Source organism: Rummeliibacillus sp. TYF005 (assembly GCF_003844195.1).
Classification (GTDB): Bacteria; Bacillota; Bacilli; order Bacillales_A; family Planococcaceae; genus Rummeliibacillus.
Window position 1 is genome coordinate 1 of record NZ_ML122567.1, and the last position, 52,280, is coordinate 52,280.

Sequence of the window (52,280 nt, forward strand, 5' to 3'; positions counted from 1 at the left end):
AGAGCTCTTACTACTAATATACGAGGAGATTTATTTATGGAAAAAACATTAAATGATTTTAAGTTAAATAGTATGGTTCCTAGTGAAATAATAGAAAAATATAAAAATCTTGTTCCAAAAGAAATAATAGATTTGTGGCAAGAATATGGATTTGGAACATTTATGCAAGGATATTTTAAAAGTGTTAATCCAGAAGAGTTCATTGATATTTTACAAGAGTGTAGTCAAAGATATACGGATTCTGTAGTGTTATTTGCTACTGGAATGGGAGATTTAGTATTATGGGCAGACGGTTATGTAAGATTGCTTAATTTTAGATACGGAGTACTTAAAACAGTTATGCCAAACTTTTTATATTTTTTCAAAAGTCTGGATTCAGAAAAGTTTCGGAATGAGTATTTAAAGTGGAACCCATATCCTGAAGCTGTTGAAAATTGGGGAGAACTTTCCTATGAAGAGTGCTTCGGCTATACACCTCTATTAGGTTTAGGTGGAGCAGAAAAAGTAGAGAATCTAAAAAAAGTCAAACTAAAGGAACATATTCTTATTATTACTGAATTTATGGGACCAGTTCAGTAAAGGTTAGGTGCCAGGTAGTAAAACAATTCTGAAAATNCTGAAAATAAGCTACAAATGAAGTCTTTAATTTCTTCGGAAGTTGAAGACTTTTTAAGTGATAATCTTTAAGTACGAGTTAAACAATTAGAAAAATCATTCATACATTTTGAAATAATCTATTCATCCAAACAAATCATTTTATAAGAAATCACTTTCAATTACGAAAAGTCCGAGCGGGACAAGAGAAAAAGGAATTTTGGTTTAACCTGATTGCAACAGGTGTGGTAGTCGGTTTGGCTATTGTTTGTCCACCCGCAGGCTTAGCCGCAGGGGTTATTTATACGACCATCGACGCGGTAGGAGCAGTCAAAGGAGAAGACCTCATTTCAGGCAGAAAACTGTCTGATGAAGAACGACTAACGCGTGGTGCATTTGCGATAGTACCTGGTGCCGGTGGGCTAGCAACAAAATCTTTACTAAAGCACAGGCCAGCCCTAGGAACTGTTATGAAAACAGCGATTACAAAAACACAACAAAAAGTATCCACTATAGCAGTGAACAGTGTGAAATCGGTTCAAAAATCGGTGGAACCGATCATTAATGAGGCCAAACAACGTGCTGCGATAAAGGCTGCTTCATCAAAATCCGCGTTTTCAACAAAAGTAGAAAACGCCATAAAACTCGGAAAAACACACGTAGATCAACTGAAATTTGCCGTGGCTCATCCTATTCTTTCCACAGTGACATCAAAGGCAGGACAGAAAAGTATTCGAGGAACTGCTAGTATTATTGATAATGTCAAAAGACCAGTTTATATAAAAAGTATGGAAGTCATTGGCGGACCGAAAATACCTGTTGGAATAGAACGTGGCCCTTCGGAAGATGTATTTAAGAATAAAGCCGAGGACTTAATTTATAGGATGCAGGTGAAGAAGGATGCTATAAAGAAGGAAACTAAGGGTACGGGTAAGGATAGGCAGATAAACTATACTAGAGGTTTTGACGTAGAGCCTAAGTATAGCTCTTATGAGCAAAGGGTAAAAACCACACCTGTTAATAAAGGTGAATGGAGTAGCGAACGAGCAGAGTCGTTATTTATCTCCGATAAGACCGGGGAAGTTAAAAAATATCTTGATGAAGCTGGTGTTGACGGAGTTGAGTACAAAAGCGGAATGCCAGACTTTCCACCATTTTCCAAAGGTGAAATAAAATTAGAAAACATGACTAATGATAGAAAATCAAATTTTTCAACTGCTGATGAAGAATTGGCTAAAAAGTGGAGTACACCAGATAAAAAATGGACAGCAGATGATGTAGCTGATTGGCGAGAAGATAATAAATATACTTGGCATGAACTTAATGACTTGGAAACAATACAATTGGTACCTAGTAAAATTAATAGTGTTTTTAAACATTTGGGTGGAGTTGGCGAATATAATATAAAAGTTAAGTTAGGAGAGTAATAAAGAATGACAATAATTAATGATGATTTATTTGGAAAACTTGAATATAAAAATAATTTCTGGAGAGGAAAAACAACTATTAGAATGTTTGACTTGGAGAAAGATATACTTTTAAGTATTGATGCACATGAAAATGCTGATTTTTCAAATGTGCAAAGAGAAGCATTTATTAACTTTAATCAAGATATGAAAAACATAATACGTGAGGCAGAAAAGCAAGTTTACGATTACTATATTGAGAACTATGAAGAGTATAGAGAGATGTTAGGTAATGAATCAGAAGCAGATAAATTAGCACCAAAGATTGATTCTATTTCAGATTTAAAGAGAATAGTGAAACCAGTTGAATTAATTGTAAGAAGAATAAGAAAGAATGGAAAAAGAAGATTAGGTTTACTTTGCGATGTCTCCTGGGATATTGACAATGGAATGGGAATAAAGATTGAAGATGAAATGGTAGAAGAGGTAGGTTATCAAGATATTGTATTATAACTGACAATATATTATAAGTTTAGTTTAGGTGCCAGGTACCAAAACAAAATTTATGTGCCAGGTACCAAAATAATTCAGAAAATAAGCAACAAATGAAGTCTTTAATTTCTTCGGAAGTTGAAGACTTTTTTTAAGAGATTATCTTTAAGAAAGATAGCTAAACAATTAGATCATCAGCGCTTCCTACATATAGACATAATCTATTCATCTAAACAAGTACATTTCATAATAACTCTCCGATGAAGAACGACTAATGAGAGGTGCATTTGCGATTGTCCCTGCGGCCGGTGGACTAGCGGCAAAATCCTTATTAAAGCACATGCCAGCTCTAGCAACTGTTATGAAAACAGTAACTAAACCAGTGGATGATGCTATTAAACCGATCAAGAGCACCGTCCAAAATATCGCTTTATCAGGAAAACAATCTGTGAAAACGGCGATTACCAAAACACAACAAAAAGTATCCACGATAGCAGTGAACAGTATGAAATCGGTTCGAAAATCGGTGGAACCGGTCATTAATGAGGTCAAACAACGTACTGCAATAAAGGCTGCATCAACAAAATCCGGGTTTTCAACAAAAGTAGAAAATGCCATGAAACTTGGAAAAGCACACGTAGATCAACTGAAATTTGCCGTGGCACATCCTATTCTTTCTACAGTGACATCAAAGGTAGGACAAAAAAGCATTCGAGGAACTGCTAAATTTATTGATGACGCCTTACGACCTGCTCATATAAAAAGTATGGAAGTCATTGGCGGTCCGAAAATACCTGTCGGGATTGAACGTGGTCCTTCGAAAGATGTATTAAAGAATAAGGGAGAGGACTTAATTTCTAAGATGCAGGCGGGGAAGGATGCGTTATTAAATAAAAAAGATCCTAAAAAATTTGATTCCTTTGCTACATTAATGAATAAGGAAGATGCAACGAGATATAATCAATTCTGGGATAAAACGGAAATAAATATGAATACACAAGATCGTGTCGCTACAAATTCACAAAGTCCAAATAGCTTTGTAAATAGTATACTTCCGAAGAAGTTAAAGGAACATAATCTAAGTTACGATGATTTTACAAACTTACGGTTAAAACCTGATTACCAGTTAAACGAAACGGAGCTAAAAATAATACAGGATATTCGTAATTCAGTTGTTCGTCCAGATAGCAAGACACCATTAATTAAGAATATACACGCTAATGACATTCAGAAATATCTTGACGGTAAGTATACGACAGTTAGAGGTTTTATTGCAAAAGCTGAAGATAGTGCACATATACATGACTACAATCACGTAAGGGAATCCATGAGATTAGACTATTCTTAAATCGTTAGACCATATCCTGAGGATGGAAATGCATATGGTTATATTGAATTTAAGGCAAAGAATACGGAAAGTCTGTCACCTGAAATTTTAGAAATTCCTTATGGTGTAAGTATGAATCATCCCTTTAGTGGCTGGAAATATAACGAATGGCCATGGACGGGGAATGGTTTTACTTCGTCAAGAAATGGGGAAGTTATTCCTGAGTGGACCGCAAATAAGGAAATCATAATTAAAAAGGGTGCAAAACTGCATAGAGTAATAGATGGAAGAGACGAAGTAATTGCAATATTTGATGGTGAAACATTTTAATTATTATGAGGTGAATAATATGTTGAAATACGGGGATTATGGCAAATACAGAAATAAAATTTATAAAATAACAGTTGATATGGACGATAATATTTTTATTATGACTAGGGATAGTGATAAAATTGATAAATCCTTTAAAGATCCCAATAATACTGGTCTTTTTGAGAAAATTGTAAATGCAAACGAACTTACAGATTGTATAAGGATAAAACCCTACGGAATCTTAAATGGCGAAAAACTGGAGATTTTAAAAGAGAGAGAGAATGAATATCAAGTTGCGACAAGTGATTTATTGATTGGGACTAAATTGAAATTACCTAGAATCGATAGAGATTTATGGATGGGTTGGGTTCCAAAAAGTGATGTAACCTTAATAGAAGATAAGAAACCATTTAATCCCAATGATTTAGTTTGAAAGATTAGATGCCAGGTACCAAAACAATTCTGAAAAAAAGCTACAAATGAAGTCCTTGATCTCTCGGAGATTAGGGGCTTTTTCTTAAGCCTCTAACCTACTATCAAGAAGACAAACTGATTCGTCAAAACTATTAAAAACTATATAGTTATGCCAAAGGAATTGGTAAAATTATAGATGGAAAGGTAGATACGCCCTTTTATAACGCAATCGATGAATATATTCAAAAGATGGCCGATTTAAATGTAACTGCGTATCAAACGGCCAATACGATTAATGTAAAAGAAGGTTCCTTATTTCCAGGTGCGAAAGATAAAATCACGCTAAATGATTTATATGAAGCAGATACAACTTATTCTGAAAAACTCAAAACAGAGTTCAAAACTTGGAAACTTCAAAATCCTAGTGAAACAACATCGGATGAAGATTATCGTACAGCAGCACTTAATAGTGGCGCATTTGAATACGAAGGAATCCGAGCGGGACAAGAGAAAAAAGAATTTTGGTTTAACCTGATCGCAACAGGTGTGGTAGTCGGTTTAGCCATAGTTTGCCCACCAGCAGGACTAGCTGCAGGGGTTATTTATACAACAATCGATGCGGCAGGCGCTATCAAAGGAGAAGACCTCATTTCAGGAAGAAAACTATCCGATGAAGAACGACTAATGCGAGGTGCATTTGCGATAGTACCTGGAGCCGGTGGACTAGCCGCAAAATCTTTACTGAAGCACATGCCTGCTCTAGGAACGGTAATGAAAACAGTATCTAAAACAATGGATGATGCCGTCAAACCGATTAAAACCAAAGTGGATCACCTGACTATAACGGGAAAGCAAGCTTTAAAAACAACGGTGGCAAAAACACAACAACAGGCATTGAAAGCTACTGATAGTGTAAGATTGGTTAAACAAAACCTTACCTTAACAGGGAAGCAAGCGCTAAAGACAACACACAAAAAAGTATCACAGGCTACTAATAGTATAAAATCGACCAAACAATCAATAGAATCTTCGATTAACAAAACAGTAGAACACGCCAAAAAACTTGGAAAAGCACATGCAGATCAACTGAGATTTGCCTTGTCTCATCCAGTTATTGCCACATTGACATCAAAAGCAGGACAAAAAAGCATTCGAGGAACTGCAAGTATTATTGATGCCGTCAAAAGACCAGTTTATATAAAAAGTATGGAAGTTATTGGCGGACCGAAAATACCTGTTGGAATAGAACGTGGCCCTTCGGAAGATGTATTTAAGAATAAAGCCGAGGACTTAATTTCTAGGATGCAGGCGGAGAAGGATGCTATAAGGGGTACGGTGGGTAAAAATCCAGAGATAGTAAAGTTTACAGAGGAACAATTAGCTACTAAACCTCCATATTCCAGAGGCCCTGTAAAATGGCAGAAAAAAGGTGGGGAAATTGAAATTGATGAGGAAGGAACATGGACTTATATTGATTGGATATTCCTCCAAATCGAGTTTCTTATCCTGGGGTTTTCCGGATTTTAAGTCTGCTGGGTTGGTAAGACAAGAAGTTCAGATAGGTAAGTTTAATAGATATGATATTGATTTTGCTAAGGCGGATGAATTAGCTCCAGATGGTCCAAAATTAGATGAAAACACCTGGCACCATCATCAAGATTTATCAACATTGCAAGAAGTTAATAAAGAGATGCATAGAAGATTTCGACATATGGGTGGAATGTCGTTAGCTAATTCTAAGAAATTAAAAGATTAAATGGGAGTGAAATAAATAAATTTAAATGCTTTTGGTAGAGCATCAGATGAATCGATTGAAGAATTGGAAGAGTTTTTAGGCTTTTTACTTCCGAAAGATTATAAAAAATTTTTAAGTGAATATAACGGAGGAACTTCGAAAGTTAGGTATAGTAAATTTTTTGTTAAAGAATTAAATCAGGAAATTCCATTAGATGTATTGTACGGAATAGATGTAAAAAGAACTTTTGATTTAAGTGAATGCTATAAAGAATTTGAAGAAGACATGTTGCCAAAAAGTTTAATAATAGGAGATGATCCGGGTTCAGGATTAATTGTACTCAATAATGATACAGAGAATGATGGTGTATATTATTGGGATCACTCTTTTTACTTCCCACAATCTAATGAAGAAGAAAATACTAATAAAATAGCTGATAGCTTTGAGGATTTTATTAATGGATTAAAGAACCCTTGATTATAGATTTGGTCCCAGACATCTAGATAATTCTAAGCTACAAATGAAGTCTTTAATTTCTTCGGAAGTTGAAGACTTTTTTTAAAACACAAAAAGTTCGACATATGTATGATTAATTTAGTTTTTATTGTCGAAAAAATGGAAGTTTTTAGACATTTATTGTTGTGGTTTCACTAATATGTTAATTTGAAAATGTAATCGGTAACATCAATTGAGATGAGGTGATGCATAAATGAAAAGTTTTGATCTTACTATTATTGGTGCAGGTCCTGGTGGTTATGTAGCTGCAATTCACGCCGCAAAGTTGGGTATGAGAGTTGCCCTTATCGAAAGAAACAAAGTAGGGGGAACATGCTTAAACGTTGGTTGTATCCCATCAAAAGTGATGTTAAAACATAGCCACCTTGCTTTAGATATACAAAAAGCAAATGCTTGGGGTATTGAAACGAATATTGAACAGATTAACTTTAAAAAGCTAAAAATGAGAAAAGATCAAATAGTGAATAGTCTTATTTTAGGTGTCCAAGGATTGATTAAAAAGAATGCTATTACTTTAATTGAAGGCGAAGCAAGGGTTGATCAACGAAATACGGTTACTGTCGCTGGTAAAAGTTTTTATTCAAAAGATATTATTCTAGCAACAGGTAGTAAACCATATGTTCCGCCGATTAAAGGTTTAGAAAATATTAAATATGAAACTACTGATACATTTTTTGATTTAGAAGAACTACCAAAGAAGTTAGTCATTATCGGTGGTGGTGTAATTTCTGTAGAGTTGGCGTTTAGCCTTGCTCCTTTAGGAACAGAAGTAACAATATTAGAGGTTGCACCAGATATCTTACTAACAGAAGACGAAGATGCAAGAAATGTAATCAAAGACAAAATGAATAAGATTGGTATTCAATATAAAACAAATGTAAAGATCCAAAGCGTTCGAAAAAATGAAGTTGAGTTAGATAACGATGTAGTCAAATTTACAAATTTACTTGTTGCAACAGGAAGACAACCAAATATTGAAATTGCAGAATCTTTAAATTTAAAGATGGAAGGCAGATTTGTAAAAGTAAGTCAGTATTTTGAAACATCTCAAAGTCATATATTTGCGATTGGAGACTTAATAGGGGGATACCAGTTAGCGCATGCAGCATCTGCAGAAGGTTTGCATGCAGTAGATTATATTCATCGTGGACAAGTGGAAACTTTGAAATTACAGAATATTCCTAGATGTGTTTATACAATTCCTGAAATTGCTTCCTTTGGATACTCTGAAGAAGATGCGATATCTGCTGGATATAAGCTTATAAAGGTGAAAAAAGTTCCTCTTTCAACCAATGGGAAAGCAATGGCAGAAGGGAATACAGAAGGATTTATCAAAATAATTGTAGATCAAGAATTTGGTGAAATCTTAGGAGCAGTAGTTGTAGGAGAAGGTGCTACAGAATTGCTGAACGCTATCTTGGCTACATATAGTGCAGAAGGGACGATATATGAATTGTCTGACGTTATTTTCCCGCATCCGAGTATTTCTGAACAAATTGGTGAAACCGCAGATGCTTTTCTAGGCACAGCGATTCATGTATAGATTGAACATTAAAAGGAGGAATTCAGGATGACAACAAACAAAGCATTACAAGATGTACAGTTAACGGAAGAAAAGGCTTTATGGGTTTATGAAACAATGAACAATATTCGAAACTTCGAAGATACATTGCATAAACATTTTTCAGCTGGACTGATCCCTGGCTTCGTACATTTATATGCAGGTGAAGAAGCAATTGCAACAGGTGTATGTGCTAACTTGACTGATGCTGATTATATTACTTCTACACACCGTGGTCATGGTCATTGTATTGCAAAAGGATGCGATATCAACGGTATGATGGCTGAAATCTATGGACGTGAAGATGGCTTGTGTAAAGGTAAAGGCGGCTCCATGCATATTGCAGATGTTGACAAAGGGATGCTGGGTGCAAATGGCATCGTAGGCGGAGGATTCCCGATTGCTGTTGGAGCTGGTATTACAAGCAAATATTTGAACAATCAAAGCGTTGCAGTTTGTTTCTTTGGAGATGGTGCATCTAACGAAGGTACATTCCATGAAGGAATCAACATGGCTGCATCTATGAAACTACCAGTAGTTTTTGTTTGTGAAAATAATGGATTTGCGGAAGCAACACCAATTCGATATTCAAGTGCTTCGAAAACAATTGCTGATCGAGCAAAAGCATATGGTATTCCAGGAATTAGAGTGGATGGAAATGACTTAGTAGCAGTTTACACTGCTGCAAAAGAAGCAATTGATAATGCTCGTGCGGGTAAAGGGCCAACAATTATTGAATGTGTTACGTATCGTAATTATGGCCATTTCGAGGGCGATGAACAAAAATATAAAACAAACAAAGAAAAGAAATTACATCCAGTAGATAAAGATCCGATTAATCTTTTCAAGGAATACGCAATTGAAAATAATTTGTTGACTAAAAAACAATTGACTGCAATTGAAAAGAAATCTGTAAAAACGATTAAAGAAGCAGTAGAATTTGCACAAAATAGTCCAATTCCAAAACCTGAATCATTACTAACAGACGTATTCGCTGACTAATAAAAAAGGAGTGTTGAAATCATGACAAGAAAAATCACGATGATGCAAGCGATTAACGAGGCAATGCAAACTGCTATGGAAAATGACGACAAAGTTATTTTAATGGGCGAAGATATTGCTGGTGGAGCTAAAGTAGAAGGTTTTGAAGATCAAGATGCATGGGGGGGCGTATTTGGCGTCACGAAAGGACTAGTTCAAAAATTTGGAAGAGAACGAGTAATTGACACACCAATCTCAGAGAATGGTTATATAGGTGCTGCAGTTGGAGCAGCTGCAACGGGATTACGACCAGTAGCTGAATTAATGTTCAATGATTTTATAGGTTTCTGTTTAGATATGATTCTATGTCAGGGGTCAAAAATGCGTTATATGTTTGGAGGTAAAGCACAAATCCCTCTAACTATTCGCACAACACATGGAGCAGGCGCAAGTGCAGCCGCTCAACACTCACAATCTTTATATGGAATGTTCGGTGCGATTCCGGGAGTTAAAGTAGTTGTACCATCTAACCCATATACAGCAAAAGGTTTACTCCTTTCCGCAATTGAGGATAATAATTTAGTTATCTACTCAGAAGATAAAACACTTTATGGCTTGAAAGGTGAAGTTCCTGAAGAATATTATAAGATTGAAATTGGAAAAGCACATATCGAACGAGTAGGATCAGATTTGACCATTGTAACGATTGGTAAAATGTTTTATGTCGGTTTAGAAGTAGCAGAAAAATTAGCTGAAGATGATATTGAAGTAGAAGTTATCGATCTCCTTACAGTAGCACCTTGGGATCAAGAAACGGTACTTGAATCAGTTAAGAAAACAGGTCGCTTAATCGTTATTGACGAAGCAAATCCTCATAATAACACAGCCACAGATATTGCTTCTGTTATTGGTGATAGAGCATTCGATTATTTAGATGGTCCGATTAAAACAGTTTGTGCACCAAATTGTCCTGTACCATTTGCCACAAATTTAGAGGAACTATATCTCCCGAATGCTGCAAAAGTACTTAAAGTTGCAGATGAACTTATCTTTGATTTAAAAAAAGTGAAGTAGGAGGCGACCGTCATGGCAACAGAAGTATTAATGCCTAAATTAGGACTAACAATGACAGAAGGTACTGTACAGGAATGGTATAAAAAAGAAGGCGATCCCGTAAAAAAGGGTGAAGTCATTTGCCTGATTGCTTCTGAAAAACTAACGATGGAAGTGGAGGCAGAAGCAGATGGTTTTTTAACCAAAATTATTGCGGAAGTCGATGAAGATATCCCTGTAAAAGGACTAATTGGAATTATAAGTGAAACTGCAGATGAACCAATTTCTGCTGTCGTACCAGAAAAAGTGATACATGAAATTGTATTACCAAAAGTTGAAAACATCGGCCAACAAGAGACATCTAAAAGACTAGAAGGTGAGAGGATTTTTGCTTCACCTTTAGCGAAACGTTTAGCAAAAGAATACGGTATTGAGCTTCAATTTGTTCGTGGTACAGGAGGGAATGGTAGAATTACAAAACGTGATATTGAGCGAGTACTAGATCAAGGACTAGATGATACAATTGAAATAAAAGTGGCTTCTATTCCTGAAGAAAAACAAGTTGAAAAATTGGAAGCGGCGGAACTTAACGTTGGGGAAGGTTTAGAAGGCATGCGTAAAGTCATCGCTCAACGTATGCATAATAGTATTACATCAACTGCCCAATTAACCTTGCATCGTAAAGCATCATTAGATAAGCTCACAAAGTTTCGCAATAAATTAAAAGATAAATTACAACAAGCAAATATAGAAATACCAATTACTTATACAGTATTTGTTGCACGAGCAGTAGCATTAGCACTGAAGAAGAACCCACAAATGAATTCTACTTATTCTAATGGTTCATATATAGAACATAATGAAGTACATTTAGGGATTGCTACTTCCGTACGTAATGGTTTAATAGTGCCAGTTGTTGAAAATGTTGATATGTTAACTCTATCGTCTATTGCAGAGGAAATTACTACTGTTACGGAAAAGGCAAGAAATGGTGAAAGTGGTGCATATCTAACTGGTTCTACATTTACTATTACAAATCTAGGCACAAGTGGTGTGGAATATTTTACACCAATTTTAAATACCCCTGAAACAGGAATTCTAGGTTTAGGAACTTTAGTAAAAGAAGTGAATATCAATAAAAAAGGTAAACCTTATTACGAACAAAAAATGCCTTTAAGCTTAACATTTGATCATCAAATTATTGATGGAAGTGAAGCTGCTGCATTTTTAGCAGATGTTGTTTATTATTTAGAAAATCCAATGTTATTAGTAATCTAAAAGTTGGTATTGTATTAATTAAAGAAGAAGCTTATTTGACGAAAATATCAAATAGGCTTCTTCTTTTGTTTTAAAACATTATGAAGGTTGAATATTTCAATAAACACAATATATGTACTTAGCAACAACTAGTCTCTAATTTTAAGCAATAAAAGGTTGATCCATTTGTTGGATCAACCCAATAAATAATGCAAAAAATTCTTATTCTTATAATGAATCTATATTTTCAATACTATTAACAACAGTAGCAATTACAGTATCAATATCCTCCTGAGAGATATTCAATGGTGGTGAAAGAGTTAAGACATTATTAAAACCAGCAACTGTAGTGCCGTTTTTTCCAATTATAACGCCATTTTTCTTACAATCTGCAATGATAGCATTTATTTTGTCAGCAGCCAATGGTTGTTTTGTTGACTTGTCAGAGACGAGTTCAATGCCGATTAAAAGACCTTTTCCTCTAATGTTTCCTACATTTGGGTGTTCATCAAGCTTTTCATGAAGTGTTGAAAGAACTTCTGCACCTTTAACCGCAGATCTTTCGAATAGTCCTTCACGTTCAAAAATCTCAATATTTTTAAGCGCTACTGCGCAGGAAACTGGAGAACCGCCGAAAGTATTTACATGGCGGAAGTAATCATATGCATCTGTACCGGTAAATGCTTCGAAAATTTCTCGTTTTACAGCGGTAGCAGAAAGAGGTAAGTATGCACTTGTAATTCCTTTTGCCATTGTCACAATATCTGGCTGTACTCCGTAATTCATAAATCCAAAAGGTTTACCTGTGCGGCCAAAACCACAAATAACTTCATCAACAATCATTAGTGCCCCATGCTTTTTACATACACTCTCAATACCTTTTAAATAATTATCGGGAGGCAGAATGACGCCACCGCCTGTAATAATGGGTTCTAAAATCATAGCAGCAATGGTTTCACTAAATTCCCACGTCATCGTTTGATCTACTGCCTGAACACTTGCTAATTGTTCAGGGGGAAGTGATGAGTCTTCAGGTTGACGGTATGAATCTGGAGGAGCAACGTGAACAAAACCGGGGGACAGTGGTTCGTATTTATATTTGCGTTCTGCTTGACCAGTTGCAGCCAATGCCCCAAAAGAGCTACCATGATAGGCTCGATATCTAGAAATAATTTTATACCTTGAAGATTCGCCTTTTTGTTGGTGATATTGTCGAGCGATTTTAAATGCAGTTTCGTTTGCTTCGGAACCACTATTTGAGAAGAAGACGACATAGCCACCTCCAAGCATGTCGTTGATTTTCTCTGCTAGTTCCACTGCAGGGACATGCCCTTGTGAAAGAGGAGAATATGGATTTTTTGTCATTTGGTCATATGCGGCTTTTGCTAATTCTTCACGCCCATAGCCAACGTTTACACACCATAATCCTGCCATCGCATCGATATATTGTTTGCCATCAGTATCGACAACCCTTGCACCGCCAAATGATTGGTCCACTACAAAAGTTGCTTCTGGGTTATAGGGTTTCATAGAATGCCAAACATATCGTTCATCTTTCTCAAGGATCTCCTTATTAGTATTTGTTTTGACCAACAGTTTTTCACTCCTTTAGTAAGGGATAGCCTTCTTCGTGTGAAACTTTATTCTTTTGGTTTTATCTCATCATTACTAGGAAAGGCAAATGAAGTTGTTGTATCTTCTGTTTCATCTGGCCATCTTTCAGAAATGGTTTTTGCCTTAGTAAAGAAACGAGCTTGGTCTGGCCCAAACATATGACCTTCACCGAATTTTGAACGTTTCCAACCACCAAAGTTGTGATAACCAACTGGAATTGGAATTGGTACATTGACTCCAACCATTCCCACTTCAATTTCTTCTTGGAATTTACGAGCAGCAGGACCACTGTTTGTGAAAATGGTGACACCGTTACCTAGCTCATGATCATTAATCAAATCAATTGCTTGTTGTAATGTTTCCACTCCTACAACGATTCGAGCAGGTCCAAATACTTCTTCTTTGAATATGGTCATTTCAGGTTTTACATTATGAAGTAATGTAGCACCTAAATAGAATCCATTTGAGTTTTCACTTATCTCCGGTTTTCGGCCATCAACAGCAAGACTAGCACCTTCTTCAAGTGCAAGATCGATATGTTTAATGATGTTTTCTTTCGACTGTTTAGTAATGACTGGTCCAAAGTCTACTTCTGGATCTGTATAAGGTCCCACTTTTAAGTTAGCGATTTTTTCTTTTAAGATTTCGATGAATTTTTTTTCAGTATCAGCACCAACAGCAATGGCACCAGAAATAGCCATACAGCGTTGTGAAGCTGCACCGTAAGCTGCTCCAAGGAAGGCATTAGCAGTTTGTTCAAGGTTTGCATCTGGCATTACGATCATAAAGTTTTTACCACCACCAAATGCAGCAACGCGTTTATTGTGCTTTGTTCCTGTTTGATAAATATACTCTGCAACTGGAGTTGAACCGACAAATGAAATCGCTTGAATATTATCGTTTTCTAACAGTTCATTGACAGCATCTTTATCTCCATTGATAACTGTCCAGACTCCGTTAGGTAATCCTGCCTCTTTCCACAATTTGCTTAAATATAAAGCTGAAATCGGTACACGTTCTGATGGTTTTAGAATAACAGCGTTACCAACTGCAACAGCCATACTTGTAATCGCTAGTGGTACCATGACAGGGAAGTTAAATGGGGCAATACAAGCTACAACACCTAAAGGTGACTTTGCAGAGTAAGCGTTAATATTACCACCAACATTTACGGAATATTCTCCCTTCAACATTTGAGGTGCTGAAATTGCCATATCAACGGACTCAATACCGCGGAGAATTTCACCTTTTGCATCTTCTCTTGTTTTTCCGCTTTCTTCACAAATCACATCAATCAGCTTTTCTTGGTGTTCAACTAACAGCTGACGGAAACGATAAACCACTTCAACTCGTTTACCAATCGCGGTATTTTTCCATCCAGGATACGCTTTTTTAGCAAGTTCGATTGCGTCTTGCACTTCTTCTTTTGTAGCTAACGGTACTTGAGCTATTACTTCACCAGTAGATGGATTAAAGACATCTGAATAGCGGGAACTTACACCAATTACTTCTTCACCGTTAATAAAGTGAGTTAATGTTTTTGCTTTTTGTTCAACTGTCATATTAAAAGCACCTCTTCTTATAAATTTGATTTAATTATTTTGCAATATTCAATTAGCATTCATTGAATGGACTTTCACTTTATATCTAGTTTTTCATTGCTGAAAATAGAACTATTTTGTTCTTTAATTACTTTTACTTTACGTTGAGTAATAAGGTAATCGTACAAAAATAAGAATTTATAAAATTTGATAAACGTTGAATCGATGAAGAACATAGGGATTAAAAATGCAGGTCATAACAATAGAGTTTATGCTCCTTGCAAAAAATTTAATTGAAAGTTCAGAGGAATTAAAGTGAAACTTCATCAGTGGGAATTTAATAATGTTAAAACTATATAGTATAAAATCATATTTTTATAAATACCTTCATACTATTTAACTACCCTAAAAAGGTTGAAAGGCTATTAAATTAATACAAATATAAATTACTGAAAATTCAGACTTAAATTAACTTGAAAGCTAATACAGGATTAAACAAATTGAGGAGGTAATCTCATGTATTCGTGTAACAAGAGTAGACTTGAAGAATTACTAAATGAGTTCAGTTCGTTTGGCAAGACACCTAACAATGGTGTAACAAGACTTTGCTTTTCACAAGAGGATTTGCAGGCGAGAGATTATTTTCGTAAGTACTGTGAAGAATTGGGGTTAGATGTGGTGTGGGACGATATGGGGAATATGTATGCAAAACTTGATGGGAAAAAGGACATTCCCCCCATCGTTATTGGCTCCCATCTTGACTCGGTCGAAAAAGGTGGAAGGTTTGATGGCGTATTAGGCGTTTTAACTGGAATTGAGGTTGTAAAAACATTAATAGAACATAAAGAAGAGCTGGAAGCACCTATTGTTGTTATGAATTTCACAAATGAAGAAGGGGCACGATTTGATCCAGCTATGATGAGCTCAGGAGTATTAGCAAATAAGTTCGATAAAGAAAAAATGTTATATTCGAAGGATAAAGACGGAGTGACATTTAAAGAAGCACTTGAAGCAAGTGGCTATGTTGGTAAAAAATCAAATCGATTGAAGAAAGCGCTTTCTTATCTTGAGTTGCATATTGAACAAGGGCCTGTTCTTGAGAGTGAACAACTTGAAATAGGGGTCGTTGAAGGTGTTCTTGGTATGGTGTGTTATGAAATAACGATTACTGGTCAATCAAATCATGCAGGTACCACACCAATGAAGTTAAGAAAGGATCCATTCTTTTTAGCGACAGATTTAATAACAGAAATGCGAAAAAAACTAGATAAGATTGATGATGCGCTTGTTTATACAATGGGACGTGTAAATGTAACACCTAATATTCATACAGTAATACCCAATAAAGTGGTGTTTACGTTAGAAGCACGTCATCAAGACCCAGCAAAAATAAAAGAAGTAGAAGAGGTCATCTTCAGTTTACCTGAAGAGCAAGCGGGATGTAGTGTATCCTTTGAAAAACTATGGAGTCGAGATACCGTTCAATTTGACGAGTCACTTTGTAGTCTAATTCAAAATGCATGCGAGGAATATAGTTATACGTTCAAACGTATGTATAGCGGAGCAGGGCATGATGCACAATTCATCGCAAGTTATATTCCATCAGCTATGATTTTCGTACCAAGTGTCAATGGTAAAAGTCATTGTGAGGAAGAGTTAACAAGCTTTGAGGATTGTGTAAAAGGAGCAAATGTTTTATTGCGTACGGTACTTGCTTTACAAAGAAATTTGTCTAAACAAGAATCGAAAACAATGTAAAGGGGAAAAACGTATGAAAAAAATTATTACAGGTGGAACAATTGTAACAGCAGCTGATCAGTATGAAGCAGATGTATTAATTGAGAACGGTAAAATTATAGAAATAGGACAAGCGATTCAATCAGAAGATGCAGAAGTTATTGATGCCACTGGCAAATTTGTTTTTCCAGGTGGAATCGATCCGCACACTCACTTAGATATGCCATTTAATAACACAGTAACAGATGATGATTGGGAATCAGGAACGATTGCAGCTGCCTTTGGAGGTACTACTACAATACTTGATTTTTGTTTAACTACTGGTGAAGCAAGATTATTAGATGCGGTAGATAAATGGCATGAAAAAGCAAAAGACAAAGCAGTTATCGATTATGGCTTCCATTTGATGATAGCAGATTTAACAGAAGAAACGTTAAAACAGCTTCCAGAAGCACTTGAAGTTGCTGGTATTAACTCAGTAAAAGTATTTTTGGCCTATGCAAAAGAATTCCAAGCGACAGACCGTACATTATTCCAAGCGTTTAAAGTGGGAAAAGAAAAAGATGCTATTGTAATGGTACATTGTGAAAATGGTTCGGTGATCGATGAACTAGTGGAAGAAGCAAAAGCATTAGGGCACACAGAACCCATTTATCATGCGCTTACAAGACCACCCCAATTGGAAGGGGAAGCAACAAAACGTGCAATTGAGTTAGCAAATCTTGCTGGTGCAAAGTTGTATGTAGTACATGTAACTTGTAAAGAAGCAGTAGATGAAATTATCCGGGCACGAGAAAAAGGCTATCAAGTCTATGGTGAAACATGTCCCCCTTATCTAGTACTAGATCAAACAGCTTTAGAAAAGCCGAATTTCGAAGGGGCAAAATATGTTTGGTCACCACCTTTACGACCAAAAGAACATCAGGAAGTACTTTGGAATGCGCTAAAGGCAAAGCAATTACAGACAATTGGTTCTGACCAATGTTCTTTTAGTTTTAAAGGTAAAAAGCAACTTGGTAAGGATGATTTTTCGAAAATACCAAACGGTGGTCCATTCATCGAAGATCGTTTCAGTGTTCTTTATTCAGAAGGGGTAGTGAAAGGAAGAATTACTATCAATGAATTTGTTGATATGGTATCGACTAGTGCTGCTAAAACATTTGGATTATTTCCACAAAAAGGAACGATTGCAATTGGCTCAGATGCAGATCTGGTCTTATTTGATCCAAATGTGGAGCGAGTAATTTCATCGGAAACGCATCATATGAATGTAGATTACAATGCCTTTGAAGGTCTAAAAGTAAAAGGCGAGCCAATTAGTGTATTAAGTCGAGGAGAATTTGTTATTAAAGACAAAAAGTTTGTTGGCAAGCTCGGAAGCGGTCAATATATTCGACGTGAAGTGAAAAAAGATGAAAAAACAGTCACAGCAAAATAAAACACAACAAAATAACGGGGGGAAGGCTATGAAAGAGTTGAGTTCATTAGAAAGGAATTTTGATGAAGCATATAGTGGTCTAACACCATACGCTGCTCTTGAAGAAGCAAACCGATGTTTATTTTGCTATGATGCACCGTGTATTCAAGCGTGTCCAACAAGTATCAATGTACCAAGTTTTATAAAGAAAATTGCATCAGGAAATTTAAAAGGATCCGCTAAAGTCATTTTAGATGCCAATCCAGTTGGTGCTAGTTGTGCCCGCGTTTGTCCAACAGAAGAACTTTGTGAAGGGGCATGTGTGCTCAATCATGCTGAAAAGCCTATAAAAATTGGTGATTTACAACGTCATGCAACTGATTGGGCAATGGTAAATGACATAGAATTATTTGAATCAGCACCTAATAACGGTAAGAAAATAGCGATTATTGGTAGTGGACCTGCAGGATTATCTGCAGCCCGTGAATTACGACGATTTGGTTATGCTGTCACTATGTATGAAGCAGAAGAGAAGGCAGGAGGATTAAATCAGTATGGTATTGTTTCATTCCGACTTCCTCAACACATCGTACAATGGGAAGTAGAACAAGTAAAAAAGCTAGGTGTAGATATTAAAACCAATCATCGAGTTGGAGATAATATCTCCGTTGAAGAACTCATCAATAACTACGATCGTATTTTACTTGCTGTTGGTATGAATACTGTACCTATGCTTGGAATTGAAGGAGAAACCTTAAATGGTGTGTACGATGCTATTGATTTTGTAAAAAGTACTAAGCGTACAATTACAAATGATTTAATAGGTAAAAGTGTAGCCGTTATTGGTGCAGGTAATACAGCAATCGATGCAGCTACATGCTCTGTTCGTTTGGGTGCGGCACAAGTACAAATAATTTATCGCCGTACAATAAATGAAATGACTGCCTATCCTTTTGAATATGACTTTGCAAAACAAGAAGGTGTAGAATTCCGTTGGTTATCGTTACCAAAACGAATTATTGGTGATGAAGAAGGGAATGTCATTGGATTAGAATGCGTGAAAATGGAATTAGGCGAAGAAGTAGATGGAAAAGCAAAACTCCATGAAGTGAAAGATTCAAATTATATTATGCAGGTAGATGCTGTTATTCGCGCAATCGGACAAACACGCCATCAGGCTTTAATCGAACAGTTTGGACTAAAGCATAATAGTGGAATTGTTGAAGTTGATCCAATAACTTTGCAAACATCCAACCCAAAAATCTTTGCTTGCGGGGATGTTATTTATGGGAATGGTTATGGAGATGCCACTGTTGTATCAGCTGCACAACAAGGAAAAGATTGTGCAAATATCATTCATCAACAATTTAATAATATATCCGAAATCGCGTAATTCCTTGAGGGGGGACTATTATGGCAGATTTACGAATTAACTTAGCGGGTATTGAATCACCAAACCCATTTTGGCTTGCATCTGCACCACCGACAAACTCTGGTTATCAGGTACAACGTGCATTTGAGGCAGGGTGGGGAGGTGCTGTTTGGAAGACATTAGGTGATCCTATTTTAAACGTATCATCACGTTTTGCAGCGGTAAGTTTTAATGGTCAACAAGTAGCTGGTTTTAACAATATAGAACTAATCACTGACCGACCATTAGAAGTCAATTTAAAAGAAATCTATGAAACTAAAAAGAAATTTCCAAATCACGCTATTATTGCATCACTAATGGTGGAACCAAAGCAGGAAAAGTGGCATGAAATTGTAAAACGCGTAGAAGATGTAGGTGTAGATGGTTTCGAACTAAATTTCGGCTGTCCACATGGAATGGCTGAACGTGGGATGGGATCTGCATCAGGTCAAGTACCTGCTCTTGTTGAAAAACAAACAGCATGGGCAAAAGAGGTTGCAACAAAACCGGTAATTGTTAAATTGACTCCGAATATTACAGACATCACGGTTACAGCAGAGGCTGCAGTACAAGGTTGTGCAGATGCTATCAGTATGATTAATACGATTAATAGTTTAGCAGGTGTCGATTTAAACACATGGAATACAATCCCACATGTAGCTGGTAAAGGCGCCCATGGCGGTTATTGCGGTCCAGCTGTAAAACCAATTGCACTAAACATGGTTGGTGAGTGCGCAAGAAATAAACATATAAACGTTCCGATTTCTGGAATAGGTGGAATCTCATCATGGCAAGATGCAGCTGAATTTTTACTTATGGGCGCTACAGGTGTTCAAGTATGTACAGCAGCCATGCATCATGGATTTAGTATTGTAGAAGACATGATTGATGGTCTAAACAATTATTTAGATGAAAAGGGTCTTAAATCCGTTATGGATTTAGTTGGTCGTACAGTACCTAAATACTCTGATTGGGGCAACCTAGATCTCAATTATAAAATTGTTGCGGATATCAACAATGAGGTATGTATTAATTGTAACAAGTGTCATATAGCATGTGAAGACACTTCGCACCAATGTATTGAGCGTTATACTGATCATGATACAGGTAAACCGATGCTAAAAGTACGTGAAGAAGATTGCGTAGGATGTAATTTATGTTCGATTGTCTGTCCTGTTGATGGAGCAATAACTATGAAAGAATTACCACAAACATTACCTTCCATGACATGGAATGAGCGTCAAGCTTTGCATCATGCATTTGCCAAAAACAAATAGATTAAACATGCAAGAGTACCAATTTCTAAGCCAATGGACTATTTGAGTATGGAGGTTATCTAAAAATGAGCAAGAATAATGATTATTTAAAGTCTCCAGATTTGTTGCCTATTACTCATGAAGAGCGAAAGATTAGTGCATTTGGATTTTCGGTTATATGGATTGGGATGGCGATTGTACTTGCCGCTTTCGCAATAGGTGCAGCAGGCATTGTTCATTTATCGATGCCGATGCTGATTGTAGCAACGTTAGTTGGCTCGGTTCTCATTGGAATTTTCATGGTGGTCATCGGTGATATCGGTATTGAACATGGTCTCTCTTTTCCGGTTTACATGCGTGCACCATTTGGGACGATAGGGACACATCTTCCATCATTAGCTCGTGGTTTTACAGCGTCATGTTGGTTTGGTATCAATACTTACTTCGGATCACTTGCTATAAATGGAATTCTAAATATTCTATTTGGCTTTGATAATTGGTTCATTTGTTTTCTTTTATTTGCAACTGTACAACTTTTTAATACATCACTTGGTATTAAATCGATTGAACGTTTCGCTGATTTAGCGGCGCCAATTATTATTTTAATATCACTTTGGATGTACATTACTCTAGCTGATAAAGCAGAAGTTTCAGGCAAAAGTGTTTGGTCTTGGGTTGAATCACCAACTACAGGTATGGCAGCATTTACAGCGTTTATGATTGTAGTTATGGCAAATATGGGATTCTGGGCCACTTTAGCTGCAGATATGCCCACATTATCACGCTTTTTTAAGGCGCCTGTCAATGAACGTAATTGGTTTAAACGTAATCATACACAACTTGTTGGGTCGCTCATCATTATGCCAATTGTCAATACTTTTATGATTGTGATCGGTGCCGTTTGTTATATGGCTGTTGGCTCTGCAGATCCGATTAATGCATTACAACAATCAGCAAGTGGTTTTATATTAGCTATATTATTATTAATGATTGTATTAGCACAGTGGTCAACAAACACTTCAGCTAATGTAATTCCTGCAGCAACAATCTTCTCCAATATTGGGGGACCTCGTATACCATTTTGGGTTGGTGTAGTGATAGCTGGGGTTATAGGAACTTTATCGCAACCATGGAGTTTATTTGAAATGTTGAACTCAATTCTTCTTATAATTGGTGGCATCTTAACATCAATCGTTGGTATATTATTTGCTGATTATTATCTTCTTCGTAAACGCCGTATTCATGTACAAGAACTATACGAGGCAAATGGTCAATTTAGATATTTAGGTGGTTTTAATCTGGCCGGATTCATATCTTGGATTCTTGGCGGAATTATTGCAAATATATTTCCAACATATTCATCGCTGATTGGATTTATAGTAGGAGCAGTTTTATATTACGTACTTGCGAAATATTGGTGGTTTAAGAGGTACCCACAACAAGAAATAGTAGATCCTGATGATTCCAAATATCTTGGTATCACGGTTGGAAATAGCTGGTCGATTAATTTGAATGATGAAGCAGCGTCTGTTTCTGATGCATCACAAAAACCTACGATAGACAGAGCTTAATAAAAAGGGGGAAGAAAGATGTCAGAATTTGTGCAAGTGGCAGCTGAAATTGCACAATTAGATGAGCTTTTAGACAAAGAATACAAAATAGAATCAATTATAGAAAACCTAGATGGAAGCCAGGTTATATTAAAATATGATAATCATCAAACTGAATTGAACATTACAACCGCTGATGCACGTAAATATCTGTCAGTTAAATTAAAAGAACAAATGGAACATAATCTTTAATAGTAATAAATATTTATGTGATAAGCATTGCTTATTGCATTTTTTGTGTCTTCTGTTTTTAATAATGCCAGGTATATCAATTTTTAGTGAATGTTCGGGAAGAAAGTGTTGAGTTCTCGTATCTAGAAATCATAATAAAAAAGTAGGCTGATTGGGTTTCCCAATCAGTTTTTTTATCTTTATATTCACTTATTAAATTATTTACAGTTATTCCACTTATTCATTTAAATTGACCACTTAATATGAGCTTTTTACTACTTGCTTAAATAAACTAAAATCTACAAATTTTGTATGCTATATTAAAACAAGAAAGGGGAATGACGAATGAAGATTCAGCTCAATTTTGATGAGCAATATCAAGAGGTTGAGGTTCATATCCATGCAAACAAATTGGATGATGAAGTACAAAAAATAATCAATCAACTTAAAACACCTTCACAAAATATGATAGATGGTTATATAAATCAAGAAATTTGTATGCTAAAGGCTTCTGAAATCTACACCATTTATGTTGAAAAAGGTAAGGTGTTTCTACAAACAGACGAAGAGGAATATCAATCAAAGAAAAAACTATATGAAATTGAAGAAATATTCCAAAAACAATTTTCAAGAGTTAATAAATCTACATTAGTCAATATAGACCATATCCGATCTTTTCAAATGGATTTAGTAGGTACAACTTTGTTGATATTAGATAACGGTACTTCAGTACATGTTAGCCGAAAATATTTCAAAGAATTAAAGAAAAAGTTAGGGATTGGGAAGGAGGTATAAAACGTGAGTAAATATTTTGAATCTGCATTAGTAGGGCTTGTTTTTAGTCTTAGTATTTCATATTTCATGGTTACAATCGGTTTAGTGAATCAAGATACATCTATCTCTGGACAACAACTTTTACTTCAATTTATTGTTGCTGCTATTTTTGGAGTAGTGGTCGGAATTTCAACACTAATATTCTATATTGAAAGATTCTCTTATTTTAGTAGAATAGCCATGCATTTTATTTTCGTTATTATATCTAGTGGAGTTGCAGGATACTACGGCAAATGGTTTGAGTTCGGCAATATTAGTTCGATGTTAAATACATTTATATTCGTTGTTTTGATATATATTATAATTTGGTTCTTTTTTTATACAAAAGCTAAACGAGAAATACGTGAAATAAATGAATTACTAGAAAAAAGACAGGAGATGTAAAATGGAAAATGTTATAGAAGTTCGGAACTTAAAGAAGAACTATCAAAATGTTGAAGCAATCAAAGGAATCACTTTTAATGTAAAACAAGGTTCTCTATTTGCGTTTTTAGGTACAAATGGAGCGGGAAAATCCACGACTATAGATATTCTCTGCACTTTAACGGAAAAAACATCAGGTGATGTGAAGATTGCTGGTTATACAATTGGTACAAATGAAAATGACGCTATTCGAAAAGAAATTGGGGTTGTCTTTCAAGATAATCTTCTAGATGAACGGTTAAGTGTCTATGAAAATATATGGCATAGAGAGAGGTATTGCCTACGGATTAAAAAAAGAAGAGTTAAGGGGGAATTTTAAGTTTATTGAATCACATTTACACTTGGATGACATATTAAAGAAAAAATACGGTAAGCTTTCTGGTGGTCAAAGACGAAGAGCAGATATAGCACGTGCATTAATCCATCGTCCATCTATTCTATTTTTGGATGAACCAACAACTGGTCTTGACCCTCAAACTAGACAATTTGTTTGGCAAGCTATCAAAACTCTTCAACAAGAAACGAATATGACTGTATTTTTGACAACTCATTATATGGAAGAAGCAGCAGTTGCAGATGAAATTGTAATTATCAAAAAAGGGGAAATTGTAGCTCAAGGAACGCCTAATTATTTAAAAGAAAACTATGCATATGATCAGCTACTTGTTGTATTTAAAGGAAATGTTGAAGGTGGAAACTATTTATCTTCTTATAAATATAAGTTTCAAAAAGATACTTATACAATACCATTAAAGAAAACGAGAGATGCCATTCCGATATTAGAAAAATTAGAACCAGTCGTTCAATCATTTGAAGTGATAAAAGGATCTATGGATGATGTTTTCATTAGGATTAATGAGGAAGGGGATATATTAAATGACAACAATCATGAGTTTAGTAAGCAGACATTCAAAAGTATTTAGAAGAGAACGAACTACTGTATTTTTCTCATTATTATCCGTAATGATTGTCATATTGTTATATGCTTTGTTTTTGCGAGAAACACAGATTGACTCAATTGCTCAAATGATAGAGAGAACGAATGCTTTAGAAGCAATGGTAAATGAATGGATGGTAGCAGGTTTACTATCAATTTTGGCTATCACAACAACCTTGGCGGCTTTTGGAATTTATGTTCAAGATTTAGAAACGAAGAGAGCAGAAGACTTTTTAACAATGCCCATTTCTAGAGGGCAATTACTTATAAGCTATGTTATTAACTCGTTCATTATTGGTAGTGTATTTACAATAATTGCTTTTGTTGGTTGTGAAATCTTTCTTGTTTCTACTGGTGCAGAATGGCTAGATTTGAATACCTCCGTCAAAATTATAGGTGTATTACTATTTGCAGTCATTTTAGCAAGTACCTTTAATTTACTATGTGCTCTATTAGTAAAATCATTAACGGCATTTTCAACATTAAGTACAATTATCGGAACTGTCATTGGTTTTTTATGTGGAGTTTACGTACCTATGGGAGCCCTTCCTGAATATGTACAAAAGTTTATGATCTATTTTCCCTTAAGTCATCCAACAGTTATGTTGAGAGAATTATTTATGCACGACTCTTTAAATACAGTTTTTAATGGAGTACCTCAAGCTAAAGAGGAGTATATGTCTTTATACGGTGTAATTTATGAATGGAATAATCATGTTATATCACAACCTGCTCATTTGTCATTCATAGTAATAGCAGCAATCCTTTTTTGTTCATTATCTATTTTAATTTTCAAAGTGAGAAATCGTTAAAATTAAAGATAGTGAATATTTAAACTAGTGGTAAAATAATAATATGAATATAAAGAAGGTAGGTATGGCATCATTGGATACTAGAGCGGATATAGAACTTGTGAATTTCTCAATAGGTTTACCTAAGAATATGCATTTCAGTAAAGATCAGATCGTAAATACGGGCATTTGTAAGCAGTCAGTTGAAGAAGCATATCTAACGAAAGATGGATTTCGTGGGGATGGTGTAGCAGATTTAAAACATCATGGGGGCTATGATAGAGCTGTCTGTATTTACCCTTTTGAACATTATGCTAAATGGGAAAAGGAATTCGGAAAACCTTTGGACGCAGCGGCTTTTGGGGAAAATCTAACCGTTACGAATATGTTGGAGGAAAATGTTTGTATCGGGGATATTTTTCAAGTTGGAGAAGCGGTCATTCAAGTTACACAAGGGAGAGTTCCATGTAGCACGATTTCGAAAAGAATGGATAATCCCCTAATCTTAAAGAGACTAGTAGATACTGGATACGTTGGCTATTTGTGCAGAGTATTAGAAGAAGGTATTGTACGAAGTGATTCAAAGGTTTCGTTAGTAAACAAACATCCAAATGAAGTCTCTGTTCTCTATTGTATGGATACTTATTTTCATCGAACTAAAGACATTGATGCTATGACAAGGATTATAAATGTGCCAGAGTTAGCAGACGAATGGAAAGAAAAATTGAAGGTTCGTATAGAAAAGTTTTCGAATAAGTAAAATAGTTATAAATTGTATGATAAAAGATTATTCGAATTCTTGACTTACACTTTCATAATAAGTATGATAAATATAAATTTTATAAGAGGTTCATAGCGCAAACCCTCTCTAAAAAACTATGGAACATGCGAATATTGCCATGTCCACTTTTGCGGATATGGCTTTTTTATTTGTATTGAACTTATGGCTTAATGTACAAAAGAGCCAAAGTATCCTACCTAATAGTTGCAGGTGTATAAGTTGTGATTTCCTCTATTATAGGAGGCAAAAAGATGTCAGGAAGAACAAATGAACAAGGGTTAAAGGATTTAAGTTTACTAGGTAACCAAAATACAAAATATTTATATGAATATGCACCAGAAGTACTTGAAGCAGTGGATAATTTACATACTCAAAATGACTTCTTTGTGAAATTTAATTGTCCAGAGTTTACAAGCTTATGTCCAATGACAGGTCAACCAGATTTTGCGACGATTTATATTTCGTTTATACCGGACAAAAAATTAGTTGAAAGTAAGTCTTTAAAATTATATCTATTTAGCTTCAGAAATCACGGGGATTTTCATGAGGATTGTGTCAATATCATCATGAAAGATCTCATTAAGCTTTTAGATCCACGCTATATAGAGGTTTGGGGTAAATTTACACCGAGAGGCGGTCTTTCTATTGATCCGTGGTGTAATTATGGACGCCCAGGCACAAAATATGAAAAAATGGCAGAACATCGTTTGTTGAATCATGATTTATATCCTGAAAAAGTGGATAATCGATAATAGCGTATAAAAAGCATTGCAGCGTTGCAATGCTTTTTTTATACTAATCTTTTTGGATGTTTTGTAAAAATAATTCTAATATCTTTGTATAAATTTCTGGTTGCTCAGCGTGGACTTGATGTCCTGCAAAAGGAATAATTGAAACATGGACATTCTTACTATTTTTAGGATAGTGAATGGTACCTTTTGTTTCAGCATGATTACCTTCACCTACGACAAATAATATAGGTGCGCTAATTCCATTCAAATCTTTTGTTACTTCAAATGGATACCAATTTTCGTCTTTTGAAAGATTCAATAATTGTTTCCAATCTGATTTATGTAATTGATTGAAGAAGTGTACAGTTTCTTTATCTTGTAATAATTGTGATTGGAATTTCACATCTTCTTTGTGCAATTCTAACCAATTGTCTGGTTTTTCATAGGAAACACCCGATAATGATAAACTTAAAAGTCGTTTTGGAAATTTCTTTGCAAAAAATAAACCTACTAATCCACCAAGTGAACAACCTACAATATATGCTTTTTCTATGTTTAAATAATCTAGCGTTTCTGCTAAATCACTAGCGGAATCCTCGAAAAAATTTGAGAAATCTTCTGCTTTAGAATTACCATGTCCTCTTAAATCAGGAAGAATAACCTTGAAGTTTTTTTGAAAGTATTCTCTTTGATACTCAAAATCAGTCAAACCTGTTTGTAAACCTGTATGAAGAAATACAATAGGTTCGCCATTCCCAAAAATTTCAGTATGTAAAATCAAACTAATCCCTCTTTTCCAATATTATCTATTAATAATAGCAATTAAAAAGAATATTTAATAGTCCGAAAATTACATATTTAAAAGATTGAGTAGTACGTTAAAAAATGTCGTTAAATTATTCTGTATTGTTGTCAAATTAAAAATTCAATTTTGAAGCTAAAAAGAGAAATTTGTACTATGATAGAGAAGAATATAATGAAATAATAGGTGATATTATGCCAGCACTAACAACGGATCAAGTATTAATGCTTGATTCATACAATGTTTATACAACCGTTCCAAAACGTACACTTTTTACATTGGAGCGAGTTCACAAAGAATTCTTTCAAGAAACAGAATTTGCAGATTTGATGTTAGGAATAACAAGTGCAAAATCGAAAACAGCTGCCATATCTCATTTTTCAAAACGATATGGTCAGTTTATTGCCATGCAATTTTATATGTTAACAGCATACGATTTAATCTGGGATGGCGATGAACGTGATTTACAATTTGATGCTACGAAAGAGAATGGCCTATATACAATTTGTATGTTTGCTAATCCTAATGATTGGAGATATGTAGATGATTCGGAACGCCAAAATGTAATTGCTACAATTTTGTATAAACAGTGTTATCAAATCGTACAAGATTTACGCAATACGGTATCAATTTCACCACGAGTCATTTGGGATAATTTTTTTGTACATATAGTGAATGTGTATGCAAAATTGCTCGACGATCCTCGCATTGCAGATCAAGCAATGGATGATTTAGAAGTGCTAGAATCTGCAGAAGTTTGGAAACGATTTAGTGATAAGTCTCTTTTCTATGAATATACGAAGGGAAAAGCACCAGCATCTCTTGTAAATCAGCCGATTCGAAAATCATGCTGTTTATCAAAAGATATTCCGGGATTAGGTGCATGTGGATATTGTCCGCTATTATGTGAGTAAAACAAAAAGGAAGCAAATGTGCTTCCTTTTATCATATTCTCTTTGTTTTTTATGAGTATTATTAATGAAGGAGTCGATAGAATTGAACTATTGCCTTAATATGCCTCGTTACGGTCAGCATTTTGAAGATGGGGAATGGCCACAAAATGTCTTAGTGGATGAAAAAGACGCTGATTATTGGGGAGAAAGCATTTGTGGATTAGCTTGTCTTCGAATGATTATGGGACATTTTCAAATACCAGTAGCATCATCCTATGAATTATTAGTAGAAGGAATTCGTTTAAATGCTTATTGCGAAAAAGGCTGGATACATCAAGGATTAGCCAATATTGCTACAAAATACGGTTTGAAAGCTGTTCCTTTGGCTATAAAAGATGGGGAAGCCTTAGAAGAGTTACTATCAAAAAAAGGACCAGTGATTGTATCGGTTACTGGTCAATTACCTGAAGACGGCCGAAAAGGCGGACATCTCATAGTAGCATGTGGCAGATATCAAGAAAACGGAATACAGATGATTGCATTTCGTGATCCTTCTCGGTGGGGTAAAACAAATAGTAATGTGTCCGAAAAAAGATTTCTGTCTAGTTTTACCGGACGAGGAATTGTATTTGAAAAGTATTAATTATTTTATAGTTGGATTTATAAAGAAGAAATGGACATTTTGTTCCATTTCTTTTTTTAATTTGTGTAGCTGCGGTATTTTAATTAAATGAATAATTGGTAGAATTAAAAACTCCACATGTTATTCAAAAAAATAAGTCAAAACTATTGACTAATTTGTAGTAATTCTATAGGATTTAATTGACTAATGAGTCAGTCGAGGTGAAGAAATGACACAAGCAGATATTCGTAGACATGAAAGAGAACAGCAATTGATCAAAATTGCACTTGAGTTATTTGCAACTGTTGGGTATGAAAATACTAAAATTTCGGATATTGTAGCTAAAGCGAATGTTTCTCAAGGTACTTTTTATTGGTATTTTAAAAGTAAAGAAGCTATTGCTGAAAAGGTAATTGAAGATGGTAGAAAAAGAATTTTAAAAGCTATTGCTATTGGTTATAGAAATTCAAAAGCTTCCGTTCAAGAATCAGCCGTTTCAACAAGTTATTTATTTGAGCAAATATTTCAATTTGCTGAGGAAAACCCCTATTTAATACACATATTGTTAAAAGGAGTTCATACCCAGCCGTTACTACAACAAAAGGTCGATGAGATTAAATCCGAAATGGAAATAGCTTTTGCAAATAATATTGAACGAGCAAAACAATTGGATATGCTAAATCACTCAGTAGATTCTAAATTGCAAGCTGTTTTTATCATGAGTTTATTAGAAGGTGTGTTATCTCGGTGGTTATTTAGCGAACGAAGTGAAAATCACCCATTCACTGATTATTCATTAAAAGAAATAATCGAAAAAACCGTACATTTTGAATTTTTTGGTATTTTCGGTGTCTAAGCAGGAGGAAAAAAAGTGAAGAAAATAAAATGGCTTTTTGCAGTTGTTGCTACATCAGTTCTTGTACTAAGTGCTTGTGGTAGTACTGGGACAAAAAAAGAAACAAGCAATGATGAGCTTTCAAAGATTCAAAAGAATGGTGAAATGACTATTGGGATTATGGGAACATATGCACCATACAATTATATGGGGAAAAACAAAGAATACACAGGTTTTGATGTTGATATTGCAAAAGAACTAGCAAAACGCCTTGATGTTAAAGTAAAATTTGTGGCACAAGATTTTTCTGGATTAATCCCAGGTTTACAAAAAGGTAAATTTGATGCATTAGTAAGCCAAGTAACTATTACAGACGAAAGAAAAAAAGCAATTGATTTCTCAGATCCTTATATTACAAACGAAGTAAAAGCAATCGTGAAAGAAAGTAATGGTGATATAAAATCTGTAAATGATTTTAAAGGTAAAACAATTGGTGTTGGTCTTGGTACTAATGATGAAACATATTTACGTAATGATTTAATGCCAAAAGTCGGCAATTTCAAAATTAATACTTATGATGATGTAATTACAACATTAAAAGATTTGGATGCTGGCCGCATTGATGCAACTATTAATAATGTCTTTGCATTAAAACCTATCGTTGAAGAAAATGGCTATAAGATTAAGGCTGTTGGTGAAGCAATTAAAGCTGACAAAGCAGCGGTAGCTGTTAAAAAAGGAAATCCTAAATTCGTAAAAGCGATTAATAGTGCATTAGAAGATATGAAAAAAGATGGTACTTATAAGAAAATCTTTGTTAAATGGTTTGGAGAAGAACCTCCAGCAGAATAAAGAAAGTAGGAAGAAAACATGGATTTAATCATTGAAAATATCCCATTTCTATTGAAAGGGGCATATTACACTTTACTGATAACCGTGGTATCCATGTTCTTTGGCTTAATAATAGGCTTACTTGCTGCGATTGCTCGTATAAAGGGCAATCGCTTTCTGCGTAATATAGCAAGAGTCTATGTTTCGATTATTCGAGGAACACCACCACTGGTGCAAATTGTCATTGTCTATTATGGTTTAGTAGATTATGGGATAGAGCTTGGACCATTAACAGCGGCGTATATAGCTTTAAGTATCAATATTGGTGCATATGTATCAGAAGCATTTCGTGGTGCCATTCAATCTGTACCAAAAGGACAAACAGAAGCTGCACTTGCAACTGGAATGACTGAAAAACAAGCGATGCGCCGAATCATTATTCCTCAAGCGATTCGATATGCAATCCCTCCACTTGGAAATACATTTGTTGGAATGTTAAAAGAAACATCTTTAGTTTCTGTCATTGCAGTAACAGAACTAATGCGTTCTGCTCAATTATTAGTTGCTCAATATTATGTTTACATGCCATTCTATCTTTCAATTGGAATTATGTATTGGGGAATGAGTACATTCTTTACTTTTATATTAAATAAAGTAGAAAAACGCTTATCGGTCTACTAGGAGGTGCAGAAGATGATAGAAATTGAACAATTATACAAAAATTATGATAGTCATGAAGTATTAAAGAATTTAACTTTATCCATTCCTGCACATCAAGTAGTAGCCGTTATCGGTCCAAGTGGATCAGGTAAAAGTACATTCTTAAGATGTATTAATGGGTTGGAGAAAATTACGCAAGGTAAAATATCAGTAAATGGCCATGTAATTGATGCAAAAGCATCGAAAAAGGAATTACAAAAAACTATATATGCCATTAGACAAGAAACGGGTATGGTGTTCCAACAATTTAATTTATACCCACATAAAACTGTTATAGAAAATGTTATGGAAGCGCTAATAGTTGTAAAGAAATTGCCAAAAGCGAAAGCTCACAAGATAGCTTCAGATTTACTAGAAAGAGTTGGATTATCAGATAAAGAAAATAGCTATCCTTCTCAAATTTCAGGAGGACAACAACAACGTGTAGCTATTGCAAGAGCTTTAGCAATGGAACCACAGCTTATGTTATTTGATGAACCTACTTCAGCACTTGATCCTGAACTAGTAGGTGAAGTATTAAAAGTGATGAAAGATCTAGCAGAAGAAGGGATGACAATGATCATTGTCACGCATGAAATGAACTTCGCAAAGAATGTGGCGAATCGTATTTTGTTTATGGCAGATGGTGTAATTGTTGAAGATGCAGAACCAAAAGCATTTTTTGAACACCCACAAACTGCAAGAGCACAACAATTTTTACATCAGGTTAGTGAATTCTAAGGAGGAGAAAATATGCAAATTACAGCAAAATGGCAGGGGGGACGTGCTTTTGAAGCAGTAGGAGCATCTGGATATAAAATGGCTATGGATGCTACCTCAAACTATGGTGGGAATGGGCAGGCTCCAACCCCAACAGAAATGCTTTTAAGTGCATTAGCAGGTTGTATAGGTATTGACGTTACAATGATACTAAAACCTCATTTAGAAAAGATCACAAAATTAGATATTGTAGTAGATGGAACAAGACGTGAAGAAATGCCAACAGCTTTTACAGCTGCACATCTAACATTTAAAGTCGATGGTGATATCGATGCCCATAAAGTATGGAGAGCTATAAAATTAGGTGAAGAAAAATATTGTGCAGTTTCTGCCTCATTAAAAGCAGATATTACGCATTCATTAATATTAAATGGAGAAAATATGCCATTTGAATAAAGAAATTTAAAAAAGAGTAAAGAGATTAATAGTCTCCTTACTCTTTTTTACTTAATAAAGGATTTATACATAAGTAAGAATTCTATAAAATTAATAATAGATTTTAAAAGAAGTATGCATATACGATTGAGTATAAATATAAAATGTATCTATCTAATTTTGATATGATTTTCGCAAAATATATAATTTTTTTGAAAAACTATATTGAATATTAAGAATGCTCAGAATATAATTAATTTTATAGTAAAAAGAAGGGGTGTAGTTTATGGAGGAAATAGTTTCAAAGATTAATGATTGGTTATGGAGTCTAGTGCTAATTTATGGAATTTTAGTAGCTGGGCTAATTTTTACATTTAGAACAAAGTTTATGCAAGTACGATTCTTTAAGGACATGTTTGTTCAATTAGTAAAAGGTGAGAAATCGTCATCTGGTGTATCTTCATTTGAAGCATTATCAATGGCGCTAGCAGGACGTATTGGTGTGGGGAATATCGCAGGTACGGCAACTGCAATTGGCCATGGTGGGCCAGGCTCGATCTTCTGGATGTGGGTTTTAGGGTTTATAGGTGCTGCAACATCTTATGTCGAATCAACGCTAGCTCAAATTTATAAGGATGAGAAAGATGGAGTCTATCGAGGAGGTCCCGCTTACTATCTTTATAAATTTACGCAAAAAAAATGGATAGGAATGATTTTTGCTGTTGTAGGCGTAATAGCTATGGCTGCATTAATGCCTTCTGTTCAAGCAAACTCAATTGCAGGAGCAATGGATAATGCTTTCCATATCCCAGCATGGGTGACGGGTGCATTTTTAGTCGTATTAATAGGTGTTATTATTATTGGAGGACTTAAACGTATTGCGGCAGCTGCATCAATCATTGTCCCATTTATGGCGGCGGCGTATATTATAATGGCTATTATAATCATTATTTTAAATTTTGATAAAATTCCAGAAGTGTTTGGTTTAATCTTCTCAAGTGCATTTGGTCAAAACGAAATGTATGGAGGTATTATAGGTGCAGCAATTGCCTGGGGAGTTAAACGTGGTATTTATGCCAATGAAGCTGGACAAGGTACAGGTCCACATCATGCAGCTGCAGCAGAAGTATCACATCCGGTTAAGCAAGGATTCGTTCAAGCTTTCTCAATTTACTTTGATACTTTCCTAATATGTACAGCAACCGCATTTATCGTATTATTTACGGGTGCTTATAACGTTCAAGATGAAAAAACAGGGAAATTTTTAGAAGAAAATATTCCGAATATTCAACCAGGTGAAGCGTTTACACAATCAGCAATTGAACAAGCATTCCCACTTGCTGGTTTTGGTTCAGGTTTTATCGCTATAGCATTATTGTTCTTTGCTTTTACTACTATTATGGCATATTACTATATAGCTGAAACAAACTTAGCCTTTATGTTAGAAGGAGCTAAACTAAAAATCTCAATTCGTGTCATGCAAGTAGTGTTCTTAGCTTTATTATTCTACGGCTCAGTAAAAACGGCAGCTATAGCTTGGGCGCTTGGTGATGTTGGTCTCGGCTTAATGGTGTATGTAAATGTTATTGGATTGTTGTTCTTAGTAAAACCAACGCTAATTGCATTGAAAGACTATGAGGAGCAGAAAAAACAAGGTTTAGATCCTGTATTTGACCCTCGTAAATTAGGAATTGAAAATGCAGATTATTGGGAAAAGCGTTTAGAAGAGAAGGAAGAAATGAAAGGCGCTGTGTAAGAGAAATTTTATCAAAAATATGGATCTGCTCCTCTTTTGAGAGGGGCAGATTTTTTGATTCTAATAGTATAAATCTCTTTATTAATGTTACACTTTTATTAAAAAGAAAGAAAATATTGTAAAAATATTGTGTGAGAATTTATAATAGGATTAAGAGAAATGTAGAAAGAGGACAATTCATGAAAAACAAACTATCTATTGGTCAGATGGCGCGGTTGAATAATGTTTCTATAAAAACACTTCATTATTATGATGAGATTGGATTGTTTAAACCGATTGAAAAGGATGTAGGAACTGGATATCGGTATTATTCAGTCGAACAATTCAAGCAACTCGATATAATATTGTGTATGAAAATGATTGGTGTACCTTTAAATGATATAAAAAAGCAATTAGAAAATCGTAGTTTAGATGATTTTATATCGGTGTTAGAAAATGTTCGGAATATTACGCGTGAAAAAGTTAATGTATTAAAACGAATTGAAAAAGGATTGTATTCACGAGTAAGGGAGTTTGAAAGTACTATAAATGAAAAAAACATAGGAAGACCCTACTTTCAGCGTATTAGTTCACATAATATTCTACGCGTAAACAAAAAAATGGACTCATTTAAGGAGATAGAAGTAGAGTTACGTCATCTAAAATCGCATTATGAACATATTGTGCCTATTGTTATAGGGAATGTTGGTTATTTAAAAAATATTGAGGATTGTCATGACAAACTTAAAAATTCCTATGAAGGCATTTTTATAATAGTTGAACAACCTTTACATATGGATATTGATTTGTTAACGGAGATAGAAGAAGGGGATTTTGCAATTATAAGGTGGAGTGATGAATCTGGGGACGATCAAAAGCATATAGAAAAGCTTTTACGATATATAAAAGTTCATAATTATCAACCAGAAGGTCCTTTATACATTCGAAAAAATGTAGATGGTATCATTTCCAACCGAACAAAAGAAATACGAGTAAAAATCACACCATTAACTATATGCTAAGGAAAAGTTTATCCTCGACTCTTCCGATTCTAAAATCTCCATCAGCTCTTATACTATAAAAGTAAAAGATTAATAGATTCAATTTAAAACTATAACAACTCTTAACGATGGAGTTTGGTTATAGTTTTTTTATTAGAATAATACTTTTATTTTCGACATAACCTTATAAAATCAATCAAATAATAAAGATATTTTGTTAAATGTTACAAAAAAATCTTATTTTGATGAAATTTAACTATATTAATATTTTTAAATATTCAGTATAATAATAATATTCAGACAAAAGGAGGGACCTTATGCAAGATATTGTTAATGTACGAAAGAAAAAAACGATGATTGAACGATTTTTAGATGGAGTTGAAAAGGCAGGAAACAAATTACCAGATCCAGTCACCCTTTTTGTAATAATGGCATTCATCGTATTAGGGTCGTCTTGGATATTATCAAAGTTTAATGTTTCAGCAGTGAAACCCGGTACAAATGAAAAAATTGCAGTTGTCAATTTACTCAATCAAGAAGGTTTAATAAAGATAATTAATGAAATGCTTACAAATTTTACATCCTTTCCGCCATTAGGAATGGTAATTGTGACGATGTTAGGGATTGGATTAGCCGAACAAACGGGCTTAATCGCTGCATTAATGAAGAAATCAGTTATGAGTGCACCACAAAAATTAATCATACCATTTTTAATCTTAACAGGATTGGTTGGGAATTTAGCAGCAGATGCAGCATTTATTGTTTTACCTCCGATTGCTGCTTTAATATTTATGAGTATTGGGAAAAATCCACTTGTTGGTTTAATCGTTACATATGCAGCTATTGCTGGAGGGTTTAGTGCAAATCTTTTAATAAGTTCACTTGACGTTTTACTTCTTGGGATAACGGAATCTGCTGCTCGACTAGTAGAAACAGGTTATACGGGTAGAGCAACGATGAACTATTATTTTTTAATTGCATCTACATTTGTATTAGTTGCATTGGGTACATTTGTTGCACATAAATTTACAATACCAAGATTTGGTGATTATAAAGGGAATGTTGAAAAACTTGAACCTATTTCTTCTCTAGAAATGAAGGGGCTTAAATGGGCAGGCATTATAACAGCAATTTATGTTCTAATAATTTTAATCGCTGTTGTACCATCAAATGGTATTTTAAGAAATCCAGAAACAGGTGGCTTTTTATCATCACCTTTTATGACAGGAATCGTCCCAATTATGCTATTCCTGTTTTTATTGCCAGCTTTGGCATATGGAATTGTCACCAAAGTGATTAAAAGTGATAAAGATGTAGCAGATAAAATGTTCAAATCAATAGCAGATATGTCTTCCTTTATTGTACTGGCATTTGTAGCTGCGCAGATGATTGCATATTTCGGTTGGAGCAATATAGGTCCAATTATGGCGATAAAAGGTGCAGAAGCATTACAGGCTATGAATTTTACTGGATTGCCAATGATTATTGGTTTCATCATTATCTGTGCAGGTATTAATTTATTAATTGCTAGTGCATCTGCAAAATGGGCTTTATTAGCACCTATTTTTGTTCCAATGTTTATGTATTTAAACTATAGTCCTGCTCTAACACAAGCCGTTTATCGTGTAGGAGATTCTATCACAAATCCAATTACACCAATGTTAGCATATTTTGCAATTTTACTTGCCTTTGCGAAAAGATATGATAAAAACATTGGAATCGGTACACTTATTTCTGCATTACTTCCGTATTCAGTTATTTTTGCTATTGGATGGATTATATTATTTAGTCTTTGGTTTTTACTAGGACTTCCTTTAGGACCTGGGGATTCAATTTATTTAAAGTGAGGCGAGGATGAATGGAAAAGCTATTTAGAATATTAGAAGATTCTTTTGGCGAAATGGTTGAAATACGTAGGTATCTTCATGAAAATCCTGAATTATCTTATCATGAAGTGCATACGCCAAAATACATCGCTGACTATCATCGTGCATTAGGTCATGAAGTTAGAGAAGGTGTTGGGGGGCGTGGAGTTGTTGCAAAGTTACAGGGTGCTAAACCAGGAAAAACAGTTGCCCTTAGAGCTGATTTCGATGCGTTAGCTATTCAGGAGCAAAACGATCTACCCTATAAATCAAAAGTGGATGGCGTTATGCATGCTTGTGGTCATGATGGGCATACTGCAACGCTCCTAGTCTTAGCAAAAGCATTAAACAAATTACAAAGTGAGATAGAAGGTACAATTGTTTTTATACATCAGTTTGCAGAAGAAATTGCGCCAGGTGGGGCAATTGCGATGATCGAAGATGGATGTTTAGAAGGTGTAGATGTCATTTTTGGTACGCATCTTTGGGCTACGGAACCTTTAGGAAGGATTTCGATAAAAGATGGACCAATCATGGCGGCTGCCGATGCTATTGATATAACTGTTAAAGGCAAGGGTGGACATGGTTCAAATCCGAGCGATACTAAAGATTCAATAGTTATTGCGGCACAATTTATAACAAATCTTCAGCAATTGGTTTCAAGACGAGTTAAACCAATAGAACCTGCAGTTGTATCTATTGGGCATATCGAAGCATTAAATCCATTTAATGTAATAGCGGATTCAGTTAAGATGAAGGGAACAGTCCGAACATTTGATGAATATACAAGAACATTACTTGAAGAAGAGATTGAAGAAGTACTAAAGGCATCTTGCTATTTGACAAAAGCTGAGTATGATTATCGTTATTCCAGGGGTTATCCAGCTGTGATGAATCACGAAGCAGAAACTAATTTTTTGGTTGAAATCGCTCCAAAAGTAAACGGAGTAGAAGAACTGAAAATATGCGAACCGTATATGGGTGGAGAAGATTTTGCATACTATTTGCAACATGTTCCAGGTACTTTCTTTTTTACTGGAGCTCAAAATCCAGAGTGGGATGAAACCTATCCTCATCATCATCCGAGATTTAATATTGACGAAAGAGCATTATTAATCGCTGCTAATGTCTTAGGAGCAGCTACTTTAAACTATTTGAAAGAAAAATAGATTATTTAGGAACCACAAGGTCGATTCAAGCCTTGTGGTTTATTTAAGTTCATGCAATGCGTTATAGACTTGTATTTTCTTTATATTCTTTGAGAAAGTCTATGAAGGCTTTCACATGCTTTAATTCCAAAGCTGTTTTATGGTACATAAGCCATGTATTTCTTGTCACATAGGAATGATCTTTTGCTGTTAATGGAATGGTGTACAATGGCTCCTCTTTTTGAATGCAGATTTCCGGAAGAATAGAGTAACCTAAGCCATTTAAAACCATTTGTTTGCAAGTGTCGCTACGATCAGTTTCCATTGTTATTATTGGTGGGACAGTATAGGTTTGATTCCACCACATATCGATGGTGTTTTTTAGTGACATATCTGTTTGATAATTGATCCTAGGTAAAGAGGGAAGATTCATAGCATCGATTTCTGTATTGGAGACAATGCAAATTTTTTCTTCTTTCAGTAGAATTTTATCTCCTGGCCAGTCATAATTGCCCCGAATAATACCCAGGTGAGCTTCTTCTTTTTGAAGCATAAGATTTACCTCTGAGCTCCATCCGGTTTTTAAGTTAACTTCTACATCGGGGAATATGCTAAGAAATTCTTTTAGTAAAGTTGGGAGTTCATAGCGTGCGAACATGCCTGATACAGCTAATCGTAGTGTTCCAGAAATGCCGTCCTTCATATTGACGAGTTGCTCTTTTGTTGTTTGTAATAGGGCAAGCATACTTTTTGCATACTCTGCCAAAAATTCACCTCTTGGAGTAAAATCAACGCCACGGTTTCCTCTAGTTATAATTTTAATATTAAATTCTTTTTCTAATTCTTTAATTCGATAGGTCAGGGCCGGCTGAGAGATATATAATCGTTTAGAAGTTTTAGTGATGTTTTTTTCCTCAAGTAAAGTGGATAAGATATGCCAGTCTTTTTCGTTCATGGTGACCTCCTGCCTAATTGTTATGATATATATGGCTTTAACAATCACAAATAGATATAAAAATCTTTTATGGTTTTCAATAAATATACAGTATTTTTTAAATATTCAATCAGAGTATATGATATAAATATATAATTTTCAATCTAATTGAAAGAAAAAGTTTCATAGATAAACTTTTGGTGGCTTAATGCACTTCAATTTGGTTGTATACATGAAATCTACAGGAGGGATAAGATAATGAAGAATAATCTAAATTTTTCGTTAATTTATGATGTAGTCGTAGTAGGGGCAGGAAATGCCGCTTTATGCGCAGCAATTTCAGCGAAAGAACAGGGAGCCAATGTACTTGTGTTAGAACGCGGTCCAATTGAGAAGCGAGGTGGCAATTCCTTTTTTACAGATGGAGCCATTCGTGTAGCATATGATGATTTAAATGCAATTAGAAAGTTGATTCCGGATTTGACTGATGTGGAAGCTGATGCAATCGTGATGCCTACGTATTCTGAAGAAGATTATTACAATGATTTGATGCGTGTAACAGAAGGGAAAAGTAATCGACTCTTGGCTAAACAACTTGTTTCTAAATCATATGAAACTATTAAATGGATGAAGGAACAGGGAGTACAGTTTGAGTTGAATTATGAAAATCAATCATTTGAGCAAGAAGGAAAGTGTCATTTTTGGGGAGGATTACCTATTAAAACTGTTAACAAGGGAGTAGGTTTAATAAATAGGCTTTTCCTAAGGGCAGAAGAATTAGGCATCGATATTCAGTATAATGCGCGTGCTATAGAGCTGGCTTCTCAAGATGGACATATTACTGGACTGATTATTGAGCAAAATGGTAAGCGACAAACAATAGAAGCTTCTAGCGTAATTCTAGCGTGCGGTAGCTTTGAAGCGAATAAAGAGCTAAGAGCACAATATATAGGGGAAGAGTGGAATGCAGCCATAGTCAGAGGAACAGAATTTAATACAGGAGATGGCATTTCTATGGCGTTGGCGGTTGGAGCACAAAAGTATGGTGAGTGGTCAGGCTGCCATTCTATTGGAACCGATTACAAAGCTCCGCGTGTAGGGGATTTTACGAAACCGGGAGATATATTCAAGAAGCATTCGTATCCGTATAGCATAATGTTGAACCGCGAAGGTAAAAGGTTTGTGGATGAAGGGGCTGATTTCAGAAATTATACCTATGCGAAATATGGGCGTGAAATTCTGAAGCAACCTGACCATATAGCATATCAAATCTACGATTCACAAGTAAGACCAATGCTACGAAAAGAATATGATTTAGAAGAGGCAACTTATTATCAAGCAGATACGCTTGAAGAGCTGGTGAAATTACTTCCGGTAGATCAACAACAATTTATGAAGACAATCCAAAATTACAATGATGCGGTCCAAGAAGGAGAGTATGATCCTACCAAAAAAGATGGAAAAGGAACAAATGGAATTGTACCATCTAAGTCGAATTGGGCGCTGCGTATTGAAAAAGGACCTTTTTACGCTTTCCCAGTAACTTGTGGTATTACTTTCGCTTTTGGAGGATTGCATGTAGATATAGAAGGTCGTGTATTAAATAAAGAAAGTAAACCAATAAAGGGACTATTTGCGGCAGGAGAGATGATTGGAGGGATTTTTTACGGGAATTATCCAGGTGGTTCTGGTCTGATGTCTGGGGCTGTTTTTGGGAAATTAGCGGGTACATCCGCTTCCAAGTATGTTCATGGTAATAAAGGCATAGTAACTAAATAGTAAATTTTTTAGAAAGTATTATGAAGAGAGCATGTATTGCTTGGTAGGGGAAATTCCTTCTTTGAAATACATGCTTCAAATGATATTGCTTGGAATTCCGGTACAAGGTATTAGGATGGAAACTGTTTAATTTATCGTAAATAGAAAGCGTTTTCACCCTATAGAAGAGGAGGCGATCGTTATTTTAGCTGTAATGGGTTTTTCAATGATTGCTATTTTTACATTTCTCATCATGTCAAAAAGAATGTCGCCAATTGTAGCTTTAATGATTATACCTTTGTTGTTTGCAATACTTTGTGGTTTCGGGACAGAAGTTGGAGACATGATGCTTGAAGGTGTAAAACAAGTGGCACCGTCTGCTGCTATGCTGTTATTCGCAATACTATATTTTGGAATCATGATTGATGCAGGGCTCTTTGATCCACTAATTACAAAAATATTAAAGATTGTAAAGGGCGACCCGGTTAAGATTGTAATGGGAACAGCTGTATTATCCCTTTTGGTGGCACTGGATGGAGATGGAACGACGACATATATGATTACTGTTTCGGCATTCCTACCATTGTATAAAAGAATGGGAATGAATCCTCTTATATTAGCAACAGTTGCAATGCTTTCTCTTAGTATTATGAGTAGTATGACTCCTTGGGGAGGACCAGCAACGAGGGCAATTGTATCTTTAGGAGTTGATCCAACTGAATTTTTTGTTCCACTTATACCGACGATGTTAATTGGTGCTATATGGATAATTTTCATCTCGTATCTCTTGGGTAAAAAAGAAAGTAAGAGATTAGGAGTTGTGGAAATACAAAAGAAAAACGAGGATTATGAGATTTATTCGGAACAAGCTGCTACGTTAGAACAAAAACCACTGTTACGGATGGACAGATGGTGGATTAATTTACTATTGACTGCAATACTGATGATTGTGCTTGTCTGGGGGATTTGGCCTGTTTCCGTACTATTTATGATTGGTTTTGGATGTGCGTTGATGGTAAATTATCCGAGCCTAGAACAGCAAAAAGAACGAATTGTCTCACATGCAGGAAATGCTTTAACTGTTACGGCGTTAGTTTTTGCGGCCGGCATCTTTACAGGCATTCTATCAGGGACAAAAATGGTTGGAGCAATGGCTACTTCACTTATTAACTTAATACCCGATTCTTTAGGGACTTTCTTTCCTATCATTGTTGCTGTGACAAGCATGCCTTTCACTTTTGTGATGTCAAATGATGCTTATTACTTCGGTGTGCTTCCAATTCTTGCTGAATCCGCAGCATCATATGGGGTGGATACAATAGAAATCGCTCGTGCATCAGTACTAGGGCAACCCATTCATTTATTGAGTCCATTAGTTGCTTCAACATTTTTATTAGTTGGCATGGTTAATCGTGATTTAGGGGATTACCAGCGGTTTGCGTTTAAATGGATGTTTTTCACTTCAATAGTATTAATTATACTAGCACTTTTAACTGGAGTTATTTCATATCGCTAATCATTAATTTACTGTAACTGAATGTTAAAGTGTTTATTTTATTAATAGAAAACACTATTATCACAGGAGTTAAGTTGTTCTAATTTTTCTTTTAAGGTGTGGGAAGCAAACAGCTTTACCTATAGGCAATATGAATTTTTTTATAGAGAAGGGTTTGTATGAAAAAGTGGAGTTCAATTAAAGAGAAGGCGATTGTTCAACTTTCTATATCAGGTATTGTTGCTTTTATTGGTGGATGGATATTTACTTTGATCCATGCGCCTATTCCTTGGCTACTTGGGAGTATGACAGCGATGTTATTGGCTTCACGAACTAAAGGAATGACATTCATTTGGCCTAAAGTCCTGAGAGATATAGGTTTAGTAATTGTCGGATATTCAATTGGATTGTCGTTTACACAGGATGCGCTAGCTGATATAGTTCATCATTTGCCTTACATGTTGCTGCTGACCTGTTTTATTATCCTTATGTGCGCTTGTATAGCCTTTCTGGTAACTAAACTATCAGGTATTGATTATCCAACTGCCCTCACAAGCAGTATTCCAGGAGGACTATCACAGATTGTAGTTTTTGCTGAAGAGGTAAAGGGAATCGATATAACCATTGTAACCTTCTTTCATGTTATTAGAGTCATGATGGTTGTGTTCCTATTTCCTTTCCTGGTTTTTCATTTGCCATTTACAGAAAAAGAAATTACATTTTTAAACGAGCATTCTTCTAGTGATGTCGACAAATGGAGGGGGTTATTTCCAAGTATCATACTGTTTACAGTTATTTGTGTATATGCAGGAAAGTTGGCACAAAAGTGGAAGGTGCCAGCCCCGTTTTTTCTTGGTCCTGTCATTGCAGTAACGATATTGACTTTATGTGGATTAGAAGGTCCGGAAATTCCATCAAGTTTATTGGACCTCTCCAAATTTTTAATTGGCGGTTATATAGGTTTGTTGTTGAAAACGGATAAATTGGCTAATAAGAAAAAAATGATTCCATTGGCATTTTTGAGTAGTTTCCTAATTATTTGTACTACTTTAGGTTGTAGCGTCTTCCTAGCGAATCAGTATAACTTGTCTTATGTTACAAGTTTTTTGAGTCTAGCGCCTGGAGGGATGGATCAGATGGGGATTATCGCATATGAAGTAGATGCTGATTTATCAACAGTTGCCAGTTATCAATTGTTCCGAATGCTCTTAATTTATATGGCTATCCCACCAATACTACAATTGGTATTGAAATGGAGGGTTAAGAAGAGCGCTAGTAAGTAAATTTACTTTAATATAGATTGATAGGTTTGAAGAGAAAAGGGTGTCTTTTGACAGCCCTTTTATTCGTGAAAATTTTTAATCATGTAGTAAAGAGGGGTACATCTTTTGATTTAATGTAAAGAGGGGGATTTCATTAATAATTTAACAGGTTTATTTACTTAAAATAGGTGCGAACTTTTTCTTCAGGAATAATTTTAATAGCAAAGCCATCTGCTTGCAATTGCTCGGCTTTTTGAAGTTTTGAGCTTTTTTGACCTGATTGTGCTTTTTGCCAGCTACTGTTACTAACAATAAGCATATCAGTTTGTTTTGTAACAGTATTGCTAAATATGCCACCATAAGATCGTATTTTCTTTGCAGCCATTGATCTAGTTAAACCTTCCAATCCACCTGTAAAAACAATTGTTTTTCCTTGGAAGTCGGTAGGAGAACTAAATGAGGAGTTTTGAACGGATAATTGTGATTGGTTATTTGTCAGTTTGCTAAGGGCAAAATCATTAAAATACTGTTCAAAACGTAAAATAAGTTCTGCAATTATTTCAGCTCTTTCTTTGTCTAATGAAATATTAAACTGTGATGCAATACTTTGTAGTGTATAAAATTGAAGATGCTTTAAGTTCTGTTTTGAAAATGAAAGAATATCGCCAAAATGACAGTATGGCATTAGCTTATTTATAGAAGTACACGCTTCTTCAATGACAGATTCATCAAAATCACGGTAATATGCTATCACAATTTGATTCGTTAACCAATGATTTAAAATGGGATAAAAATCCTCAAATACAGATGAAAATCGCACCATATCTTCTGTAATACCATGATGAGAAGTATGGTATTCATCAAATGGTTGATCGGGATTAATATATGTAAATAGGGTATCTACTACCTGATTATCAACTATTTTTACAAGACCAATCGAGCAAATGCTATCTCTCCATTGATTGGCCGTCTCTATTTCAATTGCGATAAAATCCAATTAACTTCCTCCAGTAAATCTATAATGCAAACATTATACCAATAAAGACTAGGCTAAGAAATATTTAAATTTACAAACCTCCTTAGTGAATTTTTTGAAGATGTAGAATATACAACCAATGTAATTCCTTACCTATCAATAAATACCGAATATCTGGTGGAATCTCACCGGATATTCGGTATTTTAATTAGGTATCACCTACCAATATATATTTAAATTTACCATCGTTATCAAATAACACTGAAATTAAATATCTCTCTTCATTCTTAAGGTCATCAAGATAATATCCAATTTCCGTACTTTCAGGCTCCCTATTAAAATAGGCTATAGACATTGGTAATTTGGCTTGTTTGATTAGAAATGGTGCACTTTCTACATTTTTTGGTAGGGCGAAAATTATTTTTCCGTCTTTTACTTCAAACCCAACATTATAACTGCGCTTTATCTCTTCATATTTCCCATCTGTAATTAACCACATAATGTTCCTAGATGTACCATCAAACTGCTGTAAATGAACGCTATAATCATCTTTAACTTCTTTTAATTCTACTTTTAATTTCTGAATTTCTTTTTGTTGATTCTCAATCTGTGTGTCGTTTGCCGTATCTGAAGAATTCTTTTTATCCTCTTTATTGGAACAGCCAAATGCGAAAAGTAAAATACAAATGAGAATGCATTTTTTCACCTTATCCCTCCCATTAATCCTCTTTTAATTCCTTATAATATACCATCTAAAATCAAAAAAAGTAAAATTTATCAAAAGGTTGTTTATTAAACTAGAAAATGACTTTAGTATTTTATAATAAGAATATACATTCCTTTTTAGGAGGCGTTCAAATTTTAAACAGTTAAAAGTAGATGATAAATTGTAGTATCACCCACAGCGGAAAATTAAAGTATTTAAAAGTTTTTCGTGTGAAAGACTTTAGAATATGACGTTTTATCTCATTCATCCCTACTTATGGTTTTTTAGGTAGAATTATAAATATCTTCAAAAAATAATTTAAAAGTAATATATACTAATAATATAATTCTAGAATAATTGAGGTGTTAAGATTGGTTCATATTTTATACATAGAAGACGAGTTTGAAATTGGTAATTGGGTTACAAATCTATTAAAAGAAAAAGGATACATGGTTACTTGGCTAAAGTCAGCTGATAGAGAAATTAATCCTACTGGAATAGATTTAGCAATAATTGATGTGATGCTTCCAGGATTAGACGGATTCTCAATTGGTAAGCGGTTTAAAAAAGAAAATAATAAGTTACCTATACTTATGCTTTCTGCACGAACAGCTATAGAAGATAAAATTGAAGGACTTAGTTTTGCAGATGATTATTTAACAAAACCTTTTCATCCCGATGAACTTTTTGCAAGGATTGAGGTTTTATTGAGAAGATTTCAAAAAAATGACGATATTTTAAGGTTAGGTCATCTAAAAGTTTATACAAAAGATTTGAGAATTATCGATCAGAACAAAAATGAGGAAATTCAACTAACAGGAAAACAGTATTTTCTATTTCAATTTTTTATCAGGCATTTAAATCAAATTTTAACTAAAGAGCAACTATATGAAGGTGTATGGGGAGAGACATACATGGAAGGTGATAAATCATTAATGGTCCATATTCGACATTTGAGAGAAAAATTAGAAGAAGATCCCTCAAAACCAAATATCATTGAAACAATTCGTGGAATTGGATATAGGGTGAAACAATGAAGAAATTTTTTAAATCGTTATTAGCAAAATATATGATAATTATTTTAACTGCAATATCTATCGTTCAGATTGGGTATTTAATGATTGCTTTATTTTTTATTAGTATAGATCATCAATCTGAAAAGAATTCAGAATACACTACAGATAAAATTGAAGCAAAATGGCATAAAGATATCAATAGTATCGGGAATAGTAAGAATATTAATAATGTTTTTGATGAGTGGAAAAACGAATTTCCAAAATCAACAATGTTTTGGGTTGATGGGAATGGGATTTTAAAAGAAAAAGTAAATCTCCATAGTCAATTACCAGTTAAGTGGGATTCAACATATACTGCAAAATTTATAAAAGAAAACTATGCAAATGATCCCTTTACAGTTATTGCATTTCTAGGTAAAGATAAAGATACAAATCAAGGCTTTGCTGTTTTGCAACTTCCTAGAAAAACATTTAATCCACCAATAGCTAAAGCAAATGAAAGATATGGCACAATATTAAGTCTTGTAATGTTATGTTTTATTTTTGTCTTTATAGCGATATCTTTTCTCTTTTTTAAGAGCATTCGAAAGAGATTATTGAAGCTGCAGGAAGCTATGGCGTTTCGAGGTGTTGATCAACTACCATTAGAAATTCAACAAAATAAGATGAAAATGGATGAAATTGGTCAGCTTGAACAAACATTCAATCAAATGGTTATCGAATTGAGGGAAAGTAAACAACGTGAAAGTCAGGAAGAACAACTAAGAAGAGAGCTAATTGCAAACCTTTCGCATGATTTGCGTACACCTTTAACGAAATTAAGTGCCCAAATTTATATACTTGAAAAAGAAAAGCTAACACAAGATGGAAAAAATGCAGTAAAAGCTATGGACAGTACAGTTGTTCATATCGATCATCTTATTGAAAACTTAATGTCCTATACATTATTAATGGCAAGTAAGTATAAATTCACTCCAGTTCAGGTAGATATTGTTCGGTTCGTTCGCGAGAGCATAGCTAGCTGGTATCTTGTATTTGAAAAGGAGGGATTTACGATCAATGTTGAATTATATAGTTTAAAAGATTCAAATTGGTTTATGGACCCTGTATGGTTCGGAAGAGTATTAGATAATTTATTCCAAAATGTCCTTCGCCATGCAAAAGAAGGGTTGTTTATCGAGGTGAAAACGGTCAAGACAAACGAATATGATGGGATTATTATACGAGACCATGGGAAAGGTATAAACAATGAATCGACCAAAAAAGGAGCTGGGATTGGATTATCCATAGTAGATTTAATGTTGCAAAAGATGAAACTTGAATGGGAGATTCAATCGAATATGAATGGCACTACTATTTTGATAAAGAAAATTTTACAATGAAATTATACTTATTAAAAATAACTAAGGTATTAATAACAACAATATATTTAATTCTTTTACTATCAGTTCTTCTATTATTGGAAGAGCTGATTTTTTAGTTTTTAAAGATTTAAACAAAATTTAAACTTCCTACTTACTTAAATTTAAACTTTATTTTTTAACATAATAGAGAGGTGATTATAGTGGAATATATCTTGCATACAAAAAATTTATCAAAAAAGTTAGGAAACGATTATGTTGTTGATGGGGTAGAGTTGAAAATACCTAAAGGTGAAATATATGGATTTTTAGGTCCAAATGGGGCTGGTAAAACAACTACAATTCGATTGATTTTAGGATTGATGAAGCCAACCGATGGCGAAGTATTTCTTTTTAACAAAAATTTAAAACATAGCAAAATTGACATATTGCATAAAGTTGGATCAATAGTAGAAAACCCATCTTATTATCCACACTTAACAGCTTTCGAAAATTTAGAAGCAATTCGAAAAATCTTAAATGTAAACCCATCAAGAATTGAAGAAGTGTTAAAAATCGTTCGGTTATCGGAAGTAGGTAATAAGAAGGTGAAAAATTTTTCTTTAGGTATGAAACAGCGGTTAGGAATTGCTGCAGCCTTGCTACATAATCCTGAACTGTTGATTTTAGATGAACCAACAAATGGATTAGATCCATCTGGAATAATTGAAATCAGAGAATTGATTAAGAGTCTCCCGTCAAAATATGGAATGACTGTTTTAATTTCAAGTCATCTATTGTCAGAGATTGAACAAATGGCGACAACGGTAGGTATTTTAAATCGAGGAAAGCTTATCTTTCAAGACTCAATTGAAAAAATGCAATTATATGCGAAACGAAAGATTACACTTAAGGTAAGTAATGTTGAAAAAGCATCAAAATTATTACTAGCAAAGGGTATAAAAACTGCATACAAAGATGGAAATATCGAATTAATAAATTGTTCAGATGAGAATGTAGCACAAACTGTTGCAACACTTGTACATGATGGTTATTCTATTTTCCGAATTGAAGAGGAAAAGAGCTCATTAGAAGAAATCTTCCTACAAATAACCAAGGGAGAGAATAGAATATGATTAAAAATATTATTAGGACAGAACTTTTGAAAATAAAACGAAAGGGATTTTGGTTATTATGTTTTTTAGGTCCTTTCGGTGTCATTTTAATGCAAATAGTCAATTATGGAGTTCGAAAAGAATACCTTTTGAAACAAAGCGATGATGATTGGAGCTATTATTTAGAGAATGTTATTTCGTTTACACCATTAGCCGTTGTACTTGGAATTGCCATATTGACATCTTTAATGGCGAGTATAGAAGATGAAACAAATGCATGGAAGCAATTAATGGCATTACCAGTTTCAAGATTAAATGTTTACTTATCAAAATTTGTCATTTTATTTTGTCTATTTTTATTATCATCATGTTTATTGATGTTCTTTACACTTGGGTTTGGTCTTTTTCTTCATTTAGGTCATACTGTACCTTATTTTTCTATTTTTAAATATAGTTTTTATCCTTTTTTTGCGGCAATACCAGTACTAGCATTACAGTTATGGATTGCTGTTGTTAGTAAAAATCAAGGAATACCTATTACAACTGGTATTATGGGGACAATCTTATCTTACTCAGGGGATGCATTACCAGATTGGTTGATATGGAAGTGGCCATCTTTGGTAAATGCATGGGAAAAACCAATCCTAAATGTTGTATTAGGTATAACTTTTGGATGTGTTCTTTATCTAGCTGGAATGTTCGATTTTAATAGAAGGGATGTGAAATAGTTGAAAGATATATTATTGACAGAATGGTTTAAACTGAGAAAATCCAAAATAATTTCAATTATTTTAATTGGACCAGTAATAGGATTAATCACTGGAATTAATACCCCACTTAAATTTAAAGTCAACTCATGGGAATTTGTTAATCTATATATGATTGTGACATATGCGTTATTATTTTTACCTCTTATTACAAGTGTCCTTACAGGTTTTATATGTAGATATGAGCACCAAGCAGGGGGATGGAAGCAACTTTTAGCTTTACCTGTTTCAAGAGGACAAGTATTTACAGCCAAATATGTTGTCGTAATATTATTGGTAATGGTTATTCAACTATTATTTTTGTGTTCTTTAATTGTTGTGGGGATAATAAGAGGATTTAGTGATCCTTTCCCTTACGAAATGGTTTGGAAAAGTATTATAGGTGGATGGTTTGCGACATTACCATTAGTAGCTTTACAATTATGGTTGTCTATCTTGTTTAATAATTTTGCAGCACCTTTTGCCATTAATGCTATGTTAACGTTGCCTTCGATATTAATCATCAATTCAGAACGTTTTAGTCCCTATTATCTCTGGGTACAACCTTTTTTGATGATGTATAGTGCTGGAGATAAGAATAATGACTTTATTGTACTAGGGGATCAATTAATGATTATTATATTAGGAAGTTTGATCTTTTTAATTGGTGGCTATCTTTATTTTCAAAGAAAAAATATTTAACAGTCAATTTCATGTTCCTTTCTATCAAATTAATATATATAATTCAATTAAATATTAAGAAAATATATACTATTTTAAATTTTATAAGGAGAAAATCGAATGATATTGATTAGGTTAGCAGAGGCAAAAGATGCTGAAAAAATGCTTTATATTCAAGAGAAAGTTATATCGGAAGAGAAATATTTAATAACAGAATTAGAAGAGTTTTCTCAAACAGTAGAAGGCCAATCTAAGTGGATTGAAGACAAACAATTAAATAAAAGAGAAGTTATTTTTGTTGCGGAAATTCAAGATGAGGTGGTTGGATGGATTGTATTTCAATCACCATCACGAATAAGAATGGCTCATACCGGGGATTTTGGGATGATGGTACTTCCAGATTATCGTCATAGAGGCGTTGGAAAAGCGTTACTTAATGCATTATTAGAATGGGCAATCAAAAATCCTTTAATTGAAAAAGTTTGTTTAGGCGTTTTTTCAACAAATGAAAATGCCATTAAATTATATAAAAATATGGGATTTAAAGAAGAAGGGAGAAAAGTAAGGGAAATAAAATTAAACAGAAACGAGTATATTGATGACATTTTAATGTACAAGTTTGTATAAAGTATTATTATAGGTTTTTTTTATACTATAAACTGGTGGAAATGAATGAAGTTCTAAATGAGAGGGAGGCTGTTTGATGATGAAAACACGTGTAACTGAGATATTAGGTATTAAATATCCAATTATTCAAGGGGGGCTTGCATATTTAGCTTATGGAGAGTTAGCTGCGGCTGTTTCGAACGCAGGTGGATTAGGGCAAATTACTGCTGCAACATTAAAAACAGCGGAAAGACTCCGAGAAGAAATTAAAAAAACACGTTCATTAACAGATGAACCATTTGGTGTGAACTTTGCTATTTCACGACATGATGGAAAATATGAAGAATTGTTAGAAGTTGCAATTAAAGAAAAAGTAGCTGCTATTTCAATTACAGGAGGAAATCCTAAACCAGTTTTAGAGAGATTAAAAGATGAACCAATTCGTAAACTTGTCCTTGTTTCAGGCGTTAGACAAGCACAAAAAGCTGAAGAGCTAGGAGCGGATATCGTGATGGCAGTTGGACAAGAAGGGGGAGGACATCTTGGTCGAGAAGATATTGGAACCATGGTACTTGTACCAAGAGTTGTTGATTCTGTATCTATACCCGTATTAGCGAGTGGTGGTATTGGAGATGGAAGAGGGTTACTTGCAGCACTTGCATTAGGAGCGGAAGGAATTGAGATGGGAACACGATTTATTGCAACAAAAGAATGTATTCATGCAAGCGATGTATATAAAGAAGCACTAGTTAAAGGAAAAGAAACAGATACTGTTGTCATTAAAAAATCTCTAGGAGCGCCTGCACGTACTATTAAATCACCTTTTACAGAAGAGATTATTCGTAAAGAGCATAACGGAGCTACGTATGAAGATTTAAAAGATTACATTAGCGGAAAAGCAAATTGTAATTATATTTATGATGGTAATTTAGAAACTGGTTTTGGGTGGGCCGGTCAAGTAATGGGGTTAATCAATGATGTACCGACAGTGCAAGAACTGATTGATGGAATGATTCAAACAGCTAATATTAAAAGAAAGAATCTTAAAGAAATATTTGAACAACCTAATATTTGAAAATCATTGCTTCCAGAAAACAGGTCATTATGGTAAAATCCAATTATTACATAAAAGCCCAGGGGTGAAATGTCAATCATAA

51 protein-coding genes and 1 pseudogene are annotated in these 52,280 nt (G+C 34.5%); 46 read left to right on the plus strand and 6 right to left on the minus strand.

Annotation, left to right across the window (positions count from 1 at the left end):
* The first annotated feature begins 36 nt into the window (after window positions 1–36).
* From CW357_RS12570 to CW357_RS12630, 13 genes are all read left to right on the plus strand, one after another.
* Window positions 37–579: a T6SS immunity protein Tdi1 domain-containing protein gene (locus CW357_RS12570; protein WP_119416708.1), complete on the plus strand. Its 543-nt coding sequence runs from the start codon at window positions 37–39 to the stop codon at window positions 577–579.
* Between the two features lie 272 nt (window positions 580–851).
* Entirely contained in the window at window positions 852–2,021 is a 1,170-nt protein-coding gene (locus tag CW357_RS12575; protein ID WP_124218229.1) for an HNH endonuclease, read from the plus strand.
* A gap of 6 nt (window positions 2,022–2,027) precedes the next feature.
* A complete protein-coding gene (locus CW357_RS12580; RefSeq protein WP_119416706.1) occupies window positions 2,028–2,513 on the plus strand; it encodes a DUF6985 domain-containing protein in 486 nt (161 codons plus the stop codon).
* Window positions 2,514–2,766: 253 nt separating this feature from the next.
* On the plus strand, window positions 2,767–3,840 hold the full coding sequence (locus tag CW357_RS12585; protein ID WP_124218230.1) for a hypothetical protein: 1,074 nt from the start codon (window positions 2,767–2,769) through the stop codon (window positions 3,838–3,840).
* A gap of 111 nt (window positions 3,841–3,951) precedes the next feature.
* The gene (locus CW357_RS12590) at window positions 3,952–4,149 is read left to right on the plus strand and encodes a hypothetical protein (protein ID WP_124218231.1); all 198 of its coding nucleotides are present in this window, start codon (window positions 3,952–3,954) and stop codon (window positions 4,147–4,149) included.
* Window positions 4,150–4,168: 19 nt separating this feature from the next.
* Window positions 4,169–4,564 carry a hypothetical protein gene (locus CW357_RS12595; protein WP_124218232.1) on the plus strand — a complete coding sequence of 132 codons (396 nt, stop codon included), beginning with the start codon at window positions 4,169–4,171 and terminating at the stop codon, window positions 4,562–4,564.
* Window positions 4,565–4,794: 230 nt separating this feature from the next.
* Window positions 4,795–6,072 (plus strand): pre-toxin TG domain-containing protein, encoded by a 1,278-nt coding sequence (locus CW357_RS12600; RefSeq protein ID WP_119416703.1) that lies wholly within the window; start codon window positions 4,795–4,797, stop codon window positions 6,070–6,072.
* A gap of 10 nt (window positions 6,073–6,082) precedes the next feature.
* Window positions 6,083–6,301, plus strand: a complete 219-nt coding sequence (locus CW357_RS12605) for an HNH endonuclease (RefSeq protein ID WP_119416702.1) — start codon at window positions 6,083–6,085, stop codon at window positions 6,299–6,301.
* 15 nt (window positions 6,302–6,316) lie between these two features.
* On the plus strand, window positions 6,317–6,757 hold the full coding sequence (locus CW357_RS12610) for an SMI1/KNR4 family protein (RefSeq protein ID WP_124218233.1): 441 nt from the start codon (window positions 6,317–6,319) through the stop codon (window positions 6,755–6,757).
* 232 nt (window positions 6,758–6,989) lie between these two features.
* On the plus strand, window positions 6,990–8,339 hold the full coding sequence (gene lpdA, locus CW357_RS12615; RefSeq protein ID WP_124218234.1) for a dihydrolipoyl dehydrogenase: 1,350 nt from the start codon (window positions 6,990–6,992) through the stop codon (window positions 8,337–8,339).
* Window positions 8,340–8,366: 27 nt separating this feature from the next.
* On the plus strand, window positions 8,367–9,359 hold the full coding sequence (locus CW357_RS12620; protein ID WP_119416699.1) for a thiamine pyrophosphate-dependent dehydrogenase E1 component subunit alpha: 993 nt from the start codon (window positions 8,367–8,369) through the stop codon (window positions 9,357–9,359).
* 21 nt (window positions 9,360–9,380) lie between these two features.
* On the plus strand, window positions 9,381–10,412 hold the full coding sequence (locus CW357_RS12625; RefSeq protein ID WP_124218235.1) for an alpha-ketoacid dehydrogenase subunit beta: 1,032 nt from the start codon (window positions 9,381–9,383) through the stop codon (window positions 10,410–10,412).
* A gap of 12 nt (window positions 10,413–10,424) precedes the next feature.
* Window positions 10,425–11,669: a dihydrolipoamide acetyltransferase family protein gene (locus CW357_RS12630; protein ID WP_124218236.1), complete on the plus strand. Its 1,245-nt coding sequence runs from the start codon at window positions 10,425–10,427 to the stop codon at window positions 11,667–11,669.
* A 207-nt stretch (window positions 11,670–11,876) separates the two neighbouring features.
* Here the strand turns inward: CW357_RS12630 and CW357_RS12635 are convergent, their stop codons facing one another.
* Both CW357_RS12635 and CW357_RS12640 read right to left on the minus strand, forming a co-directional pair.
* A complete protein-coding gene (locus CW357_RS12635) occupies window positions 11,877–13,241 on the minus strand; it encodes an aspartate aminotransferase family protein (RefSeq protein ID WP_124218237.1) in 1,365 nt (454 codons plus the stop codon).
* Between the two features lie 47 nt (window positions 13,242–13,288).
* The gene (locus CW357_RS12640) at window positions 13,289–14,824 is read right to left on the minus strand and encodes a CoA-acylating methylmalonate-semialdehyde dehydrogenase (protein ID WP_124218238.1); all 1,536 of its coding nucleotides are present in this window, start codon (window positions 14,822–14,824) and stop codon (window positions 13,289–13,291) included.
* A 495-nt stretch (window positions 14,825–15,319) separates the two neighbouring features.
* Between CW357_RS12640 and CW357_RS12645 the strand changes: the two genes are divergently transcribed.
* From CW357_RS12645 to queF, 12 genes and pseudogenes are all read left to right on the plus strand, one after another.
* Window positions 15,320–16,561, plus strand: a complete 1,242-nt coding sequence (locus CW357_RS12645) for a Zn-dependent hydrolase (protein ID WP_124218239.1) — start codon at window positions 15,320–15,322, stop codon at window positions 16,559–16,561.
* A 13-nt stretch (window positions 16,562–16,574) separates the two neighbouring features.
* Window positions 16,575–17,978, plus strand: coding sequence for a dihydropyrimidinase (gene hydA, locus CW357_RS12650; RefSeq protein WP_119416693.1), 1,404 nt, complete (start codon window positions 16,575–16,577; stop codon window positions 17,976–17,978).
* A 28-nt stretch (window positions 17,979–18,006) separates the two neighbouring features.
* Window positions 18,007–19,350, plus strand: a complete 1,344-nt coding sequence (locus tag CW357_RS12655) for an NAD(P)-dependent oxidoreductase (protein WP_119416710.1) — start codon at window positions 18,007–18,009, stop codon at window positions 19,348–19,350.
* A 20-nt stretch (window positions 19,351–19,370) separates the two neighbouring features.
* Window positions 19,371–20,645, plus strand: coding sequence for an NAD-dependent dihydropyrimidine dehydrogenase subunit PreA (gene preA, locus CW357_RS12660; RefSeq protein ID WP_119416692.1), 1,275 nt, complete (start codon window positions 19,371–19,373; stop codon window positions 20,643–20,645).
* Between the two features lie 65 nt (window positions 20,646–20,710).
* Window positions 20,711–22,195, plus strand: a complete 1,485-nt coding sequence (locus CW357_RS12665; RefSeq protein WP_119416691.1) for an NCS1 family transporter — start codon at window positions 20,711–20,713, stop codon at window positions 22,193–22,195.
* Window positions 22,196–22,213: 18 nt separating this feature from the next.
* The gene (locus tag CW357_RS12670) at window positions 22,214–22,426 is read left to right on the plus strand and encodes a hypothetical protein (protein WP_119416690.1); all 213 of its coding nucleotides are present in this window, start codon (window positions 22,214–22,216) and stop codon (window positions 22,424–22,426) included.
* Window positions 22,427–22,750: 324 nt separating this feature from the next.
* On the plus strand, window positions 22,751–23,200 hold the full coding sequence (locus CW357_RS12675) for a LytTR family DNA-binding domain-containing protein (RefSeq protein WP_119416689.1): 450 nt from the start codon (window positions 22,751–22,753) through the stop codon (window positions 23,198–23,200).
* A gap of 3 nt (window positions 23,201–23,203) precedes the next feature.
* A complete protein-coding gene (locus CW357_RS12680) occupies window positions 23,204–23,623 on the plus strand; it encodes a DUF3021 domain-containing protein (RefSeq protein ID WP_119416688.1) in 420 nt (139 codons plus the stop codon).
* A gap of 1 nt (window position 23,624) precedes the next feature.
* Window positions 23,625–24,585 (plus strand): annotated as a pseudogene (locus CW357_RS18615) (ATP-binding cassette domain-containing protein).
* Entirely contained in the window at window positions 24,539–25,411 is an 873-nt protein-coding gene (locus CW357_RS12690) for an ABC transporter permease (protein WP_119416686.1), read from the plus strand. Before CW357_RS18615 ends, CW357_RS12690 begins: the two are co-directional and overlap by 47 nt.
* Window positions 25,412–25,475: 64 nt before the next feature.
* Window positions 25,476–26,150 carry an MOSC domain-containing protein gene (locus CW357_RS12695; protein WP_124218259.1) on the plus strand — a complete coding sequence of 225 codons (675 nt, stop codon included), beginning with the start codon at window positions 25,476–25,478 and terminating at the stop codon, window positions 26,148–26,150.
* A 272-nt stretch (window positions 26,151–26,422) separates the two neighbouring features.
* Window positions 26,423–26,923, plus strand: a complete 501-nt coding sequence (gene queF / locus CW357_RS12700; RefSeq protein WP_119416684.1) for a preQ(1) synthase — start codon at window positions 26,423–26,425, stop codon at window positions 26,921–26,923.
* Between the two features lie 43 nt (window positions 26,924–26,966).
* Here queF and CW357_RS12705 read toward each other — a convergent pair whose 3' ends face one another.
* Window positions 26,967–27,683 carry an alpha/beta fold hydrolase gene (locus CW357_RS12705; protein WP_124218240.1) on the minus strand — a complete coding sequence of 239 codons (717 nt, stop codon included), beginning with the start codon at window positions 27,681–27,683 and terminating at the stop codon, window positions 26,967–26,969.
* A 215-nt stretch (window positions 27,684–27,898) separates the two neighbouring features.
* On the opposite strand from CW357_RS12705, the gene CW357_RS12710 reads away from it, so the two are divergent.
* The 11 genes from CW357_RS12710 (at window position 27,899) to CW357_RS12760 (ending at window position 38,509) form a co-directional block, all read left to right on the plus strand.
* Window positions 27,899–28,618: a Fe-S oxidoreductase gene (locus CW357_RS12710; protein WP_119416709.1), complete on the plus strand. Its 720-nt coding sequence runs from the start codon at window positions 27,899–27,901 to the stop codon at window positions 28,616–28,618.
* A gap of 82 nt (window positions 28,619–28,700) precedes the next feature.
* Window positions 28,701–29,240, plus strand: coding sequence for a C39 family peptidase (locus CW357_RS12715; protein WP_164489603.1), 540 nt, complete (start codon window positions 28,701–28,703; stop codon window positions 29,238–29,240).
* A gap of 208 nt (window positions 29,241–29,448) precedes the next feature.
* Entirely contained in the window at window positions 29,449–30,075 is a 627-nt protein-coding gene (locus tag CW357_RS12720; protein ID WP_119415694.1) for a TetR/AcrR family transcriptional regulator, read from the plus strand.
* Between the two features lie 15 nt (window positions 30,076–30,090).
* The gene (locus CW357_RS12725; RefSeq protein ID WP_119415693.1) at window positions 30,091–30,906 is read left to right on the plus strand and encodes a substrate-binding periplasmic protein; all 816 of its coding nucleotides are present in this window, start codon (window positions 30,091–30,093) and stop codon (window positions 30,904–30,906) included.
* Window positions 30,907–30,924: 18 nt separating this feature from the next.
* A complete protein-coding gene (locus CW357_RS12730) occupies window positions 30,925–31,566 on the plus strand; it encodes an amino acid ABC transporter permease (protein WP_119415692.1) in 642 nt (213 codons plus the stop codon).
* 12 nt (window positions 31,567–31,578) lie between these two features.
* Window positions 31,579–32,325 carry an amino acid ABC transporter ATP-binding protein gene (locus CW357_RS12735; protein WP_119415691.1) on the plus strand — a complete coding sequence of 249 codons (747 nt, stop codon included), beginning with the start codon at window positions 31,579–31,581 and terminating at the stop codon, window positions 32,323–32,325.
* A gap of 12 nt (window positions 32,326–32,337) precedes the next feature.
* A complete protein-coding gene (locus CW357_RS12740; RefSeq protein ID WP_124218242.1) occupies window positions 32,338–32,760 on the plus strand; it encodes an OsmC family protein in 423 nt (140 codons plus the stop codon).
* Between the two features lie 265 nt (window positions 32,761–33,025).
* Complete coding sequence (locus CW357_RS12745) at window positions 33,026–34,495, plus strand: alanine/glycine:cation symporter family protein (RefSeq protein ID WP_124218243.1); 1,470 nt, start codon at window positions 33,026–33,028, stop codon at window positions 34,493–34,495.
* A 179-nt stretch (window positions 34,496–34,674) separates the two neighbouring features.
* Window positions 34,675–35,496, plus strand: coding sequence for a MerR family transcriptional regulator (locus tag CW357_RS12750; protein ID WP_124218244.1), 822 nt, complete (start codon window positions 34,675–34,677; stop codon window positions 35,494–35,496).
* Between the two features lie 296 nt (window positions 35,497–35,792).
* Window positions 35,793–37,322 carry an AbgT family transporter gene (locus CW357_RS12755; protein WP_124218245.1) on the plus strand — a complete coding sequence of 510 codons (1,530 nt, stop codon included), beginning with the start codon at window positions 35,793–35,795 and terminating at the stop codon, window positions 37,320–37,322.
* An 11-nt stretch (window positions 37,323–37,333) separates the two neighbouring features.
* Window positions 37,334–38,509 carry an amidohydrolase gene (locus CW357_RS12760; protein WP_124218246.1) on the plus strand — a complete coding sequence of 392 codons (1,176 nt, stop codon included), beginning with the start codon at window positions 37,334–37,336 and terminating at the stop codon, window positions 38,507–38,509.
* A 61-nt stretch (window positions 38,510–38,570) separates the two neighbouring features.
* Here CW357_RS12760 and CW357_RS12765 read toward each other — a convergent pair whose 3' ends face one another.
* Window positions 38,571–39,443 (minus strand): LysR family transcriptional regulator, encoded by an 873-nt coding sequence (locus CW357_RS12765; RefSeq protein ID WP_124218247.1) that lies wholly within the window; start codon window positions 39,441–39,443, stop codon window positions 38,571–38,573.
* Between the two features lie 237 nt (window positions 39,444–39,680).
* On the opposite strand from CW357_RS12765, the gene tcuA reads away from it, so the two are divergent.
* The 3 genes from tcuA (at window position 39,681) to CW357_RS12780 (ending at window position 43,958) form a co-directional block, all read left to right on the plus strand.
* On the plus strand, window positions 39,681–41,201 hold the full coding sequence (tcuA, locus tag CW357_RS12770; RefSeq protein ID WP_124218248.1) for an FAD-dependent tricarballylate dehydrogenase TcuA: 1,521 nt from the start codon (window positions 39,681–39,683) through the stop codon (window positions 41,199–41,201).
* 181 nt (window positions 41,202–41,382) lie between these two features.
* Window positions 41,383–42,696, plus strand: a complete 1,314-nt coding sequence (locus tag CW357_RS12775; protein WP_124218249.1) for a CitMHS family transporter — start codon at window positions 41,383–41,385, stop codon at window positions 42,694–42,696.
* A gap of 158 nt (window positions 42,697–42,854) precedes the next feature.
* Complete coding sequence (locus CW357_RS12780) at window positions 42,855–43,958, plus strand: AbrB family transcriptional regulator (protein WP_124218250.1); 1,104 nt, start codon at window positions 42,855–42,857, stop codon at window positions 43,956–43,958.
* A gap of 154 nt (window positions 43,959–44,112) precedes the next feature.
* On the opposite strand, the gene CW357_RS12785 is transcribed toward CW357_RS12780, so the two are convergent.
* Entirely contained in the window at window positions 44,113–44,934 is an 822-nt protein-coding gene (locus tag CW357_RS12785) for an exonuclease domain-containing protein (RefSeq protein WP_124218251.1), read from the minus strand.
* A gap of 187 nt (window positions 44,935–45,121) precedes the next feature.
* Window positions 45,122–45,619, minus strand: coding sequence for a hypothetical protein (locus tag CW357_RS12790; RefSeq protein ID WP_124218252.1), 498 nt, complete (start codon window positions 45,617–45,619; stop codon window positions 45,122–45,124).
* Window positions 45,620–45,990: 371 nt separating this feature from the next.
* On the opposite strand from CW357_RS12790, the gene CW357_RS12795 reads away from it, so the two are divergent.
* From CW357_RS12795 to CW357_RS12825, 7 genes are all read left to right on the plus strand, one after another.
* Window positions 45,991–46,656: a response regulator transcription factor gene (locus CW357_RS12795; RefSeq protein WP_124218253.1), complete on the plus strand. Its 666-nt coding sequence runs from the start codon at window positions 45,991–45,993 to the stop codon at window positions 46,654–46,656.
* Complete coding sequence (locus CW357_RS12800) at window positions 46,653–48,017, plus strand: HAMP domain-containing sensor histidine kinase (protein WP_124218254.1); 1,365 nt, start codon at window positions 46,653–46,655, stop codon at window positions 48,015–48,017. The genes CW357_RS12795 and CW357_RS12800 overlap by 4 nt, the downstream gene beginning before the upstream one ends.
* Window positions 48,018–48,199: 182 nt before the next feature.
* Window positions 48,200–49,111, plus strand: coding sequence for an ABC transporter ATP-binding protein (locus CW357_RS12805; RefSeq protein WP_124218255.1), 912 nt, complete (start codon window positions 48,200–48,202; stop codon window positions 49,109–49,111).
* A complete protein-coding gene (locus CW357_RS12810; protein WP_124218256.1) occupies window positions 49,108–49,818 on the plus strand; it encodes an ABC transporter permease in 711 nt (236 codons plus the stop codon). Before CW357_RS12805 ends, CW357_RS12810 begins: the two co-directional genes overlap by 4 nt.
* Window positions 49,819–50,538 (plus strand): ABC transporter permease, encoded by a 720-nt coding sequence (locus CW357_RS12815; protein WP_124218257.1) that lies wholly within the window; start codon window positions 49,819–49,821, stop codon window positions 50,536–50,538.
* Between the two features lie 99 nt (window positions 50,539–50,637).
* On the plus strand, window positions 50,638–51,144 hold the full coding sequence (locus CW357_RS12820; protein WP_124218258.1) for a GNAT family N-acetyltransferase: 507 nt from the start codon (window positions 50,638–50,640) through the stop codon (window positions 51,142–51,144).
* Window positions 51,145–51,223: 79 nt separating this feature from the next.
* Window positions 51,224–52,198 carry an NAD(P)H-dependent flavin oxidoreductase gene (locus tag CW357_RS12825; RefSeq protein WP_124218260.1) on the plus strand — a complete coding sequence of 325 codons (975 nt, stop codon included), beginning with the start codon at window positions 51,224–51,226 and terminating at the stop codon, window positions 52,196–52,198.
* Window positions 52,199–52,280 lie beyond the last annotated feature (82 nt).

Bases quoted from the DNA above. Each gene is read 5' to 3' on its own strand.
- CW357_RS12570 (WP_119416708.1), top strand. From the start codon at position 37: ATGGAAAAAACATTAAATGATTTTAAGTTAAATAGTATGGTTCCTAGT.
- CW357_RS12580 (WP_119416706.1), top strand. From the start codon at position 2,028: ATGACAATAATTAATGATGATTTATTTGGAAAACTTGAATATAAAAAT.
- CW357_RS12585 (WP_124218230.1), top strand. From the start codon at position 2,767: ATGAGAGGTGCATTTGCGATTGTCCCTGCGGCCGGTGGACTAGCGGCA.
- CW357_RS12590 (WP_124218231.1), top strand. From the start codon at position 3,952: ATGAATCATCCCTTTAGTGGCTGGAAATATAACGAATGGCCATGGACG.
- CW357_RS12595 (WP_124218232.1), top strand. From the start codon at position 4,169: ATGTTGAAATACGGGGATTATGGCAAATACAGAAATAAAATTTATAAA.
- CW357_RS12600 (WP_119416703.1), top strand. From the start codon at position 4,795: ATGGCCGATTTAAATGTAACTGCGTATCAAACGGCCAATACGATTAAT.
- lpdA (WP_124218234.1), top strand. From the start codon at position 6,990: ATGAAAAGTTTTGATCTTACTATTATTGGTGCAGGTCCTGGTGGTTAT.
- CW357_RS12620 (WP_119416699.1), top strand. From the start codon at position 8,367: ATGACAACAAACAAAGCATTACAAGATGTACAGTTAACGGAAGAAAAG.
- CW357_RS12625 (WP_124218235.1), top strand. From the start codon at position 9,381: ATGACAAGAAAAATCACGATGATGCAAGCGATTAACGAGGCAATGCAA.
- CW357_RS12630 (WP_124218236.1), top strand. From the start codon at position 10,425: ATGGCAACAGAAGTATTAATGCCTAAATTAGGACTAACAATGACAGAA.
- CW357_RS12640 (WP_124218238.1), bottom strand. From the start codon at position 14,824: ATGACAGTTGAACAAAAAGCAAAAACATTAACTCACTTTATTAACGGT.
- CW357_RS12645 (WP_124218239.1), top strand. From the start codon at position 15,320: ATGTATTCGTGTAACAAGAGTAGACTTGAAGAATTACTAAATGAGTTC.
- hydA (WP_119416693.1), top strand. From the start codon at position 16,575: ATGAAAAAAATTATTACAGGTGGAACAATTGTAACAGCAGCTGATCAG.
- CW357_RS12655 (WP_119416710.1), top strand. From the start codon at position 18,007: ATGAAAGAGTTGAGTTCATTAGAAAGGAATTTTGATGAAGCATATAGT.
- preA (WP_119416692.1), top strand. From the start codon at position 19,371: ATGGCAGATTTACGAATTAACTTAGCGGGTATTGAATCACCAAACCCA.
- CW357_RS12665 (WP_119416691.1), top strand. From the start codon at position 20,711: ATGAGCAAGAATAATGATTATTTAAAGTCTCCAGATTTGTTGCCTATT.
- CW357_RS12670 (WP_119416690.1), top strand. From the start codon at position 22,214: ATGTCAGAATTTGTGCAAGTGGCAGCTGAAATTGCACAATTAGATGAG.
- CW357_RS12675 (WP_119416689.1), top strand. From the start codon at position 22,751: ATGAAGATTCAGCTCAATTTTGATGAGCAATATCAAGAGGTTGAGGTT.
- CW357_RS12690 (WP_119416686.1), top strand. From the start codon at position 24,539: ATGACAACAATCATGAGTTTAGTAAGCAGACATTCAAAAGTATTTAGA.
- CW357_RS12695 (WP_124218259.1), top strand. From the start codon at position 25,476: ATGGCATCATTGGATACTAGAGCGGATATAGAACTTGTGAATTTCTCA.
- queF (WP_119416684.1), top strand. From the start codon at position 26,423: ATGTCAGGAAGAACAAATGAACAAGGGTTAAAGGATTTAAGTTTACTA.
- CW357_RS12710 (WP_119416709.1), top strand. From the start codon at position 27,899: ATGCCAGCACTAACAACGGATCAAGTATTAATGCTTGATTCATACAAT.
- CW357_RS12720 (WP_119415694.1), top strand. From the start codon at position 29,449: ATGACACAAGCAGATATTCGTAGACATGAAAGAGAACAGCAATTGATC.
- CW357_RS12730 (WP_119415692.1), top strand. From the start codon at position 30,925: ATGGATTTAATCATTGAAAATATCCCATTTCTATTGAAAGGGGCATAT.
- CW357_RS12735 (WP_119415691.1), top strand. From the start codon at position 31,579: ATGATAGAAATTGAACAATTATACAAAAATTATGATAGTCATGAAGTA.
- CW357_RS12740 (WP_124218242.1), top strand. From the start codon at position 32,338: ATGCAAATTACAGCAAAATGGCAGGGGGGACGTGCTTTTGAAGCAGTA.
- CW357_RS12745 (WP_124218243.1), top strand. From the start codon at position 33,026: ATGGAGGAAATAGTTTCAAAGATTAATGATTGGTTATGGAGTCTAGTG.
- CW357_RS12750 (WP_124218244.1), top strand. From the start codon at position 34,675: ATGAAAAACAAACTATCTATTGGTCAGATGGCGCGGTTGAATAATGTT.
- CW357_RS12755 (WP_124218245.1), top strand. From the start codon at position 35,793: ATGCAAGATATTGTTAATGTACGAAAGAAAAAAACGATGATTGAACGA.
- CW357_RS12760 (WP_124218246.1), top strand. From the start codon at position 37,334: ATGGAAAAGCTATTTAGAATATTAGAAGATTCTTTTGGCGAAATGGTT.
- CW357_RS12765 (WP_124218247.1), bottom strand. From the start codon at position 39,443: ATGAACGAAAAAGACTGGCATATCTTATCCACTTTACTTGAGGAAAAA.
- tcuA (WP_124218248.1), top strand. From the start codon at position 39,681: ATGAAGAATAATCTAAATTTTTCGTTAATTTATGATGTAGTCGTAGTA.
- CW357_RS12780 (WP_124218250.1), top strand. From the start codon at position 42,855: ATGAAAAAGTGGAGTTCAATTAAAGAGAAGGCGATTGTTCAACTTTCT.
- CW357_RS12800 (WP_124218254.1), top strand. From the start codon at position 46,653: ATGAAGAAATTTTTTAAATCGTTATTAGCAAAATATATGATAATTATT.
- CW357_RS12810 (WP_124218256.1), top strand. From the start codon at position 49,108: ATGATTAAAAATATTATTAGGACAGAACTTTTGAAAATAAAACGAAAG.
- CW357_RS12820 (WP_124218258.1), top strand. From the start codon at position 50,638: ATGATATTGATTAGGTTAGCAGAGGCAAAAGATGCTGAAAAAATGCTT.
- CW357_RS12825 (WP_124218260.1), top strand. From the start codon at position 51,224: ATGAAAACACGTGTAACTGAGATATTAGGTATTAAATATCCAATTATT.